Annotated in this window: 49 protein-coding genes, 1 pseudogene and 1 riboswitch (2 of these 51 only partly in view); of the genes and pseudogenes, 30 read left to right on the top strand and 20 right to left on the bottom strand. The window is 38.0% G+C overall.

Annotated features, from left to right (window positions below):
• A protein-coding gene (gene dapE / locus CUB63_RS01760) for a succinyl-diaminopimelate desuccinylase (protein WP_006533026.1) crosses the window boundary here: on the top strand, positions 1 to 503 show its 3' portion. It extends 628 nt beyond the left edge of the window; the window shows 503 of its 1,131 coding nt (coding positions 629–1,131); the start codon falls outside the window, past its left edge; it ends in the stop codon at positions 501 to 503.
• Positions 500 to 1,168, top strand: a complete 669-nt coding sequence (locus tag CUB63_RS01755; RefSeq protein WP_072064186.1) for a M15 family metallopeptidase — start codon at positions 500 to 502, stop codon at positions 1,166 to 1,168. Before dapE ends, CUB63_RS01755 begins: the two co-directional genes overlap by 4 nt.
• A gap of 2 nt (positions 1,169 to 1,170) precedes the next feature.
• Here CUB63_RS01755 and CUB63_RS01750 read toward each other — a convergent pair whose 3' ends face one another.
• Positions 1,171 to 1,554 carry a DUF454 family protein gene (locus CUB63_RS01750; RefSeq protein ID WP_006533028.1) on the bottom strand — a complete coding sequence of 128 codons (384 nt, stop codon included), beginning with the start codon at positions 1,552 to 1,554 and terminating at the stop codon, positions 1,171 to 1,173.
• Positions 1,555 to 1,652: 98 nt separating this feature from the next.
• Here CUB63_RS01750 and CUB63_RS01745 point away from each other — a divergent pair, with 98 nt between their 5' ends.
• Positions 1,653 to 1,862 carry a YpfN family protein gene (locus CUB63_RS01745; protein ID WP_109847325.1) on the top strand — a complete coding sequence of 70 codons (210 nt, stop codon included), beginning with the start codon at positions 1,653 to 1,655 and terminating at the stop codon, positions 1,860 to 1,862.
• On the opposite strand, the gene CUB63_RS01740 is transcribed toward CUB63_RS01745, so the two are convergent.
• The 3 genes from CUB63_RS01740 to ypfJ all read right to left on the bottom strand — a co-directional run bounded on the left by CUB63_RS01740 (position 1,825) and on the right by ypfJ (position 5,274).
• Positions 1,825 to 3,873 carry a tRNA(Met) cytidine acetyltransferase TmcA gene (locus CUB63_RS01740; protein WP_109847324.1) on the bottom strand — a complete coding sequence of 683 codons (2,049 nt, stop codon included), beginning with the start codon at positions 3,871 to 3,873 and terminating at the stop codon, positions 1,825 to 1,827. The genes CUB63_RS01745 and CUB63_RS01740 overlap by 38 nt on opposite strands.
• A gap of 2 nt (positions 3,874 to 3,875) precedes the next feature.
• Positions 3,876 to 4,328 carry a DUF441 domain-containing protein gene (locus tag CUB63_RS01735; RefSeq protein ID WP_006533030.1) on the bottom strand — a complete coding sequence of 151 codons (453 nt, stop codon included), beginning with the start codon at positions 4,326 to 4,328 and terminating at the stop codon, positions 3,876 to 3,878.
• Positions 4,329 to 4,389: 61 nt separating this feature from the next.
• Positions 4,390 to 5,274, bottom strand: a complete 885-nt coding sequence (ypfJ, locus tag CUB63_RS01730; protein ID WP_006533031.1) for a KPN_02809 family neutral zinc metallopeptidase — start codon at positions 5,272 to 5,274, stop codon at positions 4,390 to 4,392.
• A gap of 265 nt (positions 5,275 to 5,539) precedes the next feature.
• On the opposite strand from ypfJ, the gene CUB63_RS01725 reads away from it, so the two are divergent.
• Both CUB63_RS01725 and CUB63_RS01720 read left to right on the top strand, forming a co-directional pair.
• Positions 5,540 to 6,238, top strand: a complete 699-nt coding sequence (locus CUB63_RS01725) for a helix-turn-helix transcriptional regulator (protein ID WP_006533032.1) — start codon at positions 5,540 to 5,542, stop codon at positions 6,236 to 6,238.
• 92 nt (positions 6,239 to 6,330) lie between these two features.
• Positions 6,331 to 6,942: a glutathione S-transferase family protein gene (locus tag CUB63_RS01720; protein ID WP_109847323.1), complete on the top strand. Its 612-nt coding sequence runs from the start codon at positions 6,331 to 6,333 to the stop codon at positions 6,940 to 6,942.
• 163 nt (positions 6,943 to 7,105) lie between these two features.
• On the opposite strand, the gene purC is transcribed toward CUB63_RS01720, so the two are convergent.
• The 4 genes from purC to dapA form a co-directional block, all read right to left on the bottom strand.
• Positions 7,106 to 7,819, bottom strand: coding sequence for a phosphoribosylaminoimidazolesuccinocarboxamide synthase (gene purC, locus CUB63_RS01715; protein ID WP_006533035.1), 714 nt, complete (start codon positions 7,817 to 7,819; stop codon positions 7,106 to 7,108).
• Positions 7,820 to 8,314: 495 nt separating this feature from the next.
• A complete protein-coding gene (locus tag CUB63_RS01710) occupies positions 8,315 to 8,905 on the bottom strand; it encodes a phosphatase PAP2 family protein (protein WP_006533036.1) in 591 nt (196 codons plus the stop codon).
• A 288-nt stretch (positions 8,906 to 9,193) separates the two neighbouring features.
• Entirely contained in the window at positions 9,194 to 10,240 is a 1,047-nt protein-coding gene (gene bamC, locus CUB63_RS01705) for an outer membrane protein assembly factor BamC (protein WP_109847322.1), read from the bottom strand.
• 16 nt (positions 10,241 to 10,256) lie between these two features.
• Positions 10,257 to 11,156, bottom strand: coding sequence for a 4-hydroxy-tetrahydrodipicolinate synthase (gene dapA, locus CUB63_RS01700; protein WP_109847321.1), 900 nt, complete (start codon positions 11,154 to 11,156; stop codon positions 10,257 to 10,259).
• A gap of 215 nt (positions 11,157 to 11,371) precedes the next feature.
• Here dapA and CUB63_RS01695 point away from each other — a divergent pair, with 215 nt between their 5' ends.
• Both CUB63_RS01695 and bcp read left to right on the top strand, forming a co-directional pair.
• A complete protein-coding gene (locus CUB63_RS01695) occupies positions 11,372 to 11,929 on the top strand; it encodes a glycine cleavage system transcriptional repressor (protein ID WP_072064193.1) in 558 nt (185 codons plus the stop codon).
• An 18-nt stretch (positions 11,930 to 11,947) separates the two neighbouring features.
• A complete protein-coding gene (gene bcp, locus CUB63_RS01690) occupies positions 11,948 to 12,418 on the top strand; it encodes a thioredoxin-dependent thiol peroxidase (RefSeq protein ID WP_109847320.1) in 471 nt (156 codons plus the stop codon).
• Between the two features lie 75 nt (positions 12,419 to 12,493).
• On the opposite strand, the gene CUB63_RS01685 is transcribed toward bcp, so the two are convergent.
• Positions 12,494 to 13,570, bottom strand: a complete 1,077-nt coding sequence (locus CUB63_RS01685) for an AI-2E family transporter (protein ID WP_109847319.1) — start codon at positions 13,568 to 13,570, stop codon at positions 12,494 to 12,496.
• 154 nt (positions 13,571 to 13,724) lie between these two features.
• Between CUB63_RS01685 and bepA the strand changes: the two genes are divergently transcribed.
• The 3 genes from bepA to CUB63_RS01670 all read left to right on the top strand — a co-directional run bounded on the left by bepA (position 13,725) and on the right by CUB63_RS01670 (position 17,505).
• Complete coding sequence (gene bepA / locus CUB63_RS01680) at positions 13,725 to 15,197, top strand: beta-barrel assembly-enhancing protease (protein ID WP_072064196.1); 1,473 nt, start codon at positions 13,725 to 13,727, stop codon at positions 15,195 to 15,197.
• A gap of 8 nt (positions 15,198 to 15,205) precedes the next feature.
• The gene (gene arsC / locus CUB63_RS01675) at positions 15,206 to 15,562 is read left to right on the top strand and encodes an arsenate reductase (glutaredoxin) (RefSeq protein ID WP_072064197.1); all 357 of its coding nucleotides are present in this window, start codon (positions 15,206 to 15,208) and stop codon (positions 15,560 to 15,562) included.
• 692 nt (positions 15,563 to 16,254) lie between these two features.
• The gene (locus CUB63_RS01670; RefSeq protein WP_109847318.1) at positions 16,255 to 17,505 is read left to right on the top strand and encodes an MFS transporter; all 1,251 of its coding nucleotides are present in this window, start codon (positions 16,255 to 16,257) and stop codon (positions 17,503 to 17,505) included.
• Positions 17,506 to 17,721: 216 nt separating this feature from the next.
• Here CUB63_RS01670 and hda read toward each other — a convergent pair whose 3' ends face one another.
• The 4 genes and pseudogenes from hda to upp all read right to left on the bottom strand — a co-directional run bounded on the left by hda (position 17,722) and on the right by upp (position 22,262).
• Entirely contained in the window at positions 17,722 to 18,429 is a 708-nt protein-coding gene (gene hda / locus CUB63_RS01665; protein ID WP_006533048.1) for a DnaA inactivator Hda, read from the bottom strand.
• Between the two features lie 222 nt (positions 18,430 to 18,651).
• Positions 18,652 to 19,856, bottom strand: a pseudogene (locus tag CUB63_RS01660) (mechanosensitive ion channel family protein).
• Between the two features lie 285 nt (positions 19,857 to 20,141).
• Positions 20,142 to 21,443 carry a uracil permease gene (uraA, locus tag CUB63_RS01655; protein WP_072064200.1) on the bottom strand — a complete coding sequence of 434 codons (1,302 nt, stop codon included), beginning with the start codon at positions 21,441 to 21,443 and terminating at the stop codon, positions 20,142 to 20,144.
• 192 nt (positions 21,444 to 21,635) lie between these two features.
• Positions 21,636 to 22,262: a uracil phosphoribosyltransferase gene (gene upp / locus CUB63_RS01650; RefSeq protein WP_006533051.1), complete on the bottom strand. Its 627-nt coding sequence runs from the start codon at positions 22,260 to 22,262 to the stop codon at positions 21,636 to 21,638.
• A gap of 231 nt (positions 22,263 to 22,493) precedes the next feature.
• Here upp and purM point away from each other — a divergent pair, with 231 nt between their 5' ends.
• The 6 genes from purM (at position 22,494) to mgtE (ending at position 30,235) form a co-directional block, all read left to right on the top strand.
• Positions 22,494 to 23,534: a phosphoribosylformylglycinamidine cyclo-ligase gene (gene purM, locus CUB63_RS01645; RefSeq protein ID WP_109847317.1), complete on the top strand. Its 1,041-nt coding sequence runs from the start codon at positions 22,494 to 22,496 to the stop codon at positions 23,532 to 23,534.
• Positions 23,535 to 23,547: 13 nt separating this feature from the next.
• Positions 23,548 to 24,177, top strand: coding sequence for a phosphoribosylglycinamide formyltransferase (gene purN, locus CUB63_RS01640; RefSeq protein WP_006533053.1), 630 nt, complete (start codon positions 23,548 to 23,550; stop codon positions 24,175 to 24,177).
• Positions 24,178 to 24,283: 106 nt separating this feature from the next.
• Complete coding sequence (speG, locus tag CUB63_RS01635; RefSeq protein ID WP_006533054.1) at positions 24,284 to 24,874, top strand: spermidine N1-acetyltransferase; 591 nt, start codon at positions 24,284 to 24,286, stop codon at positions 24,872 to 24,874.
• 46 nt (positions 24,875 to 24,920) lie between these two features.
• Positions 24,921 to 27,002 (top strand): polyphosphate kinase 1, encoded by a 2,082-nt coding sequence (gene ppk1 / locus CUB63_RS01630; RefSeq protein ID WP_006533055.1) that lies wholly within the window; start codon positions 24,921 to 24,923, stop codon positions 27,000 to 27,002.
• Positions 27,003 to 27,006: 4 nt separating this feature from the next.
• On the top strand, positions 27,007 to 28,539 hold the full coding sequence (ppx, locus tag CUB63_RS01625) for an exopolyphosphatase (protein ID WP_072064204.1): 1,533 nt from the start codon (positions 27,007 to 27,009) through the stop codon (positions 28,537 to 28,539).
• 232 nt (positions 28,540 to 28,771) lie between these two features.
• The gene (gene mgtE / locus CUB63_RS01620; protein WP_006533059.1) at positions 28,772 to 30,235 is read left to right on the top strand and encodes a magnesium transporter; all 1,464 of its coding nucleotides are present in this window, start codon (positions 28,772 to 28,774) and stop codon (positions 30,233 to 30,235) included.
• 75 nt (positions 30,236 to 30,310) lie between these two features.
• On the opposite strand, the gene CUB63_RS01615 is transcribed toward mgtE, so the two are convergent.
• A complete protein-coding gene (locus tag CUB63_RS01615) occupies positions 30,311 to 30,532 on the bottom strand; it encodes a hypothetical protein (protein ID WP_006533060.1) in 222 nt (73 codons plus the stop codon).
• A gap of 769 nt (positions 30,533 to 31,301) precedes the next feature.
• Between CUB63_RS01615 and CUB63_RS01610 the strand changes: the two genes are divergently transcribed.
• Positions 31,302 to 32,675, top strand: a complete 1,374-nt coding sequence (locus CUB63_RS01610) for an MFS transporter (RefSeq protein ID WP_109847316.1) — start codon at positions 31,302 to 31,304, stop codon at positions 32,673 to 32,675.
• A gap of 134 nt (positions 32,676 to 32,809) precedes the next feature.
• Here CUB63_RS01610 and dtpA read toward each other — a convergent pair whose 3' ends face one another.
• On the bottom strand, positions 32,810 to 34,276 hold the full coding sequence (gene dtpA, locus CUB63_RS01605) for a dipeptide/tripeptide permease DtpA (RefSeq protein WP_006533065.1): 1,467 nt from the start codon (positions 34,274 to 34,276) through the stop codon (positions 32,810 to 32,812).
• A 560-nt stretch (positions 34,277 to 34,836) separates the two neighbouring features.
• Here dtpA and CUB63_RS01600 point away from each other — a divergent pair.
• From CUB63_RS01600 to fbaB, 8 genes are all read left to right on the top strand, one after another.
• Positions 34,837 to 36,072 carry an MdtA/MuxA family multidrug efflux RND transporter periplasmic adaptor subunit gene (locus tag CUB63_RS01600; RefSeq protein WP_072064209.1) on the top strand — a complete coding sequence of 412 codons (1,236 nt, stop codon included), beginning with the start codon at positions 34,837 to 34,839 and terminating at the stop codon, positions 36,070 to 36,072.
• Positions 36,072 to 39,203, top strand: a complete 3,132-nt coding sequence (locus CUB63_RS01595) for an MdtB/MuxB family multidrug efflux RND transporter permease subunit (RefSeq protein WP_109847315.1) — start codon at positions 36,072 to 36,074, stop codon at positions 39,201 to 39,203. Before CUB63_RS01600 ends, CUB63_RS01595 begins: the two co-directional genes overlap by 1 nt.
• On the top strand, positions 39,200 to 42,283 hold the full coding sequence (mdtC, locus tag CUB63_RS01590) for a multidrug efflux RND transporter permease subunit MdtC (protein ID WP_109847314.1): 3,084 nt from the start codon (positions 39,200 to 39,202) through the stop codon (positions 42,281 to 42,283). The genes CUB63_RS01595 and mdtC overlap by 4 nt, the downstream gene beginning before the upstream one ends.
• Positions 42,280 to 43,656: an envelope stress sensor histidine kinase BaeS gene (gene baeS / locus CUB63_RS01585; RefSeq protein ID WP_109847313.1), complete on the top strand. Its 1,377-nt coding sequence runs from the start codon at positions 42,280 to 42,282 to the stop codon at positions 43,654 to 43,656. The genes mdtC and baeS overlap by 4 nt, the downstream gene beginning before the upstream one ends.
• Before the next feature lie 24 nt (positions 43,657 to 43,680).
• Positions 43,681 to 44,388 carry an envelope stress response regulator BaeR gene (gene baeR, locus CUB63_RS01580; protein WP_006533073.1) on the top strand — a complete coding sequence of 236 codons (708 nt, stop codon included), beginning with the start codon at positions 43,681 to 43,683 and terminating at the stop codon, positions 44,386 to 44,388.
• A gap of 119 nt (positions 44,389 to 44,507) precedes the next feature.
• Positions 44,508 to 45,887 carry a prephenate-dependent tRNA uridine(34) hydroxylase TrhP gene (gene trhP, locus CUB63_RS01575; RefSeq protein ID WP_072064214.1) on the top strand — a complete coding sequence of 460 codons (1,380 nt, stop codon included), beginning with the start codon at positions 44,508 to 44,510 and terminating at the stop codon, positions 45,885 to 45,887.
• 296 nt (positions 45,888 to 46,183) lie between these two features.
• Positions 46,184 to 47,077, top strand: a complete 894-nt coding sequence (gene yegS, locus CUB63_RS01570; protein ID WP_072064215.1) for a lipid kinase YegS — start codon at positions 46,184 to 46,186, stop codon at positions 47,075 to 47,077.
• A 49-nt stretch (positions 47,078 to 47,126) separates the two neighbouring features.
• Entirely contained in the window at positions 47,127 to 48,176 is a 1,050-nt protein-coding gene (gene fbaB / locus CUB63_RS01565) for a class I fructose-bisphosphate aldolase (protein WP_006533078.1), read from the top strand.
• 51 nt (positions 48,177 to 48,227) lie between these two features.
• Here the strand turns inward: fbaB and thiD are convergent, their stop codons facing one another.
• A complete protein-coding gene (thiD, locus tag CUB63_RS01560; RefSeq protein WP_109847312.1) occupies positions 48,228 to 49,025 on the bottom strand; it encodes a bifunctional hydroxymethylpyrimidine kinase/phosphomethylpyrimidine kinase in 798 nt (265 codons plus the stop codon).
• A 51-nt stretch (positions 49,026 to 49,076) separates the two neighbouring features.
• Positions 49,077 to 49,165, bottom strand: a riboswitch (TPP riboswitch).
• Between the two features lie 316 nt (positions 49,166 to 49,481).
• On the opposite strand from thiD, the gene CUB63_RS01555 reads away from it, so the two are divergent.
• Together CUB63_RS01555 and pagP are read left to right on the top strand one after the other, a co-directional pair.
• On the top strand, positions 49,482 to 50,126 hold the full coding sequence (locus CUB63_RS01555) for a hypothetical protein (RefSeq protein ID WP_006533081.1): 645 nt from the start codon (positions 49,482 to 49,484) through the stop codon (positions 50,124 to 50,126).
• A gap of 607 nt (positions 50,127 to 50,733) precedes the next feature.
• Positions 50,734 to 51,369: a lipid IV(A) palmitoyltransferase PagP gene (gene pagP, locus CUB63_RS01550; RefSeq protein ID WP_006533082.1), complete on the top strand. Its 636-nt coding sequence runs from the start codon at positions 50,734 to 50,736 to the stop codon at positions 51,367 to 51,369.
• Positions 51,370 to 51,496: 127 nt separating this feature from the next.
• On the opposite strand, the gene CUB63_RS01545 is transcribed toward pagP, so the two are convergent.
• Together CUB63_RS01545 and mgrB are read right to left on the bottom strand one after the other, a co-directional pair.
• Complete coding sequence (locus tag CUB63_RS01545; protein WP_006533083.1) at positions 51,497 to 52,879, bottom strand: amino acid permease; 1,383 nt, start codon at positions 52,877 to 52,879, stop codon at positions 51,497 to 51,499.
• Positions 52,880 to 53,032: 153 nt separating this feature from the next.
• On the bottom strand, positions 53,033 to 53,209 hold the full coding sequence (mgrB, locus tag CUB63_RS17660; RefSeq protein ID WP_229096604.1) for a PhoP/PhoQ regulatory lipoprotein MgrB: 177 nt from the start codon (positions 53,207 to 53,209) through the stop codon (positions 53,033 to 53,035).
• Between the two features lie 337 nt (positions 53,210 to 53,546).
• Here mgrB and CUB63_RS01535 point away from each other — a divergent pair, with 337 nt between their 5' ends.
• From CUB63_RS01535 to brnQ, 3 genes are all read left to right on the top strand, one after another.
• Entirely contained in the window at positions 53,547 to 53,933 is a 387-nt protein-coding gene (locus CUB63_RS01535) for a helix-turn-helix domain-containing protein (protein WP_006533085.1), read from the top strand.
• A 127-nt stretch (positions 53,934 to 54,060) separates the two neighbouring features.
• Positions 54,061 to 54,867 carry a sugar-phosphatase gene (yidA, locus tag CUB63_RS01530; RefSeq protein WP_072064220.1) on the top strand — a complete coding sequence of 269 codons (807 nt, stop codon included), beginning with the start codon at positions 54,061 to 54,063 and terminating at the stop codon, positions 54,865 to 54,867.
• Positions 54,868 to 55,169: 302 nt separating this feature from the next.
• Positions 55,170 to 56,522, top strand: coding sequence for a branched-chain amino acid transport system II carrier protein (gene brnQ, locus CUB63_RS01525; RefSeq protein WP_109847311.1), 1,353 nt, complete (start codon positions 55,170 to 55,172; stop codon positions 56,520 to 56,522).
• A 65-nt stretch (positions 56,523 to 56,587) separates the two neighbouring features.
• On the opposite strand, the gene CUB63_RS01520 is transcribed toward brnQ, so the two are convergent.
• The gene (locus CUB63_RS01520; RefSeq protein ID WP_072064222.1) at positions 56,588 to 57,448 is read right to left on the bottom strand and encodes a peptidoglycan recognition protein family protein; all 861 of its coding nucleotides are present in this window, start codon (positions 57,446 to 57,448) and stop codon (positions 56,588 to 56,590) included.
• A gap of 105 nt (positions 57,449 to 57,553) precedes the next feature.
• A protein-coding gene (locus CUB63_RS01515) for an alanine/glycine:cation symporter family protein (protein ID WP_109847310.1) crosses the window boundary here: on the bottom strand, positions 57,554 to 57,671 show its 3' end. 1,355 nt of this gene lie beyond the right edge of the window; only the last 118 of its 1,473 coding nucleotides appear in the window; its start codon lies off the right edge, out of view — the gene reads right to left on this strand; it ends in the stop codon at positions 57,554 to 57,556.

Below are 57,671 nucleotides of genomic sequence, written 5' to 3'. Positions count from 1 at the left end.
CTTTTATCCAAGAACTCATTAATACGGTTTGGGATGAAGGTAACGAATTTTTCCCGGCGACCACAATGCAAATTGCCAATATCCATGCCGGTACAGGCAGTAATAATGTGATCCCTGGTGAGCTATTTATTCAATTTAATTTCCGTTTTAGTACGGCTATTACAGATGAAGAAATTCGCCAACGTACAGAGGCGTTATTACAAAAACACCAACTTCGCTATCAGCTGGAATGGTCTTTATCTGGTCAGCCTTTTATTACTGGGCAAGGAAAATTACTTGAAGCTGTATGTTACTCCGTTAAACATTACACCAATTTAGAACCAGAACTCTCCACCAGTGGAGGGACTTCTGATGGTCGATTTATTGCCCAAATGGGAGCGCAAGTTGTCGAGTTAGGCCCAGTTAACGCAACAATTCATAAAGTTAATGAATGCGTTAATGCAGCCGATTTACAACAACTTAGCCGAATTTATCAGCGGGTTATGGAGCAACTTATTTTATGATAACGCCTTTAATGCTAACAGGCCGTTCTACTGACCATTTAGTCACTTTATCCGGTCAGCATCGCTTACAATTTAATGCCACTAAGGCTTTTTTAGCATTACAACAACAAGCCACGAAAGCTGGCTTTAAATTAATGCCAGCCAGCTCTTTCCGTGATTTTAATCGCCAATTAGCAATATGGAATGGCAAATTTGAAGGCACTCGCCCTGTTTTAGATGCACAAAGTCAACCAATAGATATTCATGCATTATCAGAAGGTGAACGCTGTATCGCGATTTTAAAGTGGTCAGCGTTACCTGGTGCAAGTCGTCATCATTGGGGTACTGAGATTGATATTTATGATCCTTTTCGTTTACCTGAAGGCCAGTCATTACAATTAGAACCTTGGGAATACGAGGATGGTGGCTATTTTGCAGAACTTAATGAATGGTTAACAGAAAATATGTCAGCGTATGATTTTTATCGCCCTTTTACTCATAAAGAGAGCGATATTGCTTACGAACCTTGGCATATCAGTTATTGGCCTCTATCTCATGAAGCGTCTCTTGCTTATACACCTGATATTCTAAAATCTGTGTTAGAAGAAGAGAATATTGATGGTAAACAGTGGCTATTAGCTAATCTTGACGAGATATTTGCTCGTTACATTATTTTGCCTGAATAATGTTATTTTTCATATGGAGCTTCTTGTTGATCATTAACAGGAAGTCTCCACATAAAGATCAATAAACAACCTAAGATTATCAGTAATAAGATCCTGACCCAAAGCATAGACACAAACCATAGTGAAATTGCAAAGGTAATTAAGATCACTAAAATAGCTTTAGGTTTTGCCCCTTTAGGCATAGCGCGATAAGTTTGCCAATATCGTAAATAAGGACCGAACCAAGAGCGATAAAGTAACCAATAATGGAAACGCTTTGACGAACGAGAAAAACACCATGCCGCAAGTAATAAGAAAGGTGTAGTAGGTAACACAGGCAAAATAACACCTAATGTGGCTAATCCAACACATAACCAACCTGCTATAATTAGTAATACCCGTTTCATGCTGTGTTTTTCCAACCTATGCTTTATTGCGTTATTTTATAGACCAAATAAAAAAGATCCTCATTCTCAACAACAATTTTAAAATATAAGGCTTATTTATGCACTGGTTTGCTGACTATTGGTGGATAATTTTAATTCTTTTAGTAGGAATTATTATTAATGCTATTAAAGATATGAACAAAATCGATCCCAAGCAATTTCTTAAAAATAAGCGGAAGTTGCCTCCACATCGTGATTTTAATGATAAATGGGATGATGAAGATGATTGGCCTAAACAAAATCAAAACAAGAAGGATGAGAATAAGTAGATAACCATTGTTGATAACGCGATGTTAATTGAGCATCTTTTTCAGCCATTAATTGCGCACATTGCTCTCTTAATTGCTTGGTTAAGACTTTTTTTCCTGATAAAGAAAACTCAGCCACACACTGTTCAACTGATTTATTGTCTACAAAAAAAGCGACTAATAACGGATAGTGTTGCTCATAACCGACCAGAAAGTTAGCAACACTCTCATAAACAGTAAGAACTGAACGATGAGCAAAGGCAAAACCCGCCATCATTAACCAATTATCTTGTGCTGTCGCACTATGACTTGGTATTGACTTATCTGCTAAGCAGAGCTTTGTTTGCCGTTCTATCTGCTGATATTGCAAAGCAAAGGCACTTAAAGACGAGCGCAATAGCTGCTCGCCTTTTTCAGTTAGTGGATAAATCGCCATTGCGGTATAACATCCGCTACTTGCCTCTTTATGTACCCCCAGTCGTACTATTTGAAAACCACATTGCATCCAAAACTGCACTAATGTCTCAGTGTAACCAAAGCTCACTGAAAGATAATCAACAGCCTGTTTTTGACTCTCTTTTACAATATTAGCAATCAAAGTCGCAGCAATTTTTTGCCGCCGATATTGAGGTAAAACAGCGATACGACTGATACGCAATGAGTTTAAACACATCGCATCCGGTGTTAAACCATAGGTGACTAATGATTGAGCAACCAGATTACCTCTAGGCCGACGAATACCTAACCAAACATCGTGAGCAAGTTTGAAAGGTAATCCCCCTTCTTCGATACACCACACAGCACCTACGATCTTTTTATTGATTGATGCTGACCAATAACGCTGTTTTCGACCATCAAGTAAACGTCGTAGATCAAGTGGTGTTGTTCGATAATGCGCACTAGTAAGAAGTTGATAAAAACCATGTAATTGTGGAATATTATTATGCCAATTTCCTTGAAGCTGTTGGATATCGACATCACCTTGTTGCTGACAATCAAAATTGTATTCTGGCTCATCAAGCAGTAACAACTGATTAAGCCAATTTTCTAATGGGCAATCTTTAGCCCAACGAATAGGTATTTGTAATTGATAGGTACGCAAATTAGGAATGTTGTCTCCTAATTTAAGCATAAAACCGCGGCCAGTTCCTTCATAACCTTGTACTGTGGTTGTCATTAATACATTAGGAAAGTAACCACACAACGCTTCTAATTGTGCAATGGGCACAGAAGCCGCCTCATCAATAATCAGCCAATCACTTTGAATTTCGTTATTTATACACTGCGCTAATAAATTATCAGGGGAATAAAATGAAATAGCTTTGTTGGTGTGTGAAGATAAAACATCTGTACTATTTTTAGCTGGCGCACATACCAATACATTTCCTTGATATTGCTCGATAAACATACCAGCAAGCGCTGATTTTCCTCGACCTCTTGGTGCAATAACACTCCAAACACCCGATGTCGATAGGAGCAATTTATCTAAAATAACTTGCTGTTCTGCGGTCGGTTTACCCTGTGGAAGCGCCCAAGGTTTAGCTTTTTCAATCAATGTGGGTAATTGAAATGGCGTTGATTGTTGCCATACAATCACTTGACTATCACCTAACGTGATATCTTTTAGCCATTCCATAAAATTTGGTGTTGAAAGTACACCTTGAGCATCATTCCAGCGCTGACTATCGTTATCTATGTAGCTATCCCAATTCTCAATATCGGGTAAGCACAAGATCAATAAACTACCGGCTTTTAATGTGCCCGTTAACATCGCTAAAGCATCGGTATTAAATCCCTCATTAGCATCAAAAACAGCATGTAAGAACTCACGCCCTAATAGGCGAATAGCATGATCAGGTAAAATTGCATTAGGCTTACTGGAGGAAATCGTTATCCAATCACCTTGGCATAATTGGATAATTTGCTGGATTTGTTCTGTTTGCCATGCAGGTTTACCCGCTAATAACAGTAATTGGCGTTGCCCTAATTGAGCTAATTTTTGCTGATATTGATGTAAATGGGAAAATGACACAGCTAGGATTTACCGATTAACAATGAAAGAATACCAGCTGCAATTAATGGCCCAACAGGTACACCCCGAAAAAGCGCTACTCCAATAACCGTTCCTACTAATAAGCCGGCAACCGTTGAAGGTTGGTTATTCATTAAAGAAACACCTCTAGCGCCCAACCAAGAAACAGCAATACCAATAGCAATCGCTAATAGTGATTTCCAATTTAAGAATGAGTTAAGCACTTCTTGTCCTGAAATACGCCCCGTTGCAATAGGTGTCATTACCCCAATCGTCAGAATTAAGATCCCGATGGTCATGCCATATTTTTCAACAACAGGAAAATATTGGTTTAATGGTGTGATTTTAATGACTAGCAAAGCCAGCATAGCTAACGTTACAGTCATATTATGACTAATAATGCCAAGTCCTGCGAGAACCAGCAAAATTAATAGTGAGGGATCAACGTTACTCATGTTTGTTCCTAAGCCTTTCGCTTTATAGCGTTAATTATCTTATAGTTACCGACGAATGGTATTAGTTCAAAGACGAAGAAGCAAATGTATCGCAAGATTTGATGCTACCACTGTTATAGCCTCTCATAAACCAAGTCTTGCGCTGTTCTGCCGTGCCGTGTGTAAAACTATCCGGTACAACATAACCTTGCTGTTGTTTCTGTAACTTGTCATCACCGATCGCTTGCGCCGTTTTGATCGCAGTTAATAAATCGCTTTCATCAATACGACCTTCACCCGCAATAAAACGTCCCCACATTCCAGCAAAACAGTCTGCTTGCAACTCTAATTTTACGGATAAACGATTTACCTCTGCTTTCGAACGCGCCATTTGTTGTTGTTCACGCATTTGATTAGTGATACCCAATAAATGCTGAACATGATGCCCAACTTCATGAGAAATCACATAACCTTGGGCAAATTCTCCACCACCACCTAAGCTATTTTTCATTTCATTATAAAAGGAAAGATCAAGATAGATTTTTCGATCAGCGGGACAATAAAATGGCCCCATTATTTTTGTGCCAGTTCCACATTGTGTTGTCGTGCTATTGGTATATAGCACGAGTTTAGGATCACTATATTGTTTTCCTGCTTGTGCGAAAATTGTTCGCCAAAAATCTTCAGTACTGGCTAAAATAACACTACTAAAATCGGCAGCTTCATTATAAAGTGCGGTTTGTTGCTCATTACGTTGTGAGGCTTGATTGTTGCTCCCCGTTAATGTGTTAAAATCAAATCCCATAAAGCTGGCGATAACTAAAACAATAATTATTACAAAACCATATTTAGTACGCAGTAAAAGTGCAATTAATCCTAATGGGAGATTACCACCGCCAGATGCGGAGGAAGATTGCCCTCTTCTATCTTCAACATTGTCACTTCTTCGGCGATCATTCCAACGCATAACTTATCCCCACAGTTTAAATAGATGATTTTAGCTTTATAATGAATAAATTTATCACTTGATTTGAGATAATAACAAAAAATTACAAACACTATTCTCTATTTTTTAAGAGCAAGATAATAGAGACTATCAGAGTAAAATAGCACTCGTTAGCACCACGAACAAATGAGCATCATAAGGAATTAAAACGGCTTTCTTAATGATTTCATAATAGAATTCTTATATCTTGCTTCTGTTTTTCTTCACTAATAAATAGATACCTTAAATGACCCGAACTCAACGTTTACTCACTTTATTGCAGATTTTAAAAGAGAATCACTATCCGATAACGGCAGAAGTGTTAGCAAATAAATTACAAATTAGTGTCAGATCTATTTATCGAGATATTGAATCTTTACGTGATCAAGGGGCTGAAATCACGGGTGAAGCAGGTATAGGTTATCAGCTAAAATCCGGTTTACTCCTACCACCACTAGCCTTTGATATTAATGAACTTGAAGCACTTATTCTGGGATTACGCTGGGTAGAAAGTAATACAGATAAAGAATTAAGTCACTCTGCATTACGGGCAATTAATAAAATCAATGCAGTGGTAACAACACAACATCAAACATTGCTTGAACAAAATACCTTGTTTGTTCCCACACACCAAATTATTGAAGTTGATCATGCCATTGCTAAAGATATGCGTTTTAGTTTACGCGAAGAAAAGAAAGCCCAAATAAATTATAAAGATGCCCAAAAACAATTAAGCACTCGAATTATTTGGCCTATTGCTGTGGGCTACTTTCAAGATTCTCAAGTTATTGCTGCATGGTGTGAATTACGCCAAAGCTATCGCCATTTTAGGCTTGATAGAATTATCTCTTATGAAGTATTAAGTGATAATTTGCCTTACCCTAAAAGTTATTTATTCTCACGCTGGAAAAAAGAGATCTTAAAAGAGGCTCCTGACAAAAATTGACACAATGTTTGCGTAATATCTTCCTTGCTGTTCTTCATTTAGCTATTTCAGTTTAAATAACATCATATTAATCAACACAGTAAGGAAATATTATGAATGAACTTATTCTTTATACTAATACAATGTCTCGCGGTAACACTGTTGAACTTTTCTTAAAAATGTTAGATGTGCCTTATCAGCGTGTCGAATTAGAATATGGCGAACCAATGCGTACTCCTGAATATCTTGCTATTAATCCTATGGCAAAAGTTCCTGCATTAGTTGATGGCGAAATCGTGGTTACAGAGACAGCGGCAATTTGTGCTTATTTAGCAGATAAGTTTATTGAAAAAGGATTTGCGCCTGCCATTAATTCACCTGAGCGTGCAGTTTATTATCGTTGGTTCTTTTTTACTGCTGGCCCTATTGAATCCGCATTTACAGTGAAAGAGGTTGGTATTGAACTTAATGAAGAACAGCAAAAATCATCTGGGTTTGGTTCTTTTGAACGCGCCTTTCATTGTTTAGAAACAGGGATAGCTAGTGCCAATCCTTATATTTGTGGCAAAAATCTGACTGCTGCCGATGTGTATGTGGGCTATTTCCTTATATTTTTATGCAAGTATGCGCTTATCCAGCCTACGCCACTGATTAATCAATACCTTGATAGCCTTGCGCTTAATAATGAGATTAAACAATTATTAGAAAGCTTAGGATTACGATAAATTTTTTATTATTAAACGTTATTTATCAAGCTATCTACATAGCTACTGAGTTATGTTCGTTTAATACATTCCATTTTAAACGCACTACTTAAGACAAAAGGCCAGCTTTAAGCTGACCTTTTCTATTTACATCTTGTTTAACTTGACGTAATCGTTTGCGTATTTAGTCTAAAGAAACACCGATTCGACGTGCAACTTCTTCGTATGCTTCAATCAATCCGCCTAAACTTTGACGGAAGCGGTCTTTATCCATTTTATCTAAGGTATTTTTATCCCATAAACGGCTTCCATCAGGAGAGAATTCATCACCTAATACAACTTTGCCATGAAATAAACCAAACTCAAGTTTAAAATCGACTAAAATAAGTCCAGCTTTATCAAAGAGTTTGCTAAGGACATCGTTTGCTTTATAGCTCAAACGTTTCATTTCTGCGAGGTTTTCTTTAGATACCCAATCAAAGGTTTCACAGTAAGATTCATTGACCATAGGATCATGGCGGGCATCATCTTTTAAGAATAAATCAAAGATTGGTGGATTTAAAAGTGTACCTTCTTCGATACCTAAACGTTTAACTAATGATCCCGCTGCACGATTACGGATAACGCATTCAACAGGTACCATATCGAGTTTTTTGACTAGCACTTCATTATCAGAAAGCAAACGTTCCATCTGCGTTGGGATACCCGCTTCTTCCAGTTTATTCATAATGAAATAGTTAAATTTATTATTTACCATCCCCTTACGATCAAACTGTTCAATACGTTGGCCATCTAACGCTGATGTATCATTTCTAAATTCAAGGATAAGAAAATCAGAAGATTCAGTGGCATAGACTGTTTTTGCTTTTCCACGATACAACTCAGCTTTTTTCTGCATCTGACACACTCCAAAGATGTGATAGGTTTAACAAGAAATTTGCTTCCCATACTCTACTCTAGATTAGATAAAAAAGCTTTTAAAACGTGAGTACTATCACTAAAAAAAATCTCATCGATAATCCACTATCCACAACGTTTTTTTATTAAAAACTACACCATCATTAGAAATCATATTTCAATTAATTCCATTAAATAATGGCACTAATAAAAAGTAGTTTGATAAAGCCAGAAAATATAAAAAGTCAGAATAAGAATAATTATAGATTATATCACCATATTATTTCTATTTTTTAGATTATATTATTAGTAAACACTAGGTCTATTTGAGGTTACACTTATTTAGCGTAATCAATAATAAAAAACCAGATTAATTTCTTTTTATGGAGAATTAATCTGGTTACCAATATTAGTATCAACACGTTTTGATGATTTATCTCTTATCTATTTTTATATTTAAATACACATATTATCTCTTAATAATGTAATGCTTGAATTAAATAATAAAACAGTAGATCTCATAAGCAAACCAACCTAATAAAGCACCGGCAGGTAAATCAATTAAGTAATGTTGTTTCGTAAACATGCAAGATAATGCAATAAACAATGGAAATAAGAAAACCCATGGTCCTAAGCTTGCATAAGCAAGACATGCAGTGAGTGTTGCTACGGAAACATGCATACTTGGAAAACAGTTTGATGAGTCATCAAAATACTGAACGAACTTAAGAAATTTCTCTGATGCGGTTTTACCTGGATTTAAAGTACGCCAATGTGCTGGGGTTGCAACAGGGAATACAATAAAGAAAAACATTTGCATGACTAACAAAACAATATAACTAAAAACAATCATAATAAATTGTCTTGAGTCTTGAATGATCCAATTAAGATATAAAATTGCAGGATAATATAAAAAGCTATAGATCCATGACCACCATGGCCAAAAAGGAATTTTTTCATCAATCGGTGAATTAATAATTTTCACTTCTCTCAATGTATATCGTTGAGTAAAAAAATAAAATTGATAAACACCTACAATAAGTATCCCACTTAATATCAAGTGAATAATCATATCACCAGCGCTCATAAATGCTCCTTCATATAGTCAGAGAGTGCTTTGTTATTTTTATTTAAAAATAAGAATTGAGGCAATATTGCATAAATTTAAACGTATTGCATTAAGATTAATATTATTAATAACTTTAAATTAAATCCTATCATTAAAAGAGTATTCAATTAATGATGTTTAATCTGATAGTTCCAATTGTCTTGTTGTAAACACATTTCAATTTAGATTAATACCATTAAATTAAGATAATAAAAAAAGCCGCACAACCTTTATTGTGCGGCTTCTCATATTTTTCAAAAATAATACTTATTTAACAGGCTTACTGAAAGCGGCTTTCAGTGCAGCAACCATTTGATCATTTTGTGATTGTGTTAATGGTTTACCTTTATCACTGATAAATTGTAAACTACTACGGTTATTTAAATCACCGACTTGTAATTTATAATCCGCCTCATCAACAGTTGGTCTATCAACACCTAATGCACTCCAGTTTGCACTGCTCATTCCTTTATAGGTTACTTCTATTGAACCTTTAGAACGTGTGCGATCGCCCATCTTCATGCCAATACTTTCTAATGCGATTGGTAATCTATCCCAAACCACATCGAATGGAGCACGAACGATAATGACTGGAAGGCCAGCATTATCACTACCACTTTGAACATCAATAATACCTTGTAAGCTACTACTTGCCGTATTTTCGCTTAAATTACGCATACGGTTTAAGCCATCAACCAATTCGTTAAGCATTAAAGTATTGTAACGCTTCACTTCATCCGGATCTGTCATTTCCGTTTCGCCTTGGCGTAAACCTTCGTTAGTCACTGTTAACGAAATAACATTACCTGACTGAGCAATCACTAAACGCTGACGTGTTTGGAAAGGTACGTTTTCATCAGCACGTAACCATGTGATCCAATCTGTATGGATCTCTTTTTGCTCTGCATCACTTTTAACAATCGCAACACCTTTCTCTGTTAAGATAGAACTAACTTGCTCGTATAGTGTTGTATTTTCTGGTGAATTTGGTAATAACAAACGGCTGTTATCTGCATTGTTTTCACTGCGTGAACCACTTAACAGATTCAGTGCTTGAGTTGGTGGACGAATATCAAGCGCTAAACCAACAGGTTCAGTTTTTTTAGGGGTTGGAATGTCATATTCCCCATTTTGCAAAGGCAACACCATACCCGCCGGAATCGCTAAATTCTTTAGCCCTGCCGTCTCTAAATAAGACTCATCACCACTGACCTGACGTTTATAGCGCTGATCACTTGAACAGGCTGCCAGTAAAACCACCAGCGACAGACCCGCGACTTTCATAATCTTTGATTTATGCAATAGTGTTGCCATTAAAATTCCCTAAGTTTTACAGTATTCCCGCTGTTAACAGCGCTTTCTCAACAATTTGCTGACCTGATGATGTCAACGGAGTCATAGGTAAGCGCAATGTGGCGTCTTCAATCAACCCAATACGTTGACACGCCCATTTAGCTGGGATTGGATTAGGTTCAACAAATAACTGATGATGTAAGTCCATCAGACGTCGATTAAGTTCACGTGCTTTCGCAAACTCACCCGCATTTGCTAATCGACATAATTCTACCATCTCTGACGCAGCAACGTTAGCAGTAACCGAAATAACACCGTGACCGCCAAGTTGCATAAAGTCTAATGATGATGCGTCATCGCCACTTAATAAGATAAAACTATCATCATTAACCAACTCTTGGATTTGACTAACCCTACTTAAGTTCCCTGTCGCCTCTTTAATTGCCACAATATTATCCAACTTGGCTAAACGTGCAACTGTTACTGGCAATAAATCACATCCAGTACGACCCGGCACATTATACAGGATTTGTGGTAATGCAGTGCTTTCAGAAATCGCTTTAAAGTGCTGATACAAGCCTTCTTGTGACGGTTTATTATAATATGGCGTTACACTTAAACAACCTGCGATACCTTTATTTTCAAACTGTTGCGTAAACCAAACAGCTTCAGATGTTGCATTAGCTCCCGTACCAGCAATTACAGGAATACGTCCATCAGCCATATCTAATGTCATTAAAACGACATCAACATGCTCGTCATGACTTAATGTTGCAGACTCCCCTGTTGTACCGACAGAAACAAGGGCAGCACTGCCTGCATTAACATGATAGTCAACTAATTTACGTAAACTAACCCGGTCAACATTGCCTTTTGCGTCCATTGGTGTAACCAATGCCACCATACTGCCTGTAAAATTAAATTCGTTATTCACCATAATCATTGCTCCGAGATAGACGTATACTCAATGGTACTCATTCATTGCTCTATTGAAAACTACTTAACTCTAGGTTTCTAATGAAATTTGCTAATATTCTTTGATATGAATTAAAGAGATATAATAATTGAAGATAGTGAGCAAGGGATCTTGGCAGAAATCAAAATTTGTGTTTACCTGTTAAGAATAAACTGAAAGTCAAAAGGAACCTCATTTTGCCCATACCTGATAAACATTTTCTCGTCATTACTGCATTAGGTGCTGATCGCCCTGGTATTGTTGATACCATTACACAATTAGTCAGCCAATGCGGATGTAATATCGAGGACAGCCGACTTGCGATGTTTGGTCAAGAGTTTACGTTTATCATGCTACTCTCAGGTGGCTGGAACGCTATCGCACAGTTAGAAGCGTTGTTGCCGATTAAAAGTGCGGAACTTGATTTATTGACCGTCATGAAAAGAACCAAAAATGGGGCTCCCATTACCTATCCTTCTACCATTGCAGCGAAGGTTGATATTGAAGATGCGCCCGGTATTGTAGAACGCTTTACTAATTTATTTAGCCAGCATAATTTTAATCTCGCTGAATTAATATCTAAGACACATCCTTCAGAAGATGGCTCACCTGCCCGTTTAGAAATACAAATTACGGCGCATAATCCATTAGATGATCATGGTATTGTTATTAATGAGAAATTTAATCAATTATGTACAGAGCTAAATGCTCAAGGCACAATAAGTATCGTAAATAGTCTGATGATGAAACAGTAAAAAATGGAGAATGACCAAATGAACCCATTAAAAGCCGGTGAAAAGGCGCCTCAATTCAGTCTGCCCGACCAAGATGGAGAAATAATTAATTTATCTGATTTCGCTGGTCAACGCGTGCTCGTTTATTTTTACCCTAAAGAAATGACACCAGGCTGTACGACACAAGCTTGTGGCTTACGTGATGAAATGGATACATTAAAAAAGGCCAAAGTTGAAGTATTAGGTATCAGCACAGATAAATCAGAAAAACTATCCCGTTTCGCTGAAAAAGAGATGTTAAATTTTACATTACTTTCAGATGAAGATCATAAAGTTGCAGAAGAATTTGGTATCTGGGGAGAAAAGCAATTTATGGGGAAAACTTACGATGGTATTCATCGTACAACATTCTTAATTGATAAAAATGGTGTTATCGAACATGTGTTTGATAACTTTAAAACCAGTAATCACCATCAAATCGTTCTCGAATATCTCGCTCAACATCCATAATTAAAACTTCAAATAGATAAAAAAAACAGACAGTTTACGCTGTCTGTTTTTTTATCTATGCATTCAATACGGTACTTAGCTTTTCTTTATATGTTGTTCACTCGCAATTTCATCAGGTAGTGCATGCAATACAGCTTTTATCAGCGTTGCTAATGGAATAGCAAAGAAAACACCCCAAAATCCCCACATGCCACCAAATATAATCACGGATAAGATAATAACTAAAGGATGCATATTTACAGCTTCAGAATACAGAATTGGCACTAATAAATTGCTATCTAATCCTTGAACAACAAGATAGGCGATAAATAACGCCCAAAAATCAGAGCCTAATCCCCACTGAGATAATGCAATCACAATAACTGGGATCGTCGCTAAAACAGCACCAACATAAGGAACTAAAACAGAAACACCGACGATAACAGCAAGTAATACAGAGTAACGTAAGTCAAAGAATGCAAATACAAAATAAGTGAAAACACCTACAATTATCATTTCAGTGACTTTACCGCGAATATAATTGGTAATTTGCTGGTTAACTTCAATCCAAACTTGCGCTGCCAATATTCTGTTTTTGGGTAAAACACGGCGAACTGCATTAAGCATCTGTTGCTTATCTTTAAGTAAAAAGAACGTCATTAAAGGAACAAGAATAAGATAAATCGACAGTGTAATAATTCCGATTAACGAAGCTAAAGACACTTTTAATACAGATTCAGCCACTGTTGAGAACTTACTACGTAAGTTTTCTGCCATCATATCAACAATACCCGCATCCATTAATGCAGGGAAACGATCGGGTAATTCATGTGCAAATGCATTGAACTTATTGATCATATTTGGGATATCTGAAATCAGTGTCACCCCCTGCTGCCACACGGTTGGCGCTAAAATTAAAATAACAATGGCACTAATACCAATAAAGAGTGTCAGAATTATCGATACTGCCCATATACGGGCACATCCTAATTTTTCGAGTAAATGCGTTGGCCACTCTAAAAGATAAGCAAGCACAATTGCCACTAATAAAGGAGCAAGTATGCCACTGAAAAAATACAGAATTGAAAAGCCAGCAATCAAGATGACCACAAGGGCGATAACTTGTGGATCAGCAAATCGACGTTTGTACCATTGAACAAGCAAGTCCAGCATGAAAATAAAGATCCTTTATAATAATCAGAACAATAGAGCTATATGTATTCATTTACATAAGCAATAATCTTTTGACAGATTTTACGTTAGGTTTTGCTATCATACATCATTAATTATTAATTATTCGTTAAGATAGCCATCAGGATACAGTTGTATGAAACTCAGACTTAAAACCCCTTTAGTCGCGCTTCTTGTTTCTGCGTTGCTATCAACATCAGTAGTGCCAGCACATGCTGCGATTGATATTGAAGATTCTTTACCTGATATGGGAACTACCGCAGGTTCAACATTAAGCATCAATCAAGAAATCGCTATGGGTGATTACTATACTCGCCAACTGCGAAATAGTGCACCATTAGTTTTTGATCCATTACTTTCTAACTATATTAATAATCTAGGACAAAAACTCGTTTCTAACGCCAGCTCGGTCAAAACGCCTTTTCACTTCTATTTAGTTAACAACCCAAATATTAATGCCTTTGCTTATTTTGGGGGAAACATTGTTTTGCATTCCGCGCTCTTTCGATATAGCCAAACTGAAAGTGAATTAGCCTCTGTTATGGCTCACGAAATCACGCATGTTACTCAGCGTCATTTAGCACGAATGCTGGAAGATCAGGCTAAAACAACACCTCTTGCTGTTGCCGGCGTATTAGGTTCTATTCTGATATTTATGGCAAACCCAAATGCAGGCCTTGCAACATTTACAGGAAGTATGGCGGGTATGCAGCAAAATATGATCACCTTCACCCAAATGAACGAGCAGGAAGCAGACCGTATCGGAATACAGACGCTCTATCGTGCGGGATTTGATCCCAAAGGGATGCCTGATTTTATGCAAATTCTTGCTGATCAGGTACGATATAGCTCTAAACCACCGGAAATGTTATTAACGCACCCCTTGCCCGATAGTCGCTTATCCGATGCAAGAAGCCGAGCAAGCCAATATCCTGCTCGACAGGTTCCACAGTCAGCTGACTTTCTATTTGCTAAAATGCGTGTATTAACCATGCTGACGAAAAATCCAACATCAGAGAATGCATTACAAACGGTACTTGATCAGTTTAAGCAAGGTACTGCTCTTGAAAAATCAGCTGCAAATTATGCGCTTATACTGATCTATTCTCGTGATCGCAAATTTGATGATGCAAGAAAACTGCTCACTCCTATGTTAGAAAAAGAGCCTAACAATATTTGGCTTATTGATGCCATGACAGATATCGATTTAGAACAAAATCGCGCAGGCGATGCGGTAGCAAGATTACAACTGGCATTGAAACAAAGGCCCAATAACAATGTCCTTATTGCCAACTTAGCTAACTCATACATGCATAATAAGCAATATAACGAAGCTAGCCGCCTACTTTATCGTTATACCTTTGATAACCCAAACGATCCTATTGGTTGGCAATTAATGGCAGAAAATTCAGCCAAACAAGGTGATAGAGCGCATGAATTAGCGGCTTATGCAGAAGATTTGGCCCTAAGAGGTGACTTTGAAACGGCGATCCGTTATTTAGGTGATGCAAGCCGACAAGTCAAATTAGGCAGTAATGATCAAGCTCGCTTTGATGCTCGTATAGACCAATTAAGAAAAATTCAGCAAAGAGACAGTCAATTTAAATAAGGGACAAAATGACCAAGAAAGTGACGATTTATCATAATCCACGCTGTTCAAAAAGCCGTGAAACCTTACATTTGCTAGAAGAAATGCAAGTAACCCCTGAGATTAATCTCTACTTAGACACTGCGCCTTCAGTAACAGAAATTAAAACTCTTCTTAAAGCACTAGGGTTTGATGATGCAAGAAAATTAATGCGTACAAAAGAAGAGATCTATAAAACACTCAAACTTGCTGACGAAACGTCACAAGATGCATTAATTCAAGCAATGCATAAAAATCCTAAGCTTATTGAGCGCCCTATTGTCGTTGTCGATAATAAAGCTCGTTTAGGTAGACCACCAGAACAAGTGAAAGAACTGTTTAATTAACCTTCAATATTTAAAGCCCATATTTATATTCTTACCTATATGGGCTTCTGTCTATTTACTTCATTATTAATCCCGCAACCGTTTACTCTCTTTTCTCAATTAAGAAATAAATCATCGAATGTTATTAAATTGTAAGTATTACAATTAGCAAAGAGTTTCTTATTTCCATAATAGAAAAAAATCAATCGTTTTATGCTTTCAAAAATTTTCATCTCAAATTCATATTTTTTATGAGTAAGAAATTGCTATTTTTAAAAACTTTTATCAAGATCACACCATACCTTACGAAGTCACGGTTATAAGAAAAAAATAATCATGTGTTTCATTTATATTGTGACTCAAGTCTCTTTACACAAATACATTCCTACATATCATGGGCATCAGAAAATATGATAGCAGAATTGATAAATAATAAATTCTCGTCGAAATATTTTTTCATTATTATCCAAGAAAGAAACTAACAAGAAGTACACATTTAAAACAATACTGCAACACGGCAATAAACTTTCAATTTGTTATTTAGTCTATCTCTTCTTTAGTTGTTAATTTTTAATTTGATGACAATTAATCGGTGTGAAATGAAGTTATAGATGTATATGAAATAAACAACGTTATAGCCAACATTATGGGCAATTAAAACTAACCAATCATCATTATGATGTCGGGTGATTGCTAGGCTAATAGGAAAACAGATGAATATCGTACTTAGATTAAAACTTGTCTCATTCCTCCAGTTCTTTATATGGGGGTCTTGGCTGGTAACATTCGCCTCGTACCTCTTTGGAGAACTGCATTTTAAAGGTAGTGATGTTGGGCTTATTTTTAGTGCTCTTGGGCTTGCCTCACTTATCGCACCTGTCATCATGGGATTTATTGCAGACAAAATAAATAACCGCAAATTAGTATTTATTACCCTGCATATTTTTTCCGCATTAGCATTAGTGTTAATGTCGCAAATGACAACAGTAACCACCCTATTCTTTGCGACTTTGTTGCACTTGTTGTTCTTTATGCCTAGTATCTCAATGGCAAACAGCATCATTTTCGAACTGTTAGAGCAAAAACATTTAGAACCTAACAACTACTTTCCAAAGATCCGTGTTTACGGCACAGTCGGTTTTATCGCGGCCATGTGGGTTATTAGCTTCTTAGGTTTAGGTAATAGCTACCACCAGCTCTTTGTGGCTGCAATTGCTTCTATTATTCTCGCTATTTTTGCCATGTTCTTACCTGCAACAAAAGCTATTGACAAAAATGAAGCTAAAGCAGAAGAAGCAGCATTTAGTCTTTCTAATATTTTGCACGTATTTAAAAAGAAAAATGTCGTTGTTTTCTTATTCTTCGCAACATTGTTAGGATCTGTACTGCAAATTACGAATACTTTTGGTGTACCATTCCTGCAAGATATTGCACAATCTCCAAATGCAGATGATTCATTCTTTGCACGTTACCCTTCCGTATTCTTATCTATTTCACAAATTTCAGAAGTCGTCTTTATTTTATTCCTACCTCTGCTACTAAAACGTGTAAGAATCGAAACTATTGTTTTATTTAGTATGATTGCTTGGATTTTACGTTTCGGTTTCTTTGCTTACGGCGACTACACATCATTAGGACAAATCGTCTTATTATTATCAATGATTGTGTATGGCTGTGCATTCGACTTCTTTAATATCTCTGGTTCACTGTTCTTAGAAAAAGAGATCCCATTGCAATATCGTTCAACAGCACAAGGTATGTTTATGACCTTAGTGAACGGTTTTGGTACTTATTTAGGTGCGATGTTAAGTGGTTGGGTCATTGATTTATATACTACCAATGGTGCAGTTGACTGGAAATCATTCTGGCTAATCTTCACTGGTTACACCGTTGCAATTACTGCACTTTATCTGATTTTCTTACTGGTACCACAGAAGAAAACTAAAGTAGTAGAAGCACACTAATTATTTAACCCTCCTCCTTTATTGTTTGTCTTTCTCACCGCTTGCCTTTTATAAAGACAAGCGGTTTTTTATCTCGTATTTTTATCGGGAAAGATAAAAAGAAATGTTCACCATTAATAAGCAACAAAAAATTGTTATCTTCAAAGGGTATTTAATTTCGAAAAGAGGGGTTAGATTTAGATTATTCGCCTCACCTAATAAGATGAGTGAGGCCATTTAAAGTTTGAGTATATCTTTCACAAATGGGATGGTCAGTTTACGCTGAGCAACAATAGAAGCATGATCAAGTTCATCGAGCATTTCAAATAAGGTACGCATTTTTCTATCTAAACGTTTTAATACAAAACGTCCAACATCTTCAGGTAGTTCAAACCCACGAAGTTTTGCTCTTAATTGCAACGCTTGAATTTTTTCTTCGTCACTTAAAGGCTGCAAACGGTAGATTTGTCCCCAATCAAGACGAGATGCTAAATCAGGAAGTTGTAGTTCTATTTGGCGAGGCGGTCTATCCCCTGTAATTAATAAACAGGTTCGCCCATGCTCTAACACTCGGTTATAAAGATTAAATAAGGCGAGTTCCCACTCTTCATCACCCGCAATACATTGAACATTATCGATACAAACTAAGGATAAATGTTCCATACCTTCAAGAACATCGGGAACAAAATAGGCGCGTTTATCAAGAGGAACATACCCCACTGCATCACCTTTTAAGGAGAGCTCTGCACAAGCGGCATGTAATAGATGACTCTTTCCACCTCCGTCACGAGACCAGAAATAGATATAACTGCCATGAGATTGATGAATGGCGGTTCGAATTGCCGCGACTAACGACGCGTTTTCCCCTGCATAAAAGCTATCGAATGTCTCATCATCGGGCAGAGATAGTGGTAATGATAGCTGTGACGGCGTATTCAGAAGCACCTCACCTGAATAGTGTAATAAACATGGTGATTCTAACACAAATTCTCACAAGGTCAGAATCAATATTAAAAAAGCACATGATACTGGTTAAGATAACAGCAAGATCACCATAATAAGTCTATTTTATATACTCCGAGCCCCTTATTGAATTGTTACTTAGCGACCCCTTAAATTATTTAGAGCAAAATCAATAAATATTCCATGTTAATAAGTTTCACTTGGTTATCTGAAGTTTAATTTCGCAACATCATTACCGGAAGGTTGCTGATAAATGTCGAGTTTAAAATATTTGGCTGATGCGTTTATATACTCAAAAATTTCAGATTGAGTTTCTTCATATTCAACCCAAGTGGTTGCACGAGTAAAGCAATATAACTCTACTGGTAATCCCATTGGGGTCGGTGGCATTGTTCTGATCACCAAATACATATCAGGTCGAACATCGCCACGCATTTTTATCCAATTTAGCATGTACTTGCGAAATAATTGTAAGTTAGTCACGCCTTTTGTTTCTAACCACTCATTAATATCACCAATCTCTTCTTCTTTTCCTTCAAGCATTGTTTCTATGCTATTACGAAGCGGAGCGGTATTTTTTAATTCTAATACTAATTCTTGCGTTGCAAATGAAATCGAAGATTGGTCAATATAAAAACTACGTTTAATCCGACGCCCTCCTGATGAAAACATCGGTTGCCAATTAGTATATTTTTCCGTCAAAAAGTCTTTGGTTGGAATACGGGAAATTGTATTATCCCAATTACGTACAGTAATCGTATGCAATGCAATATCAATAACCTCACCGCTGATATTACTACTCGGCAATTCTATCCAATCATAAAGCTTTAATACTTTTCCGTTAGAAATAAGAATATTGGCAACAAAAGAGATAAGTGTATGCTGAAAAACAAACATTAACACCGCAGCAATAGCACCAAAACTTGAGATAATAATAAGTGGTGACTGTTCAGTAAATAACGCAATGATCAAGATAAAAGAGATAATCCAGACCACAATTTTGGCAATCTCAATATAGCCTTTGATGGAATTATTCCGATGCCACGCTTTTTTAGCATGCCTAATATTGAAGATATCAAGGGCGTTATTAAGTAATGAGGCGATATTGATGATAATAAAGGCACGAGCAACCGTCTCAAAGATAATATTCATTTCCGTTGAAAAAGACGGTAGTAGCTGATTAATATAGAGAACGAGTGTAACAGCAACAATAGATGCACTCTTTTTAGCGATATCTTCTATGGTTTCTTCATCTGAAAGCTCAGTAAATAAAAAAGTAAACGCTTTGCGATTCGGCGGAAAATCATTTTGGCGAGAAACCATACTACTAACAACACAATAACTAAAAATATTGTGGTAAAAATCTGCTTTGATGTAATGAAATCATAAATTTCAATCAGGTTTTTCATAAATTACGTTATACCTTTATTGAGATACCTCAACCTTAAAACGAATATCACTTAAATCGCAGATAAGATGCCTATTTCGCATAAGAACAGACTACCATTGTCTCATTTATTTTATTTAAATAAACATCATGATTGAATTATTCATGCTTTTCTAAGTCTTAAACGCTTAAAATATCAAAAATCTTAGTTTTTAATATGACACAAGAATAAAACACAATAAAAAAAGGCGGAGATCATCCACCTTTTTATTAATTTCAGTATATTGCTTTAGATTTTCTTAATCGATTACTTTTTATTTGCTGTACCACTAACCGACTCAATGGTGTTATCCGCTAATTCTGTTTCGGGACGAATAATGCTGACGAGTTTAAAAATCAAACTTAAAACAATACCCACGATGGTTGCTAATGCCATGCCTTTTAATTCAGCCGCACCAATTTGAATGGAAGCACCACTCACACCGACAATCAGAATAATAGCCGTTAATATCAAGTTTTGCGGTTTATTATAATCCACTTTTGAATCTAATAAGACACGAATACCTGATGCACCAATGACACCGTAAAGCAGTAATGAAACCCCGCCCATAACTGGAACAGGCACAGCAGCTATAGCCGCAGCCAGTTTACCAACACAAGATAATAAGATAGCGAGAATTGCTGCACCACCAATAACCCATGAACTGTAAACCTTAGTGATAGCCATAACACCAATATTTTCACCATAAGTCGTATTTGGTGTTGAACCAAAGAAACCCGAAATAATGGTAGAGAAACCGTTTGCGAACATAGAACGATGTAAGCCTGGATTTTTCATTAAATCGCGTTGCACAATATTTGCGGTAACAACAAGGTGTCCAACGTGCTCAGCAATAACAACTAACGCGGCGGGTAGAATAATAAAGATAGCACTCCATTCAAAACGTGGTGAATAGAATGTTGGTAGTGCAAACCAGTTAGCTTCTTTAATTGGCGTAATATCAACAACGCCCAAGAAGAAAGAAAGAGCATAACCTGCTAATACCCCAATAAGAATAGGAATAATAGCAAGAAATCCTCTAAACATCACTGAACCTAAAATAGTCACACCTAAAGTGACCATAGAGATAAGCAATGTTTGACTATCAACTGGTGCATCCGCACTGGGTAATAATCCTGCCATTCCTGCTGCGGTTCCTGCTAATTCAAGCCCGATGACGGCAACGATTGCGCCCATTGCTGCAGGCGGGAACATCACATTAATCCAACCTCGCCCTGCTATTTTTACAATACCTGCCACAAGACAAAATAACACGCCACAGACGATAAATCCTCCAAGTGCTAATTCATACCCTAATGGTAATAGCAAAAGCACAGGTGAGATAAATGCAAAGCTTGAACCTAAATAAGCAGGAATGCGTCCTTTACAAATAAAGAGATAAAGCAGGGTTCCGATCCCGTTAAATAATAATATTGTTGCCGGATTAACTTTAAATAAAATTGGCACAAGTACGGTGGCGCCAAACATTGCAAACAGATGTTGAAGGCTCAACGGGATTGTTTGTAATAATGGTGGGCGCTCTTCTACCCCGATTGCACGACGAGTCATGCTTACGACCTCTCTTTAATAGGAATGTGAAATTGGTTTGTATTTTTAACTTCATACTCGTCTTATTTTAAGTCGCCATGTTGCTGACTAAGCCCTCTCGCACTAGTCATCTAACAACCCCTTAAAATATTTAGAGTTTAATAATAAATAAGTGATCCAAAAAAAAGCCGACTATCAAAGTCGGCTTAATTATTATTTTGTACCAAATATCTTATCACCAGCATCGCCAAGACCTGGAACGATGTACCCGTGCTCATTAAGATGGCTATCAATAGATGCAGTATATAATTCCACATCTGGATGAGCTTCTTCTAATGCCTTAATACCTTCTGGAGCAGCAACCAGTACTAATACTTTAATTGAAGTACAGCCTGCATTTTTTAATAAATCAATTGTGGCAATCATAGAGCCGCCTGTTGCTAACATAGGGTCAACAACAAGAGCCATACGTTCTTCAATATTGGATGCTAATTTCTGGAAGTAAGGGACAGGTTTTAATGTTTCTTCATCGCGGTAAACGCCAACTACACTGATTCGGGCACTAGGAATATTTTCTAATACTCCATCCATCATCCCGATACCTGCACGGAGGATAGGAACTACTGTGATTTTTTTTCCTTTAATCTGTTCTATCTCTACCGGACCACACCAACCTTCTATTGTTACCGTCTCTGTTTCTAAATCGGCGGTAGCTTCATACGTCAGTAGACTGGAAACTTCTGAAGCCAGTTCACGAAAGCGTTTAGTGCTTATATCATGATCTCGCATCAGCCCCAATTTATGTTGAATGAGTGGGTGTTTTACCTCAACGATCTTCATAATTTCTCCTAATGTACGACGCAGCCTGACAAAAAAATCGCGAGATTATACCGCTTTTTTGCCAACATTCCATCGTTTTTCTATTGATATTGATCAAGCGCACAGCTTTTAACCACACCAACATGAATAATTGTGACCTATAAAGAAGATCCTCGCAAACGTTTGCTTTGCCTGTTAGAATAGCGTCCGCACACATTTTTTCTTAACAGCAACTTGCCGTGAGGGCTCTACGTGACTAACAAATCCTCTCTCAGCTATAAAGATGCCGGTGTCGATATTGATGCAGGTAATGCTTTAGTCGATCGTATCAAAGGTGTAGTAAAAGAAACCCGCCGTCCTGAAGTTATGGGGGGTTTAGGTGGTTTTGGCGCACTTTGTGCAATTCCTTCTAAATACCGCGAACCTATTTTAGTTTCAGGCACAGATGGCGTAGGAACTAAACTTCGCCTTGCGATGGAGTTAAATCGCCATGATGACATCGGGATTGATTTAGTCGCAATGTGTGTCAACGATTTAATTGTTCAAGGTGCAGAACCCCTTTTCTTCCTTGACTACTATGCCACAGGAAAATTGGATGTCGATACCGCGGCTCGTGTCGTAACAGGTATTGCAGAAGGTTGTAAGCAATCTGGTTGTGCATTAGTAGGTGGCGAAACAGCAGAAATGCCCGGTATGTATCATGGCAATGATTATGATATCGCAGGCTTTTGTGTTGGCGTGGTTGAAAAATCAGAAATTATTGATGGCAGTAAAGTTAAAGCTGGTGATGCACTCATTGCTTTAGCATCCAGTGGTCCTCATTCTAATGGTTATTCATTAATCAGAAAAATTCTTGAAGTCAGCAATACGCAAGCAGATAGCACATCACTAGGTGACAAATCATTGGCTGACCATTTGCTAGCTCCTACTCGTATCTATGTAAAATCCTTACTGTCGCTCATTAAAAATGTTGATATTCACGCGGTAGCGCATATCACTGGCGGTGGATTCTGGGAAAATATTCCTCGTGTATTACCTGAAAACACACAAGCGCGTATTGACAGTAAAAGCTGGGAATGGCCGTTGGTTTTCAAATGGTTACAAGATGCTGGACAAGTCAGCACACATGAAATGTATCGCACCTTTAACTGTGGTGTTGGATTGTTAATTGCCGTTAACCCAAATGATGTTGAAAAAACATTAGCCCATCTTGCTGAGTGTGGTGAAAACGCATGGTTAATTGGCAAAATCGCGCCACAAGCTGCGGGTGAAGCACAAGTTATTATTAACTAATGAAAACATGTGAATGAAAAATATTGTCGTCCTTATCTCTGGAAACGGCAGCAACCTACAGGCGATTATTGACGCCTGTAGGGCAAATAAAATCACAGGTAATGTGGTTGCTGTCTTAAGTAATAAAGCTGATGCATATGGTCTTGAACGGGCAAAACTTGCTGATATTCCAGCTTATTTTGTTGATCCAACTCTATATAATGACAGAGCTGATTACGATAAAGCATTAATTGAAAAAATCGATGCTTACCAACCCGACATTGTGGTTTTAGCCGGTTTTATGCGCATTTTATCGCCTGATTTTGTGACTCATTATCAGCATAAATTATTAAATATTCATCCTTCTTTGCTTCCTAAATACCCCGGATTACATACCCATCGCCAAGTTTTAGCGAATAAAGACTCTTTTCATGGCGTTACCGTCCATTTTGTTACAGAAGAACTTGATGGTGGTCCTATGATTATTCAAGCGCGCATTCCTGTTTTAGCTGACGATACTGAACAATCCTTACAAACAAGAATACAAGCAGAAGAGTACCGTATCTATCCATTGGCGATCGGATGGTTAGCTGATGAGCGATTAAAAATGCAGAATAATCAAGCTTTTCTCGATGACATTGCGCTTTTCGACAACCTTGGGTAACTATTTCATTTAAGATAAAAAGTCACATTGTGCTACACTGTAGCCCGCGTGACTTTTTTTGTGTCATCCTTTTCTCTTTTTATTCAATGCATTCACCGAGGTGCTTATGTCCGGTGGTAAGAAAGTTCCACCTATAAAATTACGTCCTCTCGAACGAGAAGATCTCTCTTTTGTTCACCAACTTGATAATAACGCTAGCGTTATGCGCTATTGGTTTGAAGAGCCTTATGAGGCTTTTATCGAGTTAAGCGACCTTTATGAAAAACATATTCACGACCAAAGTGAACGCCGTTTTATTGCCGAAAATGACGGCACTAAAATTGGACTTGTCGAGCTGGTTGAAATTGATTATGTTCACCGTCGTGCTGAGTTTCAAATTATCATCGCCCCTGCGCATCAAGGCCATGGATATGCTGCACGAGCAGCGAAGCTGGCAATGGATTATGCTTTTTCTGTACTTAATTTATACAAGCTCTATTTAATCGTCGATAAAGAGAATGCTAAAGCGATTCATATTTATGAAAAGCTTGGCTTTAAAAAGGAAGGTGATTTAATAGATGAGTTTTTTGTTAACGGTGCCTACCGTTCTGCGATTAGAATGTGTACTTTCCAAGCACCTTATTTTGAAAAAAAAGCCAAAGAGGCAAAACCCGAAAATTTTGTTAAACCGGGTGCGACTATAAAGCAACATGTCTGATTTATTCAGATATTAAGATTTAACTTTAACCCTAGTTGGAGTTCAGATGTCCCAGGAACGACTCTATATTGATAAAGAGATCAGTTGGCTTGCGTTTAACGAACGTGTATTACAAGAGGCGGCTGATAAACGAAACCCGTTAATTGAAAGAGTCAGGTTTCTGGGGATCTATTCAAATAATCTTGATGAGTTCTATAAAGTCCGTTTTGCTGATGTTAAACGCCGTATTTTAATTAATGAAGAGCGTGGCTCACGCTCTGCATCAAGCCATGCTCGCCATCTTATCAAAAAAATTCAGTCAAAAGTGGCTAAAGCTGACCAAGAGTTTGATGCTTTATACAATGATTTGTTACTTGAAATGGCGCGAAATCAAATCTTTTTAATTAATGAACGCCAAATCTCACCTAATCAACAAATTTGGTTACGCCAATATTTCCGTCAAAATTTAAGAAAACACATCACCCCTATTTTAATTAATCCTGAAACCAATTTGGTTGAATTTCTTAAAGATGACTATACCTATTTAGCGGTTGAAATTGTGCAAGGGCAAACTATTCATTATGCTCTGCTAGAAATTCCATCAGATAAAGTCCCTCGTTTTGTTATTCTGCCAACAGACCAAGGACGTAGTAAGAAAAAGTCCATGATTTTGTTGGATAATATTTTACGCTACTGTCTTGATGAAGTGTTTAAAGGCTTTTTTGATTATGAGTCATTAAGTGCTTATTCCATGAAAATGACACGAGATGCAGAGTACGATCTTGCGACAGAAATGGAATCAAGCTTACTTGAAATGATGTCATCGACATTAAAGCAACGCCTTACAGCAGAGCCTGTCCGTTTTGTTTATCAGCGTGATATGCCTGATGAAATGGTGGCATTGCTGCGCAGTAAGTTAGGTTTATCGAATAATGACTCCGTCATTGCTGGTGGTCGTTATCATAATTTTAAAGATTTTATTAACTTCCCAAATGAAGGAAGTAAATTTCTATTAAATAAGCCGATCCCTCGCTTACGCCATATTTGGTTTGATAACTTCCGTAATGGTTTTGATGCCATACGTGAACGCGATGTCTTGCTCTATTATCCTTATCATACTTTTGAACATGTGCTGGAATTGTTGCGCCAAGCTTCTTTTGACCCAAGTGTTATCTCAATAAAAATCAATATTTACCGTGTTGCTAAAGATTCTCGGATCATTGATTCGATGATCCACGCTGCGCATAACGGCAAACGTGTCACGGTCGTTGTTGAGTTACAAGCACGTTTTGATGAAGCAGCGAATATCCACTGGGCAAAACGCCTAACAGAAGCAGGTGTACATGTTATTTTCTCTGCTCCGGGTTTAAAAATTCATGCGAAATTATTTATCATTTCACGTTTAGAAGATGGTGAAATCATTCGCTATGCCCATATTGGTACGGGGAACTTTAACGAAAAAACAGCCCGTCTTTATACTGACTATTCACTATTAACCGCTAACACTGAAATTACCAATGAAGTCCGCCGCGTCTTTAACTTTATTGAAAACCCTTATCGCCCTGTGACTTTTGAACATTTGATGGTTTCACCACAAAATTCACGTATTCTTTTAAATCAATTAATCACAAATGAAATTCACAGTGCTCAAGCCGGACATCCTGCAGGGATCACATTAAAAGTGAATAATTTAGTTGACGAAGAGTTAGTTAATCGCCTTTATGACGCATCAGAAGCCGGCGTAAAAATACGATTATTAGTCCGTGGAATGTGTTCTTTAGTCCCTAATCAACCAGGATTTAGTGAAAATATTCAGGTCACCAGTATTGTTGACCGCTTTTTAGAACACGACCGTGTTTATGTGTTCACTAATAAAGGCGATGAAAAGATCTTTCTCTCTTCTGCAGATTGGATGACAAGAAACCTTGACTACCGTATTGAAGTTGCAGTGGCTTTGCTTGATCCTCAACTCAAACAGCGCGTTCTAGATATACTGGATATTCAATTTAATGACACAGTAAAAGCACGTTATATCGATAAAGATTTAACAAATAGCTATGTTCCTCGTGGAAATAAACGTAAAATCCGTTCCCAGCTTGCTGTCTATGAGTACATTAAATTGTTAGAACAACCAGATTCACGAGCGTAATTTTATGCCTTTATCACAAGATGACACTTCACCACGTCCTTTAGAAATTGCGGCTATTGACCTCGGTTCTAATAGTTTTCATATGATAATTGCACGTGTTGTTAATGGTGCATTGCAAGTATTAAGTCGTTTAAAGCAGCGAGTTTATCTTGCTGATGGGCTTGATGATAATAACGAATTAAGCGAAGAAGCTATGTTACGTGGGCTTTCTGCTCTTTCTCTTTTCGCTGAAAGGTTACAGGGCTTCCCCGCAGAAAATGTCACCGTCGTAGGAACACATACTTTGCGTGTCGCCACTAATGTTAAAGTCTTTCTTCAACGAGCCAAAGACGTTATTCCTTATCCTATTGAAATTATTTCAGGCCATGAAGAAGCACGACTTATTTTTATGGGTGTTGAACACACTCAATCAGAAAAAGGTCGGAAACTCGTTATCGATATCGGTGGTGGTTCAACAGAACTCGTTATTGGTGAAAATTTTGAGCCCATTTTAATCGAAAGCCAACGCATGGGTTGCGTCAGTTTTAGCCGTCAATTTTTCCCAGAGCAGAAAATTAGCGAATCCGCTTTTCGTAAAGCGCGAGAAAAAGCAGCGCGTAAAATGGAAAAAATTGCATGGCAATATAAAATGACTGGCTGGGATGTGGCTTTAGGGGCATCAGGAACAATTAAAGCAGCCCATGAGATCTTAGTTGAGTTTGGTGAAAAAGACGGTGTTATCACACCTGAACGCCTACTTATGCTCACTAAACAAGTTTTACGATTTAAGAAATTTAAAGATATTGCCCTGCCGGGTTTATCTGATGAACGTAAACGTGTTTTTGTACCAGGTTTGGCTATTTTATGCGGCATTTTTGATTCTTTAGGATTAAAAGCCTTACACCTATCTGATGGTGCATTACGTGAAGGTGTGCTTTACGAAATGGAAGGCCGATTTCGCCATCAAGATATTCGTCAGCGCACAGCTAAAAGCCTTGCAGAGCACTATAATATCGATAGAGAACAAGCAAAACGTGTTCTTGACACAATGCAATCGCTTTACGCTCAGTGGGCACAACAAAATCCTAAACTGGTTCGCCCTGATTTAGAAGCTATTTTAGTTTGGGCTGTCATGTTACATGAAGTAGGATTAAGCATTAATTTAAGTGGATTACATCGCCATTCTGCCTATATTCTTTCAAATACTGATTTACCCGGTTTTAATCAAGAGCAACAGCTGTTATTAACAACCCTCGTTCGCTATCACCGAAAAGGGATCAAGTTAGATGAGTTGCCTAAATTTAATCTTTATAAAAAGAAACAGTATTTTCCACTCGTACAAATACTAAGGCTGGCGACTTTACTGAATAATCAACGACAATCAACAACAAAACCTGCCTCTTTGCGTTTAGTTACAGATGAAAATCATTGGACACTTTATTTTCCTAAAAAATATCTTTCCGATAACACATTGATGGAATTGGATTTAGAAAAAGAACAAGAACATTGGCAGTCAGTTCCCGGTTGGAAACTGGATATAAAAGAGGAATCTGCTTAACAATATGATATTATACAGAAAAAGACGCTAGTCAATGCGTCTTTTGTTGCATCTATCATACAACGACTATCACATAACAACATAGGTTTGATTTGTGACCATAATATGAACATCACCAACGCAATATTGTTCAAGATTCATATATTTTATACGGAGAAGACCGATAATCATCCTAAAATGGAATAATTAGTATCAGTGGTTATCTCCCTCGTAAGAATTAAAAAGGAATAACATGTCTCAAACAGCTATCAACAATGATACTGCGGCTGCCATCAATCCGTATTCACAAAAAGTGGCACACCTGCGTCAGCAAATTTTGAGCATCTTTCTCGAAGATGAGCCTTTTGTTGAAACCGTTTTAGGTGAAGCGAGTGAAAATGATAGGCTGAGCCACCATGAACTTCATGAAAAAATCACCACTGTTAGAGAATTACTACAAGATCTACACGCGGCAGATATTGCAGATATTCTTGAAGCCCTTCCCTATGACGAACGTCTAGCTTTGTGGCATTTGGTTGATAATAATGAACGTGGTGCTGTTTTAGTCGAAGCTTCTGTCGCCGTTTGGGACAGCTTAATTAAAGATATGACTGATCGTGAATTATTACGATCGGTCGCCACATTACATGTGGATGAGCAAGCGTACATCGCAGAACACTTACCTCGCGATACAATGCGTCGCCTTCTTACCTATTTAGAACCAAGCCTGCGTAATAGAATAAGAGAAGTTCTGCAATATCCCAAAGACAGTGTCGGCCAGATGATGGATTTTGAGTTCGTCACTGTGCGAGGGAATGTCACGTTAAAAACGGTACAGCGCTATCTACGCCAACGAGGTTCTATTCCTGAAGCAACGGATAAAATTTTCGTTATTGATAATAAAAACCATCTGTTAGGTGAACTTCCATTAACGACTGTTTTGACGCAATCTCCTGATAAGCTTGTCTCTGATGTAATGAAAACAGACACCGTTAGCTTTATGCCTGAAGAAAAAGGTGAAGATGCAGCGGGTGCGTTCGAACGTTATGACTTAATTTCAGCGGCTGTTGTTGATAGTAATGGCCTTCTAATGGGTCGATTAACGGTTGAAGATATCGTTGATAACATGCACGAAGAGAGCGATACCAATATTCGTCGTATGGGTGGTTTGAGTCCAGAAGAAGATGTCTTTGCACCAGTCGGGCAAGCGGTTAAAACACGTTGGACATGGCTTGCTATTAACTTATGTACCGCCTTTGTGGCTTCTCGTGTGATTGGTGTGTTTGAACATACGATTTCCCAATTAGTCGCTCTCGCTACATTAATGCCGATTGTTGCGGGTATTGGGGGAAATACAGGTAATCAGACTATTACAATGATTGTACGTGCTTTAGCACTACATCAAATACAAACGGGTAGTTTCTCTTTCTTAATTTTAAGAGAATTAGGTGTCGCCCTTATTAATGGTATTGTGTGGGGAGGCATAATGGGAATTGTCACCTTCCTACTCTATGGCGATATGGCTATGGGTGCAGTAATGACAATGGCGATGGTATTAAACCTCTTAATGGCTGCCATGATGGGGGTATTGATCCCAATGACAATGATTAAATTAGGTAAAGATCCCGCCATTGGCTCAAGCGTTATGATAACCGCGATTACCGATACAGGTGGTTTCTTTATCTTCTTAGGTTTAGCAACCATCTTCTTAGTCTAAATAAAACAAGCCTTATAACGCTAACGCCACTGATAATAAAATACAGTGGCGTTTTTTATGTCAATCAAATAGATATTAGACCGTTGTTGAGAGGTAATAATAGATAAGCAACAAAGCGATAACCAATGAAGTAACAAAAGTCTTTTTAACAGAAGTACTTAATAAATAACTGTCATTTGGGTCGGTGTCATTAAGCATAATTTTTAATGCTAAACCACCACCTAATGCGACGATAGAGAGTGATACGAACAGAACAATTGCGGCTAAGAGAACAGCACTCATTGAGATAGAGACCATAAATCCTCCGATATATCAATTGACGTCCTGATGTAATTATAACCAAAAATAGTTTTTTTGATGCCTCTTTTTGTTTTTATTTTCAATTTAGAGAAGAAATTCATGAAAACCACATTATGCATAAAAAAACAAAAATAAAATCACCATCATAATCTTTGTTGAATTTAAATTTTAATAAAAACAAATATAGTAAAATTAAATTTCAATAAATCAAAATTTAACATACAGCAGAATATTCTAATAATTCATTTTCTATCAGATCATATCTTTCATTATTGATACTGTTAGCTTTCTTAATTATCTAATAATAACTTTATTTATGGAAAATAATAAATTAACTTATTCCCTAATTTATTATTCTTATATATAACTAGGGTTGAATAAATATATTCAACATTAAACTTTTTTTATTTAAAAATACTGAGTTCTTACTTATTTTTAATCAATATAATAAATTTATTATCTATTGATAAATTTTAATTTAATGATATTTAACTTCAGTAAAATGCAAAATCACAAGTAAATAAAACCACAAGAAATTAAAATGATAGTCAATAATATTGTTTTAATTTCATCTATTTACATTATAAAGAGCTTCCTGTTATAACTTAAACCATCATCACAATATTATTCTTTCTCGCATAAGTAGCCTTTAAATAACTTTTTTGTTATTTATTTTCACTCTAATTTATTCGCTTATTTAAAAAGAATCTCATTGTGATCTTATTACTTATTATTCTTATCACGATAATTATTATAGGTTGTTATTATGACATCACAATCACACTCCACTCAGCCGTTGAGTCAACCTACGGCAAGACCATTGAACCGCAACGACTATAAAACGTTGGGTTTATCCTCACTAGGAGGAACGTTGGAGTTCTATGATTTCGTGATCTTCGTGTTCTTTACGAAAACATTGAGCCACTTGTTCTTTCCTGGTGATAACGCCTTTATTGCACAAATGCAGACTTTAGGTATTTTTGCAGCTGGCTATCTTGCTCGGCCTTTGGGTGGCATTATTATGGCACACTACGGCGATATTATTGGCCGTAAACGCATGTTTACCTTAAGTATCTTCTTAATGGCGGTACCAACATTAGTTATTGGTTTATTACCCACTTATGCCAGCATTGGTGTTGCAGCGCCATTATTGTTGTTATTAATGCGCATTATGCAAGGTGCTGCTATTGGTGGTGAAATGCCTGGTGCTTGGGTGTTTATCGCAGAGCATACGCCAAAACAACGTTATGGCTTAGGTGTAGGCACATTAACCTCAGGCATTACAGGCGGTATTTTATTAGGTTCAATCGTGGCGATTATCGTTCAGCGTAGCTATAGTGCTCAAGAAGTGAATGATTTTGCATGGCGAATTCCCTTTATCTTAGGGGGGATTTTTGGCTTAATCTCTGTTTACTTACGTCGCTTTTTACAAGAAACGCCTATCTTTAAAGAGATGGCAGAGAAAAAAGCGTTAGCACAAGAAATGCCCGTGGTTTCAGTTATTAAAAATCATAAACAGGCGTGCTTAATTACTGCTGCATTAACATGGTCTTTATCAACAGCCATTGTTGTCACCATATTGATGACACCTAGTGTTATTGTTGAAGGGATTTACAAAATTGATAGAACCACCTCATTGGAAGCGAACTGTGTTGCAACATTAACCTTAACTTTAGGTTGTATCTTCTGGGGCTGGATTGGCGACAAATTGGGAACACGAGTTTCAATGACATTATCATGGGGTGGTTTGATTGTTACAGCATTCCATTTCTATGGCAGTTTAGATGCAACAATGTCTGGTTTTCAGTTAGCATTGAATTATGGATTAATGGGCTTTTTTGTTGGTGCGATTGCAACAACACCAATTGTTAGTACAAGAGCATTTCCACCATCAATTCGTTTTTCAGGCTTGTCTTTTGCTTACAATATGGCTTATGCCGTGTTTGGTGGATTAACCCCAATGTTAACTGGTGCATGGTTAGAAAAGACAGCAATGGCAGGTGCCTATTATGTCGCTGGAGTCTCATTCTTAGCAATTGCTGTCGCATTTTTACCTTTAGCCTATAGAGGTTGGACTGCGGTAAAGCCAACTACCCGTGAAAAAGACGTTGCATTACAAATTGATAAAGTTGTTAGTTAAAACGACTTATTATCAACGTTCTCTGCTCAATACAGCTCCTTGATAGGGGCTGTATTTTTCTATATACAACAAAAAAGGACGCCTTATGGCATCCTTTATTTTTCTTAAATTTTTTGTCTTTTTAATGGCACAACTTATTGTGTCATTTTACTTAGCATAGGTGCCGTGATCAGCATTAGAATTGCGATAACACCTGTTACAATACCGATTTGTAAGAATACACTGCTGTAAATTTCTAATGAAGCGTGAGCACTTTGTACATCTTCTGGTACTGCCATTAAACTCGCAACTTTACCTGCAATAATTGCAGCAGCGGCAGAAGTTAAGAACCAAGCCCCCATAATAAAGCCCATTAAACGCTGTGGTACAAGTTGTGCAACCATGGCAAGTCCAAGCCCTGAAATCATTAACTCGCCAATACTTTGGAAACCATAGCTTGCGACTAACCACCATGAAGACACAATCCCTGCTTCATTTGCCATGCTTGCACCCAGTGGTAGCACTAAGAATGCGGTCGCACTTAAGAACATTCCAACAGTGAACTTATAAGGCATAGGTAATTTATCGCCCATAAAGTTATACACTGCGGCTAGTAATGGACTCGCTAACATGATCCAGAATGGATTAAGTGATTGGAATTGTTCTGGTTGAACACTGAAACCTAACAGAGAATGTTCTACGTTATGAATTGCGAAGAAGTTTAAAGATGTTGGCATTTGATCGTAAAGAACAAAGAATACCACAGCCTCAACCATCAGTAAGAATGCAACAATCATCTTGCGACGCGCCACACCTTTCATCATGAAGGTTTCACGCGCAAAAATGAGGATGATACCTAATGAGATCACAGCTAAAGACCAACTTGCCACTTCATTATTATGTAACAACCAAGTCGATACTGCCGTTAAAGCAACGATACCCACTAGCGTTAATAACAATTTTGAATAATTAAGCGGTTCAAAATCAGGTCTAGAGCCTTTATCTTTGATCCATCCCCGACAAACCATAAAGTTTGCTAAAGTGATCAGCATACCTACAACACTTAATGCAAATGCTACATCCCAACCATAATTAGCTGCTAACCATGGTGTTGCTAACATAGATAAGAACGAACCTACGTTGATAGACATATAGTACATCGTAAATGCACCGTCTAATTGCGGATCGTTTTTCTCATAACAGGTCGCGAGTAATGAAGATGGATTTGCTTTAAATAAACCATTACCTACAGCAATGGTTGCAAGTCCCCAATAAATCACATCTTTATTGTGATCTGAGAAGGCCACCATCGCATAACCAATTGCCAGAACGATAGCACCGAGGATTATAACCCTTTTTGTACCAAGGATTTTATCACCCAGCCATCCACCGATAGCAACAAAACCATAAACTAATGCGGTAAATGCAGCAAAAACAGTGATGGCTTCTGCCTCACCCATGCCCAGCATTTTAACCAGATAAACGGCCATGATCCCTTGCAGACCGTAATAGCCGAAACGTTCCCATAATTCGATTGAGAAGATGAGATAAAACGCACGAGGCTGTTTAAATGCATTCAGGCTCGGTTTTTGTCCATCGTCAGGTGTGTTTGCAGTTGACACTAAAAACCTCTAATTATTCTATACGCCTTTATAGTTAGGCTGATTTTTACAAAATTTTCGTTATTCAAGACAGAGTTAAAGCTCGGTGAATTTCATACTGGATTGTTATTCTTTGAAAAGAGTTCAACGCAGAGAAAAACAAGGTTGGCATTCTATCACTGGAAAGAATAATTATCTAAGAATTATAACTAACTATTGCGTTTTATCATAGTTACAGGCATTTGTACAAAATAGTTATGCGATTAAAAAACCACCAATCAAAATAACGTACTGATTATTAATAAATTATATTCCACTTAATTATCCCTATATAAAGAATTAAGCTACGCTAGTGATTATCGCTAATTTGCTAAATTATCTCTTATTGAATAACAACGATAAAATAATGCCAGTAGCAATTTGTTTTAATTGATTAAAATAACGCCAATAAAACACATTCCTTGACTTAATTTCCATATTTCCTCCATTTTTAACTGTGTAGAAACAGGTAGAATGTCACTATTCCAAAATTTTATTTCAGTATTTCTGATTAGCTAGTTGCCAGTGGGATCACAAAAGTAATGAATAAAAACAAAAATGCTAAAAAAAGAGTTTCTCTCATTATCGCTTTAATCGTCGTAATCGCAGGGGGTTACGCCTATTGGCAATTTAATGCAGCAAAAACAGCGTCACCTGAAAATAAAGTGGCTCAAGCAACTAACTCACAAAGTCGAAGTACATCTGGATCTCGACGCCCTCCTTTACCGCCTGTTCAAGTTGCAACATCAACACAAGAGGATGTACCTCAATTTTTATCGGCCTTAGGTACAGTGAAAGCAACCAATAGCGTCACAGTGACAAGTCGAGTTGAAGGTCAATTAATGGCTTTACATTTCACGGAAGGGCAACACGTTCAACAAGGTGATTTATTAGCAGAAATTGACTCCCGTCCATTTGAAGTACAATTAGCCCAAGCCAAAGGACAACTTGCAAAAGATCAAGCCACATTAGCTAACGCACGTCTTGATTTAGCGCGTTATCAGAAGTTGGCAAAAACTAATTTAGTCTCACAACAAGAGCTAGATAATCAGCAAGCTTTAGTGAAGCAGTCAGAAGCAAGTATCCGTATTGATGAGGCTACGATCAGTAATGCGCAACTGCAATTAACTTACAGTAAAATTACAGCACCTATTTCAGGCCAAGTGGGATTAAAACAAGTTGATGTGGGTAACTATATTTCAGGTGGTTCATCAACACCGATTGTAGTTATTAATCAAATGGATCCTGTTGATGTGCTTTTTACATTGCCAGAACAAGATTTAGCTAAAGTCATTCAAGCACGTAAAAACAGTGCTGATTTGCCTGTCACCGCATTAGACAGAAATAACCAATTTGAATTAGCTCAAGGTAAATTATTTAGCGTTGATAACCAAATTGATGCTACAACTGGCACCATTAAGTTAAAAGCACGTTTTCCACAACAAGAGACGACATTATTTCCTAACCAGTTTGTAAACGTGCGTCTTTATGTCACTACATTAGAAAAAGCGGTTGTTATTCCGAATGCTGCTCTACAAATGGGTAATGAAGGTCACTTTGTTTGGGTCGTGGATAACGAAAACAAAGTGAGTAAATTACGCGTAGAGGTCGCCTTACAAAATGCGGAAAAAGTCGTAATAGCATCTGGTCTATCAGCAGATCAGCGCGTTGTAACCGATGGAGTGGATAGATTAACACAAGGTGCAAAAGTCGAAATCGTGACGCCTACTGCACCAAAGACTAAAGAAAATAACCGTGTTGTTGCGGAGAAAGCATAATGACCGAAAAAACACACGGTACAAGTGGCGGCCCCTCTCGCTTATTTATTCTGCGCCCTGTTGCAACAACTCTTTTTATGGTCGCTATACTCTTAGCCGGAATTGTCGGCTATCGAATGCTACCCGTCTCTGCGTTACCTGAAGTAGATTATCCAACTATTCAGGTCGTTACACTCTATCCTGGAGCAAGCCCTGATGTCATGACATCAGCTGTCACTGCGCCACTTGAGCGCCAATTTGGGCAGATGTCTGGGTTAAAGCAAATGTCATCTCAAAGCTCTGGTGGTGCATCGGTGATCACACTGATGTTCCAATTAACATTACCATTAGATGTTGCAGAGCAAGAAGTACAAGCAGCGATTAATGCAGCCACTAATCTGCTACCATCCGATTTACCTTACCCACCAATTTACAGCAAAGTTAATCCAGCTGATCCGCCTATTTTAACCTTAGCGGTGACTAGCTCGACATTACCGATGACACAATTGCAAGATATGGTTGAAACCCGTATTTCGCAAAAGATTTCACAAGTTAATGGCGTAGGCTTAGTGGCTTTAGCGGGTGGTCAGCGTCCTGCTGTTAGGGTCAAACTCAATGCACAAGCCGCAGCATCTTACGGTTTAGATAGTGAAAAAATTCGTGTGGCAATCAATAATGCGAACGTTAACTCAGCGAAAGGAAGCCTTGATGGCCCTACTCGCTCTGTAACGTTATCGGCTAATGACCAAATGAAATCATTAGAAGATTATCGCCAACTCATCGTTGCCTATAAAAATGATGCGCCTATTCGTTTATCTGATATCGCAACTATCGAACAAGCGCCTGAAAACAACCAATTAGGTGCATGGGCAAATAATGAACAGGCGATTATTATAAATGTGCAACGTCAACCCGGCGTTAACGTTATTGATACCACTGATAATATTCGTAATTTATTACCCGATTTAGTCTCTAATTTACCAAAATCCGTGAATGTTGAGATCTTAACCGATAGAACCACAACGATCCGCGCGTCAGTTAAAGATGTACAGTTTGAGCTTGGTTTAGCTATCGCCCTTGTGGTGATGGTGATTTATCTCTTTTTACGTAATGGTGTCGCAACCTTAATTCCAAGCATTGCTGTGCCACTTTCATTAGTCGGCACATTCGCAGTGATGTATTTTTGCGGTTTTTCTGTCAATAATCTCACCTTAATGGCATTAACGATTGCGACAGGCTTTGTTGTCGATGACGCCATTGTTGTGATTGAAAATATCTCTCGCTACCTTGAGCGTGGTGATAAACCATTAACTGCAGCGCTAAAAGGGGCTGGTGAGATTGGTTTTACCATTATTTCGCTTACCTTCTCTCTTATTGCTGTCCTGATCCCTCTGTTATTTATGGGGGATATTGTCGGTCGCTTATTTAGGGAGTTTGCCATCACCCTTGCTGTCGCGATCCTTATCTCTGCGGTGGTTTCGCTCACATTAACGCCAATGATGTGTGCTCGGTTGCTAAAACCTGAAAATGAAATCAAACACAATCGTTTTGAAATAGCGTGCGAGCGTTTCTTTGAAAAAATGATTGCCGTGTATGCAGTTTGGCTCAAACGTGTTTTAAACCATCAATGGATAACGCTTGGCGTAGCACTTAGCACATTGGTATTAACTGTTTTGCTGTATATGTTTATTCCTAAAGGTTTTTTCCCATTACAAGATAACGGGCTATTGCAAGGAACCATTGAAACCTCACAATCCATTTCTTATCAAGCAATGGTAGAAAAACAACAACAAGTGGTTGATAAACTCATTGATGATCCCGCTGTTGATAATATTGCCAGTTTTGTCGGCATTGATGGCAGTAACGCAACACTCAATACGGGGCGATTGCAGATCACGCTAAAACCCCTTGATCAGCGTGACGATAGGATAGATGTGATTATTCCTCGTTTACAAGCGCGTATTGCGTCTATTGCAGGAATGACTCTTTATCTGCAACCGACTCAAGATTTAACCATTGATACGCAAGTTTCTCGTACTCAGTATCAATTTACGTTACAAGCAACATCATTAGAGGAGTTGGCTTATTGGGTGCCTAAGCTCTCTCAGGCACTAAAAGAGAGTCCTGAATTAACGGATATCAGCAGTGATTGGCAAGACAACGGCATGATGGCATATATCAAAGTAGATAGAGACTCAGCAAGCCGTTTAGGTATTTCGATGAGTGAAATAGATAACGCACTTTATAATGCTTTTGGTCAGCGTTTAATTTCAACTATCTACACTCAAGCCAATCAGTACCGCGTTGTATTGGAACAAGATATTCGCAATGATGATGGTTTACAGGCGCTCTCAGCCGTACATTTAACTGGCAAAGATGGTGCTATGGTGCCTTTGTTATCTATTGCATCTGTTGAACAACGTCTAGCACCTCTTTCGATTAATCATCAAGAGCAATTTCCTTCAGCAACATTCTCATTTAATGTCGCAGAACAATCCTCTCTTGAAGACGCAGTGAAAGCAGTAAAATTGGCTGAAGAGCAGATTTCTATGCCAAAAGATATCACCACCCAATTCCAAGGTGCGACGTTGGCATTTGAAAGTGCGCTTTCTAGCACTTTATGGCTGATTATCGCGGCTATTGTGGCAATGTATATTGTACTCGGTGTGTTATATGAGAGCTTCATTCACCCTATTACTATTTTATCTACGCTACCTACCGCAGGTGTCGGTGCGTTACTTGCATTAATGGCCGCCGGTAATGAGCTTGATATTATTGCGATTATTGGGATCATCTTACTTATCGGGATCGTAAAGAAAAACGCGATCATGATGATAGACTTTGCCCTTGCCGCCGAACGAGAGCAAGGTTTAACCCCTTACGAGGCTATTTATCAAGCGTGTTTATTACGTTTTCGTCCAATATTAATGACCACAATGGCGGCTCTTTTAGGTGCTTTGCCTTTAATGTTAAGTACCGGTGTGGGTGCAGAATTACGCCAACCATTAGGGGTTTGTATGGTCGGTGGCTTAATTATGAGCCAAATATTAACTCTGTTTACTACGCCTGTAATTTATCTGCTGTTTGATAAATTATCACTCTATGTAAACCGCAATAAACACGTTGAGAATAATAACGGGGCTGTATCATGAAGTTTTTCGCCCTCTTTATTCAACGACCTGTAGCAACTACGTTGCTTAGCTTGGCGATTTCGCTATGTGGTGCATTAGGTTTTATGTTGCTCCCTGTCGCCCCATTACCCCAAGTTGACTATCCGGTTATTAATATTTACGCCTCCTTACCAGGGGCTTCACCAGAAACCATGGCATCTTCAGTGGCAACACCGCTTGAGCGCTCTTTAGGGCGAATTGCGGGTATTGATGAAATGACATCAAGCAGTTCACTTGGAAGTACCAGCATTACGTTGGTGTTCGATTTAAATAAAGATATCAATACCGCAGCTCGTGATGTGCAAGCGGCATTAAATGCTTCACAAAGCTTATTACCTTCAGGAATGCCAAGCCGCCCGCGTTATTATAAATCGAATCCTTCTGATGCACCGATTATGATCTTAACGCTCACCTCTGACACACAAAATACTGGGGAACTTTACGATCTCGCTTCAACACGGCTAGCACAAAAAATCTCACAGATTGAAGGTGTGAGTGAAGTTTCGGTTGGTGGCGGCTCATTGCCTGCAATACGTGTTGCTCTCAATCCTGATGCGCTATTTAACCAAAATGTCAGCCTTGATGATGTTAGAAAAGCAATTAACCAAGCGAATGTGCGACGACCTCAAGGCTTTGTCAATAATGATGAAAATCGTTGGCAAATTCAAACCAATGACGAGCTAAGCAAAGCGGCTGAATATCGCCCAATCATCGTGCATTACAATCAAGAGGCTGTTGTGCGTTTAGGCGACGTTGCGCAAGTCACTGATTCGGTACAAAACTCACGCGCAGCAGGGATGAGTGGCGGTGAACCGGCTATTTTACTGGTTATTCGCCGTGAAGCGGGTGCCAATATTATTGAAACGGTTAACCGTATTCGTGATGAACTTCCTGAATTACGTGAACTTATTCCTGCCAGTGTTGATTTAAAAGTTGCCCAAGATAGAACGCCCACTATCCGCGCATCCTTAGCAGAAGTTGAACGTGCTTTAGCTATTGCTGTGGCGCTAGTGATCTTAGTCGTATTTTTATTTTTACGTTCAGGTCGTGCCACACTGATCCCTGCGGTTGCGGTACCCGTTTCATTAATTGGTACTTTTTCAGCCATGTATCTTTGTGGCTTTAGTTTAAATAACCTTTCATTAATGGCATTAACCGTAGCCACCGGCTTTGTGGTTGATGATGCCATTGTGGTGCTTGAAAATATCTCTCGTCATATTGAGAATGGTTTAAAACCTAAAGATGCCGCCTTGAAAGGGGTCGGTGAAGTTGGTTTTACAGTTCTTTCGATGAGTATTTCTCTTGTTGCCGTTTTTATTCCATTACTGTTGATGGATGGCCTTGTTGGACGATTATTTAAAGAATTTGCTATAACCTTAACAACCGCTATTGCGATTTCGCTGTTTGTTTCTCTAACGCTCACCCCCATGATGTGCGCGCATTTACTCAAAGGGATGAAACCTAAAGCACAATCGCATTTACGGGGTTTTGGTAAGTTACTTTTCCGTCTCCAACAAGGTTACAGTGTCACATTACAAGCAGCGTTACGCCATCGGCGCTGGGTTATGGCTATTTTTCTCGCCACATTGGGCTTAAATGCTTATTTATACATCAGCGCACCTAAGACGTTTTTCCCTGATCAAGATACAGGTCGTTTAATGGGGTTTGTCCGTGCTGACCAAAGCATTTCATTCCAATCAATGAAAGAAAAAATGACCCGTTTTATGCAAGAAATTAATGCAGATAAAGACGTTGATAGCGTAACGGGTTTTACTGGTGGGGGGCGTATTAACAGTGGATTTATGTTTATTTCCCTCAATCCCCTGTCAGAACGCACTGATAGTGCCAACCAAGTGATCAATCGTTTACGTGCCAAACTTGCTGATGAACCTGGCGCTAACCTCTTTTTAATGCCTGTGCAAGATGTTAGAGCGGGTGGACGTCAAGCGAATGCCAGTTATCAATTCACATTATTAGCTGATGATTTAAGCGAGTTGCGTAAATGGGAGCCCATTGTTCGTAAAGCGTTAGGCGAACTGCCTCAGCTGGTGGACGTTAACTCAGATAAAGAAGATAAAGGCGCCGAAATGGCACTGACGTACGATCGTGATACTATGTCGCAATTAGGTATTAATGTTAGTGATGCCAATAATCTACTGAACAATGCTTTTGGTCAGCGTCAAATCTCCACCATTTATGCGCCATTAAATCAGTATAAAGTGGTTATGGAAGTCTCTGAACAGTATACACAGGATGTTTCTGCGTTAGATAAAATGTATGTGGTCAATAATCAAGGTGAACGTATTCCATTATCGGCATTTGCAAGTTGGTATCCTGCTAATGCACCGTTAAGTGTAAATCACCAAGGGCTATCTGCGGCCTCAACTATTGCTTTTAATATTCCTGAAGGCTATACATTAGCCGATGCCATTAATTCTATTGAACGCACAATGACCGAGTTGGGCGTACCCAATACCGTAAGGGGCACCTTTGCAGGTACTGCACAGATTTTTCAAGAAACCATCAAATCACAGCTTATTCTTATCTTAGCGGCGATTGTAACGGTCTATTTAGTATTAGGTGTGTTATATGAAAGTTATATTCATCCGCTGACCATTTTATCTACTCTTCCTTCCGCGGGTGTTGGTGCGTTATTAGCGTTGCAACTTTTTGATACACCTTTTAGCTTAATTGCGCTTATTGGCATTATGTTGCTGATTGGTATTGTGAAGAAAAACGCCATTATTATGGTGGATTTTGCGATTACAGCACAGCGTGAAGGCAAGTTGTCAGCTAAAGAGGCGATTATTCAAGCCAGCCTATTACGTTTTCGCCCTATTCTTATGACAACACTCGCCGCATTATTTGGTGCATTACCACTAATGTTAGGTAGTGGAGATGGCGCAGAGTTAAGACAACCTTTAGGGATAACAATTGTCGGCGGTTTATTAATGAGCCAGCTACTGACCCTCTATACAACTCCGGTTATTTATCTATTTTTTGATGGATTGCGTGAACGTTGGCAACAACGGCGTTTCAGCAAGAAAGAGGCTAAAGCATGAAACTGAGAAGCAAGCTGTTCTTGGTCATTTTCGCTACCTGTATGGTTGTGGTTCTTGCCATGCATATTGGTATTCGAGGTAGCTTTCAACAAGGATTTATTGGCTATATCAAGAAAAACAGTGAACAACGTGCAACTCTTTTAGCTGAAGCCTTAACAGATCAATATGCTTTAACCGGCGACTGGCGTTTTCTTAATAGAGATGATCGTTCTCTTTATCAAATATTACGCAGTATCGACCAAATAAGCCAAAGCAGTGAAGGCCCTCCACCCAAAGGCTGGCGCACACAGTTTTGGATCGTTGATAAAAATATGAAGCGCTTATTTGGTCATGACAATCAGTTTCCTGAAGAAACGTTCAAAAAACCAATTACTGCTCATGATGAAATTGTGGGTTGGGTGATTGTCAGTGCCGCTGATAAGATCAGTAGTGAAGCGGATATCAGTTTTGATAAACAACAACTGCGTACCAGTTGGATCATTGCCGGTTTAACGGTTCTTTTAGCTTTACTTATTACACTGATCCTTTCTCGCAATATGATACGCCCCGTTAAACGACTGGTCGAAGCGACACATAAATTAGCAGCAGGTGACTTTTCTGTTCGAGTAACGCCCACAAGTAAAGATGAAATCAGCCAACTCGCCACAGACTTTAACCAACTCGCCAGCACACTAGAGAAAAATGAGCAAATTCGTCGCGATTATATGGCAGATATCTCACATGAATTGCGAACCCCTCTTGCCATATTAAAAGGCGAACTCGAAGCGTTACAAGATGGCGTAAGAAAGCCCACGGCAGAGACATTAAACTCACTTTTATTCGAAGCAACAAACCTGACAAAACTGGTGAATGATCTCCATCAACTCTCATTATCAGATAGAGGCTCTTTAACTTATCGTAAAGATTTTATTGATATTAATGAGGTGATTTTGTTGGCTGTGGCTTCTTATCGTCACACCTATCAAACTAAAGATATTGCTTTATACACTGAATTAGATGATGTCTCTCCATTAATTGTACAAGCCGATCCTGACCGACTTATTCAGCTTTTTCATAATCTATTAGAAAATAGTGTGCGCTATACCTATGCTGGTGGGCAATTACATATCAAGACAAGAAAAGAGAACAACTGCGTATTGATAACTTTGGAAGATAGCGCACCTGGATTAGATAGATCACAGTATCAAGCCGTTTTCCAACGCTTTTATCGTGCAGAAAGCTCACGAAATCGTGCCAGTGGAGGCTCTGGATTAGGTCTTGCGATTTGCGAAAATATTGTTGAAGCTCATAATGGTAAAATAAGTGCTATGCCTTCATCTTTAGGTGGCATGAAAATTCTTATAGAATTACCCGCATATTCTGATGATCTTTAAGCCTAATAACCATTGAGCCAATAAATGACCCTATCTGAATCCCCTTATTCAATCCTGATTGTTGAAGATGAGCCTAAACTTGCCCAATTGCTTATTGATTATCTTCAATCATCAGGTTATCAAACTTATTGGTTAGCAGATGGTGCTGAAGTTTGCCATTGTGTAAAACAGCAACATTACGATTTAATACTATTGGATCTGATGTTGCCCGTTAAAGATGGCATTACTGTCTGTAAAGAGTTACGTCAGTTTTCCGATATTCCCATCATTATGGTCACAGCGAAAACAGAGGAAGTAGATAGATTACTCGGGCTTGAGATTGGTGCTGATGACTATATTTGCAAACCCTATAGCCCAAGAGAAGTGGTCGCTAGAGTCAAAACTTTATTACGCCGTTTTTATCGACCACAAGATATTGTTCAAAACGATAAATTAGTCGTCATTGATGAGCAGGCTTATCAAATCCAATACAACAATAAAATTCTTGATTTAACGACTGCTGAATTTCGTTTACTTAAAGCGTTAGCCACTCAACCCGGTAAAATATTGACGCGTGACCAACTTATGGATCACCTTTATGATGACTACCGTATTGTGACGGACAGAACCATTGATAGTCACATTAAAAACTTACGACGTAAACTAGAGCAACTTAACGATCAAATTGAATTTATTCGTTCAATTTATGGTCAAGGCTATCGTTGGGAAACCCAAGCTTACCGTTTTCGATGATATTTTTTCAGGAATACATTGAACCTCGCTACACTTAAGCGCTAGAATCCCCTCCTTTATGATATACCCCTACCCAATGTGTGGGGGACTGACTTGAAATCAGAACCAGGAAATTAACCATGTTTACACCCGAATTGCTCTCTCCTGCTGGCTCATTAAAAAATATGCGCTATGCCTTTGCTTATGGCGCAGACGCCGTTTATGCAGGTCAGCCACGTTATAGCTTACGTGTGCGTAATAATGAGTTTAACCACGAAAACCTAGCCAAAGGTATTCAAGAAGCCCATGAATTAGGTAAACGCTTCTATGTTGTGGTTAATATCGCACCTCATAATGCTAAATTAAAAACCTTTATCCGTGACTTAAAGCCTGTCATTGATATGGGCCCTGATGCGCTGATTATGTCTGATCCGGGTTTGATCATGATGGTACGTGAGGCCTTCCCTGAAATGGATATCCACCTTTCAGTACAAGCCAATGCCGTAAACTGGGCAACCGTAAAATTCTGGCGCCAAATGGGATTAACTCGCGTGATCCTTTCACGTGAACTTTCTATTGATGAAATTGCTGAAATTCGTAAGCAAGTTCCTGATATGGAATTAGAAGTTTTTGTTCACGGTGCATTATGTATGGCTTACTCAGGCCGTTGCCTGCTATCTGGTTATATCAATAAGCGTGACCCAAACCAAGGTACATGTACTAACGCTTGCCGTTGGGAATATAAAGTCGAAGAAGGCAAAGAAGACGATGTGGGCAATATCGTTGAAAAATACACGCCAATCCCAGTTAAAAACGTTGAGCCTACTTTAGGCGTTGGTGCACCAACAGATAAAGTCTACTTAATTGAAGAAGCAAAACGCCCTGGTGAATATATGACTGCGTTCGAAGATGAACACGGTACTTATATCATGAACTCTAAAGACTTACGTGCGATTGAACACGTTGAGCAATTAACACAAATGGGTGTGCACTCTCTGAAAATTGAAGGTCGTACTAAATCCTTCTATTACTGTGCCCGTACAGCGCAAATGTATCGTCGTGCAATTGATGATGCTGTTGCGGGCAAACCCTTTGATCCAACGTTGCTAACGACATTAGAAGGCTTAGCACACCGCGGTTATACCGAAGGTTTCTTACGTCGTCATACCCATGATGCGTACCAAACTTATGAATATGGTTACTCTGTCTCTGACACCCAACAATTTGTCGGTGAATTCACTGGTAAACGCGTAAACGGTTTAGCGGAAGTTGATGTTAAAAATAAATTTGTTTTAGGTGATAGCCTAGAATTAATGACACCAACTGGAAATATTCAGTTCACGTTAGAATCACTGTTTAACAAAAAACAGCAACCAACTGATGTTGCTCCGGGTAATGGTCACATGGTTTATTTGTCTGTTCCTGAAGATGTTGATTTAGATTTCGCACTGCTGATCCGCAATCTACAAGGTACAACAACACGTCAACCGCATAAAATTGATGCGGTAGAAGTGAAGTAAAGCGTCATAATCTGATTTAAAGTGGTCAATTTCAAATACAGATCACATCAATAATGATTTGTTTGCCGTATCATCAGTTCCGAAAAATAAAGAACTAGAATGAATACAGTAAGACTAGGAACCACCTCCTTGGCAAATCCAATCTCCCTTGGATTTGCCTTTTCTTTTTTCACTTCCCGTTATCAATTATCTTTTCGTAAAACACATTCCTTTTTCGTTATCCTTTGTAAAAAAAATAGTAATTTTCTCGATATCCATTACCTTTAAAAGAGTGATTCAATTAAAGGAACTCATCAATGAGTAAAATTAGTTTACTGATCATTAATGGAAAAAGCGCGAACAACGGTGCATTGAGAAAAGCAGTCTACCAATTACGTAACGAAGGTTTTAACCTCCAAGTAAGAGTAACTTGGGAATCCAGTGATATACGTCGTTTTGTACAAGAAGCTATAGATATACAGGCAGAAACGGTGATTGCAGCAGGAGGCGATGGAACAATTAATAGCGTTGTATCTGAACTAATTCATCTCTCCCCCTCATCGTTACCAACACTTGGCATTATTCCATTAGGTACAGCAAATGATTTTGCCACCAGCGCACAAATCCCTCGTGATATGGAGAATGCCCTTAACTTAGCCGTTAAAGGACGGGCAGTGCCCATTGATGTTATCAATGTAAATAAGACCCATTATTTTATTAATATGGCTTCTGGTGGTTTTGGTACCAAAATTACCACTGAAACGCCAGAAGCCTTAAAATCGGCATTAGGAGGGGCAGCTTATTTTATTAATGGTCTTTTAAGTATTGATTCTTTGAAAGCAGATTACTGTACTATTGAAGCAGAAAACTTTCACTGGAAAGGTGAATCCCTCATTCTCGGTATTGGTAATGGTCGCCAAGCTGGGGGCGGGCAACAACTCTGCCCTGATGCATTAATTAATGACAATAAGCTTAATATCACTATTGTTGAAGCGCACGAATTACTCCCTTCTCTTTTCAATAGCCTGTTTGATCGGAAAAAAAATGACAAGATAATCGAACGTGAAAGTCGCTGGGTAAACATTAGTGCTTCTCATGAAATGATATTTAATTTAGATGGAGAACCCCTTTTAGGAAATAAATTTGAATTTATTGTGTTACCTGAAGCGATCCACTGCCGGTTACCGCCTCAATGTGACTTGTTATCTTAATGTAGATAAATGACAATCACTCTCATCTCATCATGAACTGGAGTATGTAATGACTGATATAGTAAGTTTGTTAGGTGCTGATGCGAAATCATTATTGGAACATCGTTGCCAAACCATCCCGAGCGAAAATCTCTACCTGCCAGGTTCTGACTTTGTTGATCGCGTTATGATTGATAACAATCGCCCTAATAGCGTGTTACGTTCAATGCAAACCCTGTTTAATCACGGGCGTTTAGCGGGAACGGGTTATCTGTCCATTCTACCTGTTGACCAAGGGGTTGAACATTCTGCTGCAGCCTCTTTTGCCGCAAACCCACTCTATTTTGATCCGAAAAATATTGTTGAGTTAGCTATTGAAGCGGGTTGTAACTGTGTTGCCTCTACTTATGGTGTTCTTGCTTCTGTTTCTCGTCGCTATGCACACAAAATCCCTTTTCTTGTGAAATTAAACCACAATGAAACCCTAAGCTACCCAGCGCAATATGACCAAACACTGTACGCCAGTGTAGAACAAGCCTTTGAAATGGGTGCTGTTGCAGTGGGTGCAACCATCTACTTTGGTTCACAAGAAAGCCGTCGCCAAATAGAAGAAATTTCAATGGCCTTTGAGCGTGCACATGAATTGGGGATGGTCACTGTATTATGGGCTTATTTACGCAACCCAGCCTTTAAAAAAGATGGCGTAGATTACCATGCAAGTGCAGATTTAACCGGTCAAGCAAACCATTTAGCCGCAACAATTGGTGCTGATATTGTTAAACAAAAAATGGCTGAAAATAACGGTGGCTTTAAAGCAATTGGTTTTGGTCATACTGATGAGCGTGTTTACACCAAACTCACTACTGAAAACCCAATTGATTTAGTTCGTTACCAATTAGCAAACTGCTATATGGGACGTGCGGGATTAATTAACTCTGGTGGTGCTTCAGGTAATAATGATCTTGAAGATGCTGTTCGTACCGCCGTTATTAATAAACGAGCGGGTGGTATGGGCTTGATCTTAGGGCGTAAAGCGTTCAAAAAATCAATGAAAGATGGCGTGGCTCTAATTAATGCCGTACAAGATGTTTATCTAAATAAATCTGTCACTATTGCTTAATTATCTGATTTTACGATCAGTTAAAGCCCCTTTTATAGGGGCTTTTTAGTATTACCACCAGCGATGAAAATGGTGTACAGGGCCGAAACCTTGTCCAACCTCTAAACTATCTGCATGTTCTAACGCTTGTTGTAGATAGGCTTTTGCTTGCTCAACACAAACCTGCCAATTAACAACTTGGGGACGAATAGCGGCTAAAGCGGCTGAAAGTGTGCATCCTGTACCATGAGTATTTTTCGTATTCACACGTTTTGAGGTAAATCGCCACTCGCCATCTTGAGTAAATAACCAATCGGGACTTTCATCTTCAGTTAAATGTCCTCCTTTCATTAACACGGCTTTGCATCCTTGCTTTAGTAATGCATAACCTTGTTGCTTCATTGTTATTTCATCTTGAGCAACTTCACAACCTAGCAAGGCAGCTGCTTCAGGTAAATTAGGTGTGATCAAATCAACCAACGGTAAAAGCTGACTGACCATTTTATTAACCGCATCAGGCTGTAATAGAGGATCACCACTTTTTGCAATCATAACCGTGTCAAGAACAACAAAAGGAATAGCATATTGCTGAATTTTGTCGCAAACCACATCAATAATTGAAGCATTAGAGAGCATACCTATTTTGGCGCTATCAATTCGAACATCAGACAAGACAGCATCTAATTGAGCTGCAACAAAATCAGGGGATAAATCATAGACACTACGGACACCACAGGTATTTTGAGCAACAAGTGCTGTCATTACTGTTGTGCCATAAACACCCAGTGCGGAAAATGTTTTCAGATCAGCCTGAATACCTGCACCACCACTAGGATCGGTGCCTGCGATAGACAATGCATTGAATCTCACTGATTAACTCCTCCTTTCACCAGTTACAGAAAAGTCGGGCTCTGTTAATCAGCAGAGTTACCTTGACTTCCCTACGCTGGCATTATCCAGATCAGGTTATACGGGTTCATCTCAGCCATAAGGCGCCCCGAGCCAAAGCCTGTAAATTCAGGCGATAAGAAGTATCGCATGCTCAAGATAAAGATGCTAGCTTGATAACAGACCTCTATTGACTAACTTTCTATTTTTGAGATTTGTTATTCAGTAAGATAAATCAGTGAAGGTTGTATATAATAAATACTAAGCCGATGGCTTATATTGCGCGAAACATCAATTTAAGGAATATATTTTAGCTATCTTTAAATAAGAAGAATAAAATAAATTATTTTGCTCGTTTTAACGACAATAGATATATTATCTGCTAAATGAGGTATTTATAATGCATTTCTGGACAATCACACAATGCGGAGGGGCTAAATGAAAAATGAACCATCGCAACAGAATAATGGACAATCAATGCCTTATCTTATTCCTGATGCAGACTTTAATGTAAAATTGAAAATTCACTCTAGAAATATTGATCATACAAAAGAATTCCTTGAAAAAGGTGTTGAAGACTTTGTATTACCAGAATATAGCATCCCCAATGGGTATCGTTTTGTTAAGTCTTTAAAACGAAATCAATATCGTTTAATTTCAACTACCAATGCACCTGAAACAGTTTATCTTGTAGAGCTTATTTTTCGCAAAGATATTATATTTAGCAAAACAACATGTACTCAAGTTAAAGTGTGGCGAACTGTTTCTGAAGAACATGATATTGCGACAAGATATCTCCCTAGATACTTCTTCAGCTATTTACTTAAAACATACAGTATTGTTGTTTCTGATGAAGAACAAACAGGTGCAGGTAAGCGTTTTTGGGAAACAATGATTGATTGGGCTTTTACTGTTCACCTTAATGTTTATATTTCAGATGGAACAGAAGAAAACCGCCCTCTAACCGTTGTGAAAGATACGGATGATCTTTATGAAAACTGGGATGCTTTCTGCTGGGGGAAAGATCGAGATACTCATACTCATCGGCTCCTTGTAATTAGCAAAGAAAAATTATCTCAATAATAAGTAATCTATTTCCTGAAAACGTGTGAATAAACATTATTCACACGTTTTTAATTTAGGATAATCTGCACAAAAAACCGACACTTCACTAAATAAAACCCACGTAACTTAAACAATTTATAAACCAACACAGAACTTTTCTTTTTTTTATTTAACTCTTCTTATTTGTTACTTTATTATTCAGCTGGAAATTAATCTCTTTTTCTAAGCTAATGTTGTTAATATTAATTTTATTTCAATATGTTAATTGAGTCATAAGAATAAATATTTAGTGTTTTTTTTCTGTTGAAAGTAACCAAACCTAAATTAAATCTTACAAGGCTTATTTATCAGCTATTTATTTAAAATCTAATAAAATTTAATTTTCATTAGAAACAATATTTTATCATAAAAAAATAACATTATTTAATATCAGACAAAATTACGTTCATAAGTACAATAAGCCTATTGTTTTATTCTTAACCGATTCTACCCCCTTAAGATTTTATTTAAGAAGTAAAGTTTCAGATACCTCTTATCTTAAATACTTGTCGATTAAATAACACTATTAGTAATGTTTATTTGTCATCACCAGAATCACTGTTTATGCCGTACTCGGAGTTATATTATGTCATCGTCCTATTTTCACCCTAGCGTATTAGCTACAACGCTGTTTTCACTTGCGTTAACAACTTCTGCTTTCGCTTCTGAAAATAATACAGATACCAATCAGACTATTATGACAGAAAACCAACAAGTCACCAGCAACCCTCCTCAATCTAATAATGAAGAGAACTACTGGGAAAAATTCAAACGTAATGTTAATCAAACTTGGGATAATGACCAATATAATTACTATTTACCTGTATGGACTTGGCATAACCGATTTACTTACGATAAAGAAAAAACTGATCGCTATAACGAAACACCTTGGGGCTTTGGCATGGGTAAATATCGTTATGACAATGATGGTGATTGGCACTCTCTTTATGCGATGGCATTTATGGACTCAAATAACCGCGTACAACCTATTATAGGCTATGGTTTTGAGAAAATGTGGTATCCCGGTGATAAAGACGGTTTCCGTATGGGCGCAGGATTTACACTGAGTATTACAGCACGCCATGAATATAACTATATTCCTATGCCACTTCCTTTGCCGTTAGTGTCTGTCGGTTATGGGCACCTTTCATTACAAGCGACCTATGTACCTGGTACTTATAATAATGGTAACGTGTTATTTGCTTGGTTACGTTGGCAGTAATTTCTTATTTTTGCCTATCAGAACAGAATAAGTGTAAACAATAAAAATATAGAACAATACAATTAAAAAACGCATCATTTAGATGCGTTTTTTGTTCAATAAAGTAACTCAATCAACCTGTAATAACTTAAATATCTTGACTGGCTTGAGCATTATCCGGTGTTTTCTTCATACGGGAAATCTTAAAACCAACCCATAAGAATGCGATCCAGAATGGCATTAAAATTACTGAAATATTCACTTGTGGCATAAATAAGATAATCACTAAAATCATGCATAAGAAAGCAAGACAAATGTAGTTACCATAAGGATACCAAAGTGCTTTAAAGAAAGGCTCTATACCCTCTTTCGTTTTTGCCGCTCTAAATTTTAAATTCGCTAAACAGATCATAATCCAATTAAGTACTAATGTGGTTACAACCAATGCCATTAATAATTCTAACGCTTGATCAGGTAATAAGTAATTAACTAAAATACCTAATGAGGTCGCAATAGCTGACAATAGTAACGACACTACTGGTACACCACGTTTATTAATGCGAGAAAGTGCATGTGGTGCATTTCCTTGTTTTGCCAAGCCATAAAGCATACGACTATTAGAATAAACACCACTGTTATAAACTGACAGTGCAGCCGTTAATACCACAGCATTTAAAATATTTGCGATTAAGAAATTATCCAAGTTATGGAAAATCAGGACGAATGGGCTTTCACCTTTCACAACTTGCGTCCAAGGATAGAGTGAAAGTAACACTAACAACGAACCGATATAGAAAATTAAAATACGATAAACAACTTGATTAGTTGCTTTTGGGATGCTGACTTTTGGATTTTCAGCTTCAGCCGCAGTGATCCCCACCAGCTCAAGTCCCCCAAAAGAGAACATCACAATGGCTAATGCAGACATAAAGCCCGTAAAACCATGAGGGAAAAAACCTAGCTCCCATAAATTGCTAACCGAAGCTTGGGGACCACCATTACCACTTACCAGTAAATAGCTCCCAAATAAAATCATACCAACGATCGCCAACACTTTAATAATGGCAAACCAGAATTCTGTTTCACCATACATTTTAACGTTAATCAAATTGATTAAGTTAATTGCCACGAAGAAGATAGCAACGGAAACCCAAACAGGGATATCTGGTAACCAGTAGTTAATATATTTACCTGCAGCGGTTAATTCTGCCATACCGACAAGAATAAACATCACCCAATAGTTCCAGCCAGATAAAAAGCCAGCAAATGGGCTCCAATATTTATTAGCAAAGTGACTAAACGAGCCCGCAACTGGCTCTTCGGCAACCATTTCGCCTAATTGGCGCATGATCATAAACGCAATAAAACCACCAATAGCATATCCTAATATTACTGATGGGCCTGTCATATTAATAGTTTGCGCTATACCAAGAAACAGACCAGCGCCGACAGCACCACCCAGCGCAATTAGCTGGATATGTCGATTTTTCAGACCGCGCTTAAGTTCTGTCTGTTGCGACTCTCTCGCCATACATCCTCTTCTCTTTATTATTTTATCAACTTAATATGTAAACTAATGTTTACGATTTTATTCATTTCGAGCCACCATTAAAACACTATTCTGACTTGAATAACAAATACATTTTATGCTAGGCGAAAAATAATAAGAAAAGCTATCTTTTAGTTAGTGATGTTTTGAGGGAAATAATGTGGTAAAGCGGCAAAGGCCTTGTTGGAAATCCTCTCCTCGATCGCAAAAATTATCTAAAGCCACCAGATAGAGGCCAAAGGTAATGACCAATGCAATAATTAAGCTAATAATTATTTTCTTTGCGTTCAATTTAAAATCCTTTAAATACATTTTGTTAGTATGACTTATCACATTATAAGTATTCGCTTAAATACGATAACAAGAAAAGGAGTTGTTGTTATAAAATTCGCAATCAATTATCTCTATAAGTAAATTTAGCATAACTTTCATTATGAAAGGTAAATGCTTCCTCGACAGACTTCAGATAATGTGCATTATTTCGCTCTAAACTGTATGTAAAATGACCTTATATTATTAAGTACACATTTTGCCAACGATTAGAGATAGCTATCCATTAATATGGATTTCTCTGTCTGCCATTTTTTGTATAAGATTAGGGAGTTAATTTTGATTTTTACCTTAACTTCATTGATAGAATGGAACTGTAATGCCACAAGATAATCATCTCGCATTAGTGTGCGCGCTAAGTAAATGGATTGAGGAGCATTTAGGCCGTGTTATCCATCTTGAAGAGTTGGCGGCTTATTCTGGATATTCTCTTTGGCACATGCAGAAAATCTTTAAAGAAGTCACAGGCACCTCTTTAGGAAAGTATATCCGTCAGCGTAGATTAGCTGGTGCTATTCATTTATTACGTACCAGTGAACGTTCTATCTTCGATATCGCTCTTGATTTCGGCTTTGGTTCGCAATCTCACTTTACTTATATGTTCCGTAAAGAGTATGGCATCACGCCTTTCGACTTTCGGCAGAATCAAGAGATCGTTTTAGAAACCAAACAGCCATTACATTTACAATCACCTTGTTGTGATTAACCCTTCTATTTATGTGACATTATACAGATAGCCTTTAATGTCACATAAATAATACTCAAGCTATGTGATGATAGACCGCTTCGTCCTTCCTTTATCATGATTGCTTTTATTTAACATGGGGATGCTAATGAGTATTAAGCTTATCGCTATTGATTTAGATGGAACCTTGCTTAACAAACAACACGAAATTACGCCAGAAGTAAAACAGGCCGTTCAGAGAGCAAAAGAAGCGGGAGTTAAGATTGTATTGGCTTCAGGGCGTGCCTTTAATGGCATCTATCCCTATTTAAAAACACTCGGTCTTGATACATCTAACTGTTACTGCATCAGCAATAATGGTAGCCAAATCCATCAAGCAGATAATGGTGAAGTTATTATTCAAGATCTGCTCAATTTTGAAGATTACCTCTATTTTGAAAACCTCGCTCGCGAGATTGGTGTCCATTTTCACGTTATCAGCGATAATAAGATTTATACCACTAATCGTCATATTAGCCATTTCACCTGCCAAGAAGCCTTTTTATCTTGGACTCCACTTTATTATCGTCCACTGAATGAAATGCAAACTGATATGTATTTTAGTAAGTTTATGATTGTTGATGCACCAGCCGTTTTGGATAATGCGATTCAATATCTTCCTGCTAATATTTATGAACAATACAGCATATTACGCAGTGCACCTTATTTTATTGAAGTGCTGAATACCCATGTCAATAAAGGAAGTGCTGTTCAAAAAGTCGCTGAACATTTAAAGATTACACCAGAAAAAATCATGTGTATTGGTGATCAAGGTAATGATTTGGCAATGCTAAAATATGCAGGCTTAGGTGTTGCAATGGGAAATGCCCCTGAAGAAGTGAAAAAAGTCGCTAAATTCGTCACACTTTCTAATGAAGAGCACGGTGTTGCAGTCGCTATCAATAAATTTATTTAAACACGATTTTTTTTGTGTTTTATCGCGAATGTCTACAAAATTATATAGCTATTGTGATCCTTAGCAGAGGATCACACTGCTTTTCGACCAAAAATATAGCCTTTTATTATTCTATAATTGCTGTTAAATGAGCGTTAAATCTGCCTTTCTTCTTACATATCCTTCAGAATTTGTTACTATCAATTCACTTTTCGTTATTCAAATTGCATTTTCACAACATATTAAGCTGTTAATTAGGCTAGATGTAGAATAACAAATATAAATCATTTATATATTTTCTTCACAGACAGGTAGTTTAAGTTATGCTTTCTACAAAAGATATGCTCGTTCTTGGAATGATGGTTTTTGCACTCTTTCTTGGTGCTGGCAATATTATTTTCCCCCCTATGGCGGGTTTTCAATCGGGAAACCTCTGGTTTAGTACATCTTTAGGTTTCCTAGTTACTGGTGTCTTACTCCCATTTCTAACCTTAGTTATCGTTGCAATTCGTGGACGTGGTGAGCGCCTTTCTATTGATTTACCTTCATGGGTTGCCGTCATTTTCTGGGTAGCACTGTATCTTATCGTAGGTTCTACTTTTGCGATGCCTCGTGTTACCAATACTGCTTATGAAATGGGTTTTTTACCTTTAGGGCTCGTTGAAAAAAATACGGCAACACACCTCACTTTCGCTCTTGTGTTTAACATCACCAGTATGTTCTTCATGTTAAAACAAGGCACGATGATAAGCGCCATTGGTAAATTTATGACACCCGCGCTTTTAATTCTACTTGTTGTTGTTGGTATTGCTGTTGTGGCTAAACCGATTTCCCCAATTGGTGAACCGACAGGTCTTTATGCGGTAAATGGCTTCTTCTCTGGCTTTATTGATGGCTACCAAACCATGGATGTCCTTTCAGCCATGGCATTTGGCGGTATCGTGGCTCGTGCTTTATATACCAAAGGCATTACTGAACCACGCCAGATCGGTTTTATTACCGTAAAAGCGGGTATGATTTCAGTCTTACTGTTAGCCGCACTTTATCTGTGCCTTTTCTACTTAGGTGCAACAAGCTACTCTGTGTCTGTTTTTGCTGATCCTGCACTCAATGCGACTAACGGTGGTCAAATTTTCTCACGATATGTCGATGCGCTATTTGGTTCTGTCGGTACTTGGTTAATGGGCGGGATTGTTTTATTAGCGAGTATGACAACACTTGTTGGTGTAACAAGTGCTGCTGCTGACTACTTTGCGACATTCCATCACCGTTTAGGCTATCGCTTTTGGGTTGTGGTATTTACATTAATGACCACAATCGTATCAACGTTTGGCCTTGATACATTATTAAGAGTAACTATTCCTGCATTATTAATGATTTATCCAACTGCAGTTACATTAGTATTACTGCAATTTATTCGTAATAAATTAAAAGCGCCTCGCTTCACCTATCGCTTTACAATTGCCATCATTGTTTTAATGAGTCTTTTCGATACATTGAAGCAACTGAAGTGGTTGAATGCTGATTTGCTGCAATTATTTAGTTATATCCCGCTGTCTGATTATGGCTTAGGTTGGGTATTACCCGGTATTATTGCATTCGTTATTTCATTAATCATCAGTCTCAACTTTAAAGAAACTGAATCTGAAATTACCACTCCTAACATCATAAAATAAATAACTTGCCCCAAGGCGGATATCCACTTTGGGGCAAATTATTAAATAATTGAATGTTCTGTGACCTAAATAACTGGCTGTATCCATTTCGTACGATATTTATCAATTAATGCCATTAAAATAGCTTCTGATTGTGCATCCGGAATACCTTTAATATCACTTGCTCTAAAATGCATCTGAAATGCGCTTACCACTTTCTGTGTCTCGGGATCTAATACTCCACTCGTAGGAGTTTGATAGCCATATTTCGCCAAAAGTGTTTGGAAGTTAGCAATATCAACAGGCTCAGAGATTTCTCTTCCTGCTAAATAAAAAGCAACTGTTTCTTCATCAGGCCAAGCTCCTATTCCCTGTTTTGCTAACTCAGCCCATGGGAAAAGAGGTCCGGGATCGACCTTTCTTTGAGGAGCTATATCACTATGCCCTAAAACATTTTGAGGCTCAATGCCATAGCGTTGAATAATATCTTTCATCATTAATGTGATCGTCAAAACTTGCTCAGGAGTATAAGAAAACCAATACCTTAATATTCCCTCATCTTTATAACCCAAATTTGTAATTTCAATACCAATAGAGCCGTCGTTAAGACCTGCACTATTTCCCCATTGGCTTAGTCCCGCATGCCATGCTCTTTTATTTTCATTGACCAAAGATAAAACAATAGGTTTATTATTGATAAATTTAGGCTTTGTTGGTATTAGGTAATGACTACTTACTGTTCCTCCTGTAAGGGTTTTTAATGAAACAGCATCATTTGCTGCCGTATAATGCATAATTAAATATTTGACACGATTATCTTGTCCTGGATTATTAGCAATAATCTCAGCAACATAATTTCCTCGATCGATTAATTTGGGCTGTGTTGAACAACCTAAAAGTAAAAATACACCCAATAATAAACTTATATTGTATCGGCTAAAAATCATTATTCATCCTGAATTAAGTTGATATCATTAGCTAAATAGTAATCAAAAAACCCATATTAGAAAATATGGGTCTTGAGTTTTGTTCTTTTTTTATTATTGCTAGCTTTAATTATTACTCACTTTTTCACATCGAATTAAAGGTTCATCTGAAACAATATTCTTATCCCAAATTCCTTCTTCAATATCATCTTGTAACTCTGGATATTGTCGAATATCAAACGTA

Origin of the sequence: Proteus penneri (assembly GCF_003144535.1) — a bacterium.
GTDB classification, from domain to species: Bacteria; Pseudomonadota; Gammaproteobacteria; order Enterobacterales; family Enterobacteriaceae; genus Proteus; species Proteus penneri.
This window is presented reverse-complemented; position numbering and strand designations above follow the sequence as displayed.

Coding starts and splice junctions, on each gene's coding strand:
- CUB63_RS01720 (WP_109847323.1), top strand. CDS start 6,331: ATGAATGAACTTATTCTTTATACTAATACAATGTCTCGCGGTAACACT.
- CUB63_RS01750 (WP_006533028.1), bottom strand. CDS start 1,554: ATGAAACGGGTATTACTAATTATAGCAGGTTGGTTATGTGTTGGATTA.
- CUB63_RS01535 (WP_006533085.1), top strand. CDS start 53,547: ATGCCACAAGATAATCATCTCGCATTAGTGTGCGCGCTAAGTAAATGG.
- purC (WP_006533035.1), bottom strand. CDS start 7,819: ATGCAGAAAAAAGCTGAGTTGTATCGTGGAAAAGCAAAAACAGTCTAT.
- mgtE (WP_006533059.1), top strand. CDS start 28,772: ATGTCTCAAACAGCTATCAACAATGATACTGCGGCTGCCATCAATCCG.
- CUB63_RS01670 (WP_109847318.1), top strand. CDS start 16,255: ATGAATATCGTACTTAGATTAAAACTTGTCTCATTCCTCCAGTTCTTT.
- CUB63_RS01725 (WP_006533032.1), top strand. CDS start 5,540: ATGACCCGAACTCAACGTTTACTCACTTTATTGCAGATTTTAAAAGAG.
- pagP (WP_006533082.1), top strand. CDS start 50,734: ATGTCATCGTCCTATTTTCACCCTAGCGTATTAGCTACAACGCTGTTT.
- CUB63_RS01755 (WP_072064186.1), top strand. CDS start 500: ATGATAACGCCTTTAATGCTAACAGGCCGTTCTACTGACCATTTAGTC.
- upp (WP_006533051.1), bottom strand. CDS start 22,262: ATGAAGATCGTTGAGGTAAAACACCCACTCATTCAACATAAATTGGGG.
- speG (WP_006533054.1), top strand. CDS start 24,284: ATGTCCGGTGGTAAGAAAGTTCCACCTATAAAATTACGTCCTCTCGAA.
- fbaB (WP_006533078.1), top strand. CDS start 47,127: ATGACTGATATAGTAAGTTTGTTAGGTGCTGATGCGAAATCATTATTG.
- arsC (WP_072064197.1), top strand. CDS start 15,206: ATGACCAAGAAAGTGACGATTTATCATAATCCACGCTGTTCAAAAAGC.
- CUB63_RS01555 (WP_006533081.1), top strand. CDS start 49,482: ATGAAAAATGAACCATCGCAACAGAATAATGGACAATCAATGCCTTAT.
- ppk1 (WP_006533055.1), top strand. CDS start 24,921: ATGTCCCAGGAACGACTCTATATTGATAAAGAGATCAGTTGGCTTGCG.
- bepA (WP_072064196.1), top strand. CDS start 13,725: ATGAAACTCAGACTTAAAACCCCTTTAGTCGCGCTTCTTGTTTCTGCG.
- uraA (WP_072064200.1), bottom strand. CDS start 21,443: ATGACTCGTCGTGCAATCGGGGTAGAAGAGCGCCCACCATTATTACAA.
- mdtC (WP_109847314.1), top strand. CDS start 39,200: ATGAAGTTTTTCGCCCTCTTTATTCAACGACCTGTAGCAACTACGTTG.
- mgrB (WP_229096604.1), bottom strand. CDS start 53,209: ATGTATTTAAAGGATTTTAAATTGAACGCAAAGAAAATAATTATTAGC.
- CUB63_RS01600 (WP_072064209.1), top strand. CDS start 34,837: ATGAATAAAAACAAAAATGCTAAAAAAAGAGTTTCTCTCATTATCGCT.
- ppx (WP_072064204.1), top strand. CDS start 27,007: ATGCCTTTATCACAAGATGACACTTCACCACGTCCTTTAGAAATTGCG.
- CUB63_RS01685 (WP_109847319.1), bottom strand. CDS start 13,570: ATGCTGGACTTGCTTGTTCAATGGTACAAACGTCGATTTGCTGATCCA.
- CUB63_RS01545 (WP_006533083.1), bottom strand. CDS start 52,879: ATGGCGAGAGAGTCGCAACAGACAGAACTTAAGCGCGGTCTGAAAAAT.
- brnQ (WP_109847311.1), top strand. CDS start 55,170: ATGCTTTCTACAAAAGATATGCTCGTTCTTGGAATGATGGTTTTTGCA.
- CUB63_RS01735 (WP_006533030.1), bottom strand. CDS start 4,328: ATGAGTAACGTTGATCCCTCACTATTAATTTTGCTGGTTCTCGCAGGA.
- CUB63_RS01595 (WP_109847315.1), top strand. CDS start 36,072: ATGACCGAAAAAACACACGGTACAAGTGGCGGCCCCTCTCGCTTATTT.
- yegS (WP_072064215.1), top strand. CDS start 46,184: ATGAGTAAAATTAGTTTACTGATCATTAATGGAAAAAGCGCGAACAAC.
- yidA (WP_072064220.1), top strand. CDS start 54,061: ATGAGTATTAAGCTTATCGCTATTGATTTAGATGGAACCTTGCTTAAC.
- CUB63_RS01745 (WP_109847325.1), top strand. CDS start 1,653: ATGCACTGGTTTGCTGACTATTGGTGGATAATTTTAATTCTTTTAGTA.
- CUB63_RS01615 (WP_006533060.1), bottom strand. CDS start 30,532: ATGGTCTCTATCTCAATGAGTGCTGTTCTCTTAGCCGCAATTGTTCTG.
- bamC (WP_109847322.1), bottom strand. CDS start 10,240: ATGGCAACACTATTGCATAAATCAAAGATTATGAAAGTCGCGGGTCTG.
- CUB63_RS01710 (WP_006533036.1), bottom strand. CDS start 8,905: ATGAGCGCTGGTGATATGATTATTCACTTGATATTAAGTGGGATACTT.
- ypfJ (WP_006533031.1), bottom strand. CDS start 5,274: ATGCGTTGGAATGATCGCCGAAGAAGTGACAATGTTGAAGATAGAAGA.
- baeS (WP_109847313.1), top strand. CDS start 42,280: ATGAAACTGAGAAGCAAGCTGTTCTTGGTCATTTTCGCTACCTGTATG.
- CUB63_RS01610 (WP_109847316.1), top strand. CDS start 31,302: ATGACATCACAATCACACTCCACTCAGCCGTTGAGTCAACCTACGGCA.
- bcp (WP_109847320.1), top strand. CDS start 11,948: ATGAACCCATTAAAAGCCGGTGAAAAGGCGCCTCAATTCAGTCTGCCC.
- baeR (WP_006533073.1), top strand. CDS start 43,681: ATGACCCTATCTGAATCCCCTTATTCAATCCTGATTGTTGAAGATGAG.
- purN (WP_006533053.1), top strand. CDS start 23,548: ATGAAAAATATTGTCGTCCTTATCTCTGGAAACGGCAGCAACCTACAG.
- dapA (WP_109847321.1), bottom strand. CDS start 11,156: ATGGTGAATAACGAATTTAATTTTACAGGCAGTATGGTGGCATTGGTT.
- trhP (WP_072064214.1), top strand. CDS start 44,508: ATGTTTACACCCGAATTGCTCTCTCCTGCTGGCTCATTAAAAAATATG.
- CUB63_RS01520 (WP_072064222.1), bottom strand. CDS start 57,448: ATGATTTTTAGCCGATACAATATAAGTTTATTATTGGGTGTATTTTTA.